Genomic DNA, 56,397 nt, shown 5'->3' with positions numbered 1-56,397 from the left:
ATGCCGGGCTCTGCCACGCCTGCGGCCACGACGGGCACACGGCTCTGGGCTTGGGCCTGGCCGCCCTGCTGCGACGGGAGGCGGCGGACATCAAAGGCAATGTGCGGCTGCTCTTCCAACCGGCCGAGGAAGGCGTGCGCGGCGCGGCGTCTTTGATCCAGCAGGTGCTGGGCGCGCGCTGGTTTCTGGCCGTGCATCTGGGCCTCGGCGCGCCGGAAAGCGGCGCGCTGGTCGCCGGGCTCTCGGGCTTTCTGGCCACCACGAAATTCGACGTGCGCTTCACGGGCCGCGCGGCTCACGCCGGACTTGCGCCCGAGGCCGGACGCGACGCCCTGCGCGGAGCCGCCGAAGGCCTCCTGGCCCTGCACGATCTGAGCCGTGACGGCGCGGGACGCGTCAATGTGGGTCTGCTCTCCGGCGGCACGGCCCGCAACATCGTGCCGGACCAGGCCCGCATGAGCTGCGAAACGCGCTGCGCCGACCGCGAGGCGGACAACGCCCTGCTGGCTCGGGCGCGCGCCCTGCTGGCCCGCATCGCGTGGGAACGGGAACTGGAATTGGATATCAGCATTCAGGGCCGCGCGGGCTGCGCGGCCAGCGACCCGGAACTGGCCCGGCTGCTGGCCCGTACCGCTCTGGAGCTGCCGCCTGACCCGGACGGACGGCAGCCCTTCGCGCCGGACAAGGTGCGCGCCGAAGGCCTCATGAAGGCCAGCGAAGACGCGGCCACCCTGATGGAGGCCGTGCGCCTGTCCGGCGGACAGGCCGCCTACGCCCTGCTGGGCGCGAATCTGGCCGGCGGGCACCACAGCCCGCGTTTCGACTTTGACGAGGCCGTGCTCTGGCCCGGCGCGCGTTGGCTGGCGACGGTCTGCCGGAAGCTGTGTCTGGAGCAGATGAACGTTAAGAATATACATTCTTAACGGTTGAAGACGCCCACTTCCGCGCTTACCGGCGCGAATAAACTGCGCTTGCGCCTTCGTGGCTAACGGCTGCCCACCCCGACTCCCACAATGGTCTGCCCCTTGGCCCGCACCTGCGCGTTCTGGCCGCAGGCGGCCAGCAGCAGCGCCGTCAGGCAAAGCAGCGGGATCAGGTGGCGCGCCCAGTTACGCATGCGGCTTCTCCTGTGAAATCCGGGCTCCGGCGGGCACGTCGTCGGTAATCCAGACATTGCCGCCGATGACCGCGCCGGAACCGATGGTCACCCGTCCCAGAATGGTGGCCCCGGCATAGACCGTGACATTGTCCTCCAGCACCGGATGCCGGGGAATGCCCTTGGTCAGCGTGCCGTCGGGATTTTTGGGAAAAGACAGCGCCCCCAGCGTCACGCCCTGGTACAGACGGCAGCCGCGTCCCAGAACGCAGGTTTCGCCGATGACCACGCCCGTGCCGTGGTCGATGAAAAAATCTTCACCGATGGTCGCGCCGGGGTGGATATCAATGCCCGTGCGAGAGTGGGCCATTTCGGAAATAATGCGGGGAATCACCGGCACTTTGAGCCTGTAGAGCACATGGGCGATGCGGTGGTGCAGCATGGCGTGCATGGAGGGATAGCAGAAAATGGTTTCGCCGGGGCTGGTGGCCGCCGGATCCCCCTCATAGGCGGCCTGGGCGTCGCCCGCCAGCAGGCGGCGGATTTCGGGCAGGCGCTCCATGAAGCCCAAAGCCTCGGCCGCGCCTCCGTTTTCACAAGCCGCGCAGGGATCGGAGGTTTTCCGGCCCTCGCAGGAAAAACAGAAGCCGCGCATGATCTGCTCGCTCAGCAAATGGTAAATGGAATCCAGATTGGCCGAAAGGTGATAGCGCATGGATTCGCGCCGGACCCTGGTGGAGCCGAAATAGCCCGGAAAAATGGCTGCGCGCAGGCGTTCCATGATTTCCCGCAACGCGTCCAGCGAAGGCATGGCCGCGCCCTGGGCCGGGCGGTGCCAGACAATGTCCAGGGAGGAAGGATGGCAGAGGCGCTCCACCACCGTATCCAGTTCCGGCATGGTCACGGCCTTGTCGTCATAACTCTTGCTCATGGGCGATATCCTGTTGTTTTTCCTCTTGTACACGGCCTGCGGCCCGTCCGCAACGGCTTTTGCCGACGGGGCGCGAACCATAGGAAACCCAAAGCTGCTTGCCCTTGAAGATGCCGCTTGACGCTGAAACCTGTTTGCCGTGCGACGCCCGCATGGAGCATTCCGGCATTTTCAATGTCAGAATACCCTGAAGTTTTCCAGGTTCCGGCCGATAGACGTTGTTGACTACAATCAGCGACGCCGTGCAAGCGGCGCAAGGAGCATATGTATGGAAGACGTGCAGATGGGCATGAGCGTGGCCGTCACCAAGGAAGCCCTGAACTTCCAGGCCAATATGGCCTCGAACCTGATCAACGGCAGCATCGACAAGGGGCAGGAAATGCAGCAGAAAATGGCCCGCATTGACGGCCTGGCCGCCGAGGGCATCGGCTCCAAACTGAATGTGGAGGCCTGATCGCGGCAATCCGGCCTGAACGGCCGCACGGAGTGTCGACAAAACCAGCGCGGCCCGAAATCGGACGCGGGGCGCGGCGGTTGAGTCTTGCGCCTTGCGCCGGTCCCCGGCGGTTTTTTCAGAAAACAGGCCGACGGCGGCGCAAAGGCCGCAACGTGAAATTCATCATCATTCCGAACGGCCCGGCGCTTTTCCGCGCCGGGTCGCATTTTATCAGGGCAACGGCATCTCCCGGCGCGCTCAACTTTGACCGGCGGCGCGCCCCAAAGGAAAGAAGCTCTCCACATCCATACAAAAGGCGATGCCGATGCCGGGCTCGTTCAGACTGGGCGTCCGGCGGATAGCCTCAAGAATGTCCGGAGCCGACGCCTTTTCCGCCAGAACCATCAGAAATTCCTTTTCCGGCACAATGGTGATGCCGAAAAATTTCACGTCCTCTTCCCGGCCCGTGCCGCGCGCGTTGATGATCGTGCCGCCCGTAGCCCCCGCCGCGCGCGCCGCGTTCATCACGTCGTCGGCGTAGCCCGCGTTGACGATGACGCAGATCAGTTGGTGGCTTGCCTGTGCGCTCATGTTTTCACCTGTTGCCGTAATGGAAGGTTGGGGGGCCGGGCCGCCGGACCCGGGCAGAATGTGCCGCAATATGCCGGACACGTCGATGACGAAGCCGATGCCCGGCGCCTTTCTGGCCGGGCCGCCCTTATCACGCAGGGCCTTGATGATGGCGGGCATCTCCCCGGCCGGGGCCAGGGTGAGCACCAGATCCTTTTCCGTGTCGCCCAGGCAGAGCAGCCTCAGGATGCGGTTTTCCGCCGTGCCGCGCCCAAGCAGCACCGTGCCGCCGCGCGCGCCCGCCCGTTTGACGGTTTCCACCACAAGATCACCCTGGTTTCTGCCCACAATGCTCACCAAGAGCTTGCCGGGCGCGTAGATTGTGGCCAGTACGCTCATGAACGCTCTTCCCCGGCGGCACTGCTGGCCGGTTTACGCAAAGCGCCCCGGCGCCGGACGGCCGCCTTTTCCCGGCGATCGAAAAGAATGCCCAGAATCTGGATGGTAATCAGGGGCGTCATGGCGATCATGGCGATGACGCCGAACGCGTCGGTGATGGGGTTGCCGCCCAGACTGCGGGAAGCCCCCAGCGTGAATGCCAGAATAAAGGTGGAGGCCATGGGACCGGAAGCCACGCCGCCGGAATCGAAGGCAATGGCCGTGAACATGCGCGGACAGAACAGCGTCAGTGCCAGAGCCAGAATATAGCCGGGAATCAGGAACCACCAGATGCTCAGCCCTGTCACCACCCGCAGCATGGACATCCCCACGGCGGCCGCCACGCCGATGCACAGGGACACCAGCATGACCCCGCGCTTGATATGCCCGCCGGAAACCTCCTCCACCTGGGCGTTGAGCACCCAGACGGCGGGTTCGGCGCAGACGGCCAGCGCGCCCAGGGCCACGCCCACCAGGATCAGAAAATAACGGAAGTCATGCTGGGCGAGAATGGCCCCCAGCTCACGTCCGGCCGGGATGAAGCCGCCCTTGACCCCCACGAAGAAGCAGACCAGCCCCAGAAAGGTATAGACCAGGCCGACGCCCGTGCGGATGGTCTGATATCGTGTGAGCCGCAGCAGAAAAATTCTGAAGATCACGAACAGGGCCACCAGCGGCCCCAGAGCCATGCCGACCTCTCCGGCCACCTCGGGCACAAGAGCCCAGAAATGTCCCAGCAGGGTGGAAGCGTGCGCTTCAACAACCTCGGCTACCGCTCCGGTGCGGCCCTTGTGCAGCATGCCCAGAATCAGCACCGAGAGCACCGGGCCGATGGATGCCAGCCCGATGAGCCCGAAACTGTCGTCCTTGCCGTTGCCGCCGCGCACGGCGGCGACGCCCACGCCCAGCGCCATGATGAAGGGGACGGTCATGGGGCCGGTGGTGGCGCCCCCGGCATCAAAGGCCACGCCCAGAAAAGCCGGGCTGGTCAGGACCGCGCAGCCGAAGATCAGCAGATAGAAAAGCAGAAGCAACAGCCTGAGCGGAATCTGAAAAATGATCCGGCCCATGGCGATGGCCACGAACAGGCCCACGCCCACGGCGATCATGCCTACCAGCATGGAGCGGGATATGCCCGGGTCCACGGCGGAAACCTGCTGGGCCAGCACATGCACGTCCGGCTCGGCCACGGTAATGAAAAAACCGATCACAAAGCCCGCGCCCAGAAGCAGGGGCAGATTGCGGCGGGAGGTCAGGGCCGAACCGGCCTTCTGGCCCACGGGCACTACGCCGATGTCCGCGCCCAGCAAAAAAACGCTCAACCCGAGAATCAGCAGAACGCCGCCCACCAGAAATTCCGCCAGAGCATCGCCCAGAGGAGCTGCCGTGAGATGCAGCAGACAGACCACCAGCATCACCGGAATGACGGAAATGGCCGACTCCTTGATTTTTTCCAGTAGAACCACACGGACTCCCGAGCCATAAAAACGTAAAAAATACTAATCTATTATAAAAATAATATGGAATGAACACCGCAAAGTCAAGACGGACGGGCAGACGCGCCAGGGCAAGCGCGCAAAACCGCCGCATTGACAAATCCGCTTCTTGGGATAGCGTTGGCGCAACGCGCAATTTCAGGCGCAACACACTCGAGAGGAGCGCATTCAGTGAAGATTCTTGTTACACCCCGTTCCTTCGGCAAAAACAATCCCGAGCTTTTTGACATCCTGCGCGACGCCGGGCTGGAAATCATCCGCAACGACAGCGGCGGCATCCTCTCCGAGGCGGCCGTCAAGGAAAAACTGGCCCCCTGTGAGGGCGTCATTCTGGGCGTGGACCCCATGAACGCCGCCGTGCTGGCCGCCGCGCCGAAGCTGCGCGCCATCGCCAAGTACGGCGTGGGCCTGGACAATATTGACCTGGAGGCCTGCAAGGCGCGCGGCATCGCCGTCTCGCGCACCGTGGGGGCCAACAGCAATGCCGTGGCGGACTACGCCCTGACCCTGATGCTGGCCGTGGCCCGCAAGGCGGCGCTCATCGACCGGCGCTGCCGCGATAAGGACTGGAGCAAGATCACCGGCATCGACCTCTACGGCAGAACGCTGGGCATTGTGGGCCTGGGGGCCATCGGCAAATGCGTGGCCCGCCGGGCGCGCGGCTTCGACATGAAAATTCTGGCCCACGACGTGGTCTGGGACGAAGCCTACGCCCGCGAAAACGGCATCGAACGGGCCGATGTGGACCGCATCTGCCGCGAAGCCGATTTCATCAGCCTGCATACGGTGCTCACGGAGGAAACCCGCAACCTGATCAACGCCGAGCGCCTGTCCGTCATGAAAAAAACCGCCATACTCATCAACACGGCGCGCGGCGGGCTCATTGACGAGGCCGCGCTGCTGGCCGCCCTGCAGGAAGGACGCATCTACGGCGCGGGCCTGGACGTCTTTGAGCAGGAACCCCCGGCGGACCCGGCCTGGTATACGCTGGACAATCTGGTCATGGGCTCGCACTGCTCCTCGTCCACGGCCGGGGCCACCGAGCAGATGGGGCATATGGCCGTGGCCAATCTGCTGCGCGATCTGGGCCTGCGCTGAGCGCGGCGCTGTTCTGAACGCGCGAAGCGGGGACCGGCAATCCGGTCCCCGCTTTTGTTTCTGTTCTGCGGGAACAAGCCCTTATTTATGATGGGCTCCGCTCCTGCCCACGACTAAGTCGGACGGCGCCGGGCCGGGTGAGTGCGGGCTGATGCGGCGCGGACGGCGTCATTGGCGCGGGACGGGCCGCAGCCGCGCCTCCGGACGGCGTGCCCGGACCGACGGCGACCGGAGCCGTTGCGCCGGGCAGGTTGTCATCCTGCCGCGCCCGCCGCCGTCGCGGCGGAGGCAAGGAATTCTCCGTGGGAGCTTCGCCGCGCAGAACCCGTTGCGCATGGCGCAGGGTATCCTCGCAAAGAGGCTTCAGTTCAGGCGGCGCGGCGGCCAGAGCCTTGCGGGCCAGGACAGCGGCCTCCTGCAACTGTTTTTTGTCGTTGTTCTTCTCGCCCAAGCGGCAGAGCACCCAGGCCAGGTTGTTGTTCAAATGCGGGTCGTCAGGCATGTCCGGCTGCGCTTTGCGGTAATACTCCAAAGCGGCGGCGTCCTGTCCTCCGGCGGCGGCCAGATTGCCCAGATAGAAATCTCCTTCCGGCACCGTGGCGGCCGCCGCCGTGTACTGACCCTGGGCGCGTTCGTTTTCGCCGCGTGCCTCATAGGCCTTGCCCAGAGTCAGATGCTCCTCGGGCGTCAGCGGATCAGACAGATAATGCGGCCCGCAGGCCGCGCAACAGAGCAGCAACGCCCCACCCGCAAGACGGCCCAGACTGTTGAGCGATATGCGCATGGCAGATCCTCCTTTCCTCGCCGTCTCAGGGGCAGCAGTAATTTCTGTGATAATCGTCGTCATCGCACTGGGAAGAACCGCCGCCCAGCGCGGCCCCGAGCACGACGCCGCCCACAAGCAGGATCCCCAGCAGGATCAGCAGGGCGTCGCCGGAATTCCCCTTGATGTATCTGGGGATGTCCACATCAATGGTCCTGCGGCGTTGCTTGTCGCTCATACCGGCCACGGTTCCGGCCGCCGCTTCTTCCTTCTGGCCGCGCGCCATGAGATACTGACGCACGATCCGCCCTTCCAGGTCCTGCCGCGCCGCCTCCAGCCGGCGCGCGCCCTCATCCGAAAGATTGTGCAGGGTGGGAATGAAACCGGCCACGGCGCGCGGACTCATCGCCAAGAGCGGGATAAGCAGCAAGGCCGCAACTCTGAAAAGACACATGGACATGCGCATGGCATCCATCCGGTTAAGGTGAAACCCGTCGGCAGACACAGAACTTCTTTCCGACGATTCCCCCCTAGACCCAAGCCCAAGGAACGTCAACGCCAAAATTTTGTACATGGAAAAGGGTGGAACGGGCTGTCAGGCGGGCTGTTGGTTTTCCGTTGGGATGATATTCATATTGAAAGAAGCGTTATCACGCTGCGCGGAGATGCCGCCAGGAAAAGAAAAACAGAGCGAATACTATGGATTAACTCCGCGACCACAACATTGTAACCCGCTTCCGCAGTCTGAATTTTAGGGCCAGGTCAAAAGAGGGGAATATTTTTTTCGTTGACAGGATAGTTCTTCCTCAGCTATTTTTGGATCATATATGGTACAGTATACCGTAATACGGTATACATGACAAGCTACATTCGCATCATTGCACTCACTATCCCTGTCAAATGGTGGTATACGGCAGGGTCGGGACGCAAGGGAAATGACTGTCTTGTCAGTTCGCCGGAACATAAAAACGGTATAATATACCATAATACGGTATGCAGGCGAGTCCACTCTTCTAACTCCGGGAGGCGTCAAATGAAAGAAACATTATTTCTAAAAAACACCGAAGCGTTTGCCGAAAGTATGGTCCGATGCGGCATACGCTGCCACTTTGCCTATCCCATCACTCCTGCCACGGACGTCATGAAGTACACCGCCGCGCATATGGCTGACGCGGGCGGGCGCATGGTGCAGATGGAAAGCGAACTGGCCGTGTCCAATGCACTGGCGGGGTACGCCTGCGCGGGCAAGCTGGGGGCCACCTCCACCGCCGGGCCGGGCATGACGCTCATGCAAGAGGCCATAGGCTTCATGGCTGCCGGTGAGCTTCCCTGCATCATGCTGGACGCCATGCGCGTGGGCCCCGGCGACGGCGACATTGTGGGCGCGCAAAGCACCTATTTTCAGGCCACGCGCGGCGGCGCGCACGGCGACTACCGCGTCATCGTACTGGCCCCCTCCTGCGGGCAGGAAATTGCGGACCTCATGCCGCTGGGCATCAAACTGGCCTTCACCTATCGCAACCCCGTGCTCTTTGTGGTGGATGGCGTCACCTGCCAGATGACCGAAACCACCACCTTTGACGAAGCCCACGACTACACCGCCGATTTCGATACCTCGGGTTGGGCCTACACCGGCACCGGCGACCATCCCAAACGTTTTCTGCTCACCGGCAGCTACACCCATGAGCAAGGCTATGAGATGAACGAACGCCTTCGCGCCAAGTACGCAAAAATCAAGGAAAATGAGCAACGATGGGAGCAGTCTCAAGTGGAAGACGCTGAAGTGCTGGTGGTGGCCTTCGGCATTCACGGCCGCATGTGCAAGGAACTGGCAGAAAACTTCCGGGCCGAGGGCAAACGCGTGGGCTACATCCGTCCCATTTCGCTGTGGCCATATCCCGACAAGGCCTTTGAAAACCTTCCGGCCTCGGTGAAGTCCATACTGGTGGTGGAAATGAATCACGGGCAGATGCTGGACGATGTGCGCCTGGCCGTCAGCGGCAAGGTACCTGTGCACTTCCTGGGCAAGACGGGGGGCGACATCCCCATGTGCACCTTGGCGGACATGACCCGTGAAGTAAACAAGCTGCTTGAGGGGGAATAGCATGCAAACATTGGCGGACTATTACGGCAAGACGCTGAAATTTGAAAAACTCTTCAACTACTGCCCCGGCTGCGGCCACGGCATCATCACGCGTCTCGTGGCCGAAGTCATCGAGGAAATGGGCATCAGAGAAAAAACCATGGCCGTGGTAGGCATAGGCTGCGGCGGTTTTTCCCATCACTATCTGGAAGTGGACGCCATTGAGGCCATCCACGGCCGCTCCCCGGCTTCGGCCATAGGCTACAAGATGGCCCTGCCGGACCATATCGTCTTTACCTATCAGGGTGACGGCGACGGCAGCGCCATCGGCCTGCACGAGCTGATGCACGCCGCCAATCGCGGTATGCCCATCACCACCATCATGATCAACAACTCGGTGTTCGGCATGACCGGCGGCCAGATGTCCCCCACTTCCATCCCCGGGCAGGTGACCGCCACCACACCCAAGGGGCGTGACGTCAGCCTGCACGGCTACCCCATTCTGGTGCCGGAAATGATGCGCGCCATGAAAGGCGTGGCCTATCTGGCCAGAGAGTCAGTGGTCAACGCCAAGAGCATCACCAAGGCCGCCAAAAGCATACGCAACGCTTTTGAATGCCAAATCAGGGGACTGGGCTTCTCCTTTGTGGAAGTGATTTCACCCTGTCCCACCGGCCTGCATTTGAAGGTCGCCGACGCCTACAAATACACCGCGACGGAAACATTGGATTATTTCAAACCTCAGATTTTCAAAAATGCACTGGAGAATGACAATGAAATATAAGTGCGCATTCTCGGGTTCCGGCGGCCAAGGGGCTGCCCTGATGGCCAAACTCACTTGCATGGCCTGCATTACCGAAAAAAAGCAGGTCGTTATGACGCAGACATACGGCGTGGAACAGCGCGGCGGCGACTCTACGGGTTATGTGGTGATTTCCGACCAGCCTATCAGCAACCCCATTGTGGAAAGTGACGCCAACGTGGCCGTGGCCCTCAGTGAGAGCATCTATCAGAGCACACTGGACGGCGTGTGCGAGGGCGGCACCATCTTCGTCAACAGTTCCATGGTCAAGCACACAAAAGAAAAGCCCGGCGTGACGCAGGTTCTGTTGCCCGTCTCCGAAATGGCCCAGGACATGGGCAACATCCGCGTCGCCAATATCATCATGCTGGGAGCGGTGATCAGGGCCACCGGCATGCTCGGCAAGGAGTCCGTGGCCGACGCTTTGGCAAGCGCTCTGGGCAAAAAGGCCAAGACCCAACTGCTGGAGGTCAACATGCGGGCCCTGCAGAAGGGCGTAGAGGTTATGGAAAAAAAGGGGGGCGGCAAGTAATGGGCAAGGAGAATCTGAAACATATGGTGGCGATGGAACGCTGTAAGTCCTGTGGTCTGTGCGTGACCGCCTGTCCCAAGCAAACGCTGGTCATAGGCGACAATCTCAACGCCCAAGGATACGCTTACGTAGTCCAGATGAAGCCGCTGGACTGCGTCAAATGCAATATCTGCCGCATTGTCTGCCCTGACGTGGCCATAGGTTGCATCGACACCTGCGCGTGAGCCCGCACCATCCAGTATAAAGGACAAATCATGGAATACATCAATGACAAAAATGCTCCGGCGCCTCTTGGGCCGTACTCCGACGCCATCCGTAGCGGCAATCTGCTGTTTATCTCGGGCCAGGCCCCGTTCAACGCAGCCGGTGTGATAGTGGGCAAGGACATTGCGGTCCAGACCACGCAAGCCATGAATAATCTGGCTTCACTGTTGGATTCTGTGGGGCTTGAGATGAGGCATGTGATCAAGGCCACGGTATATCTGTCCAACTGGGACAACTTCAAAGGCTATAACGAAGTGTACAAGAAATTCATGGGAGATCATAAACCGGCCCGCGCCACAGTGGAAGTGACGCGGCTGGCCCAGGATGCGCTTATTGAAATGGAATTCATTGCCGAGTTCTCGTGACTCATATCGATATCGGTGGCGGTCAATCTTTTTTGCATCGGCACTTGACCGTCACCGCTTTTCCCGTTCGCCACAGGCGTCACATACAATATCACCAAGCAAACCAAAGGCGGCTTGAAGCAACACGACCATATTGCCAAAGGATATTTTATGGAAACCGTGCCGCTGACTGAATTATGCGATAATGCGCAACTCAACAGATTTCATAAACGACTGGTGGTGTATTCGGCGGGAGGCCCTTTTCTCGACGGATATGTGATGGGGATGATAGGCATCGCCCTTGTGCAGATAACGCCCTACATGGGCCTGTCCCTGTTCTGGGAAGGCATGGTGGGAGCCGGGACCCTGGTCGGCATGTTTTTCGGCGGATTCCTCGGGGGACTGTTTACCGACAAATACGGCCGCCAACTGTTGTATTCCATTGACCTCATTGCGCTGGCGCTTTTCTCTTTGGCCCAGTTCTGGGCGGAAACCGGCCTTTACCTTTTCATCTGCCGTCTGTTGCTGGGCGTTGCCGTGGGTGCGGACTATCCCATTGCCACAGCCCTGCTGGCGGAATTTACCCCGAAAAAATACCGCGGCCCCTTTATCGGCCTGCTTGAGGCCATGTGGTTTGTGGGGGCAAGCTGCGCCTATATTGTCGGCGAGTTAATGCTGAACACCGGGCCGGAGGCATGGCGCTGGATGTTGGCCAGTGCGGTGATTCCCGCCGTGGTGTTTCTCTTCATACGCCGTCACACGCCGGAATCGCCGCTGTGGCTGAGCCAGAAGGGACGTTTCGTCGAGGCCTGCGCGGTACTGAAGCTGGTGTACGACAAAAACGTGTCCCTGACAGACCTGCAAGGCTTGGTCAAAAAGAGCGCCAGGGTGAGCGTGTGGCAGATGTTCCATTCGGGGTATGGCGCGCGCATGCTCTTCATCACGGTTTTTTGGACCTGCGCGGTGGTGCCGCTGTTTGCCGTATATTCCTTTGCCCCCAAGATCATGGTTGCCCTCGGCATATCCGGCAACCTCGGCAATGCGGGGTCGGCGGTGATGACTATCATCTTCATGCTGGGATGTTTTCTTTCTCTGCAACTCATCAACAAGATGGGACGACGTTCCCTGTTGCTGCACAGTTTTTTCTGGTCCGCTGTAGCCCTCACCCTGCTCAGCATTTTCAGTAATGCCCCACCCTATGTCATCTTCCTGCTTTTTTCCATGTACGCGCTGTGCACCAGCGGTTCCCAGAACCTGCAATTCGTCTATCCCAACGAGCTCTTCCCCACCGAAATACGCGCCTCCGCCGTGGGTCTGGCCTCCTCCCTCACCAGGATAGGAGCGGCCATAGGCACCTACCTGGTGCCCCTGGCTCTGGCCCGTCTCAACATTCAGGTCACCATGATGATCGCCGCCTGCATCACCATGCTGGGCTTCGCGGTGAGCCTGAAGATGGCCCCGGAAACCGCCCACTGCAGCCTGGAGGAAACCTCGCGCTGTTTTGAGGACACAGATTGTCTTCTTGACGGCTCCAGCTGCCCTCTGGTCGACGGTTGCGGCCTTGCCAAAGGCGCCGATCCCACGGATTCCCGCATGGCCTGAAGCCGACGGCCCCAATGACTTCACGATGCAGCCCGCAAGGAGAAATATCATGAGCAACAAACGGACAGCCGGAACCGTCGTCATCGGCGGCGGGGCCGTCGGAACCTCGGTGGCCTGCTACCTGGCCATGGGCGGAATGGATGTAACACTAGTGGAGCGCGGCGAATTCGCTTGGGGAACCAGCCGCCGCTGCGAGGGGCATGTGGTGACCTACGATACGCCACCCGGCGATTTCAGCCTGTTCTGCAAAACAGGACAGGATCTCTTCTACGAGGCCCAAAAATTCCTGCCGGTGGATTTCGACTTCAGCCCCGAAGGTATCGGCCTGCTGGTGGACAATGAGAGCCATCTGGAAATGGTGAAAGCCAATTATGAAGGCAAACAAAAGGAAGGTTATAACGTAACGCTGTGGGACCGCGACGAATTGCGCCGCCATGAGCCTAATATAGGCGATAATGTCATAGGCTGCCTGAACTTCAATAATGACTGCACGCTGAACCCCATGCGCCTTTGCTTTGGCTTGGCCGAGCACGCCAGAGCTCACGGAGCCGTCATCATGCCGCGTACGCACGTCATGGATCTGCGCATGGAGAACGGCCGCGTCAGCGGGGTGGAGACGGACAAGGGGCTGATCCTCACGGAAAACGTGGTGCTCGCCGCAGGGGTATGGACGCCGCGCCTGGGGGCCATGCTGGGGGTCAACGTGCCCATCCGCCCGCGTCAGGGACACATTCTGGTCACAGAGCGTGTCCAGGGCCTGCTCAACAAGGCCTATGTGGAATACGGCTATCTGCTCACCAAGCACGGCCTCAAGCGCGACAACGTCACCCCGGACATGGATAAGTTCGGCGTGGCCTTCGTCATTGAGCCTTCCACGGCGGGCACTGTGCTCATAGGCAGCAGCCGCCGTTTTGTGGGTATGGACACGCGGCCCCACCCCTCCGTCATGCGTGCCGTGGCCGAACGCGGGACGCAGTTCTTTCCGGCCCTTTCCGACATGCGCCTGCTGCGGTGTTACGCCGGAGTGCGCCCCGCCACCACGGACGAACTGCCCATCATCTCCACCACGCACATCCCCGGCTTGTTCATCGGGGCCGGACATGAGGGTCTCGGCATCAGCCTTTCGCTCATCACCGGCAAGATCATGTCGCAATTGGTGCGGGGTCAGACCCCCTTCATCGACATCAGCTACATGGGCATTGACCGATTCGGCCTCAACCCTCCCGCCATGCCTGTCGGCCAGACGGCGGTGTAAGGAGTACGGATATGTTCAAGAAAGTCAGGGAACCCAAGGGAAACGTGGTCACCATCTATTTTGAAGATCAACCCGTGCAGGCCGAGGAGGGCATAACCGTGGCGGCGGCGGTGCTGAATCCCGCCGAGGGCTGGACCCGCACCTCGCACGGCGGGCAGAGGCGTGGGCCTTTCTGCCAGATGGGCGTTTGCTTTGAATGTCTTATGACCATTGACGGCATACCCAACCGACAGGCCTGCCTGACAGTGGTGACGGAAGGCATGCGGGTGAACCGCCAGTCCGGCGCGCCCGACATGCGGAAGGAGGAGAAGAGCCATGCGTAATTCATGGGATGTCGTCATTGTCGGTGCCGGTCCTGCGGGTATGAGCGCGGCCATCGAAACCACGAAGCATGGCCTGAGCACCCTGGTGCTGGATCGCCAGATCGAGCCGGGAGGTCAAATTTTCAGAAGTGTGGCCAGCTCACCCTTGATCCATGAATTGGGCGGCGATTACGCGGCGGGGCGTCCCCTGGCGCAACGCTTTCTGGCATGTGGGGCGCAGTTCGAGGCCGGGGCCAATGTGTGGGATATCTCTCCGGATCAGATCTATTTCAGTCAGAACGGGCGGAGCCAGGGAGTCAGGTGCCGTCAGGTGCTGCTGGCCTCGGGGGCTATGGAGCGCCCCGTGCCGCTGCCCGGCTGGACCTTGCCCGGCGTCATGGGGTCCGGCGCGTCCGACGTGCTGCTCAAGTCCGCCTCATTGCTGCCGCAGGGGCCGGTGGTGCTGTGCGGCAACGGGCCGCTCATTTTGCAGGCCGCCGTGCATCTGCACCACTACAAGGTGCCGGTGCGGGCCGTGCTCTTTACCGGCAGACTGCGCAACGCGTTGCTGGCCATGCGCCACATGGCCGGGGCGTTCGCCCGCCCTGCCTACTTTCTGCACGGCATGAGCATGGCCGCACAGACCTTCCTCAAGCACAAGTGTATATTCGGCGCACATGACATCCGCATGGAGCAGGATAGCCCGGGCGGGCTGAAGATCAGCTACACCGGCCGCGGCGGCAGAAAGACCTTGGCCGCCGCCACTGTGCTGCTGCATGAGGGCGTCATTTCCGAAAGCCGCATCACCAGACTGGCCCGCTGCCGCCATCAGTGGAATGAGCGCCAGCGCTACTGGCACGTCAGTGCGGACATGTGGGGTCAGACCAGTGTTCCCGCCATCCGTACGGCGGGGGACGTGGCCGGCGTGCGCGGGGCTGTGGCAGCTCAGGCCGAAGGCAGTCTTGTGGGGTTGGACATCTGCCGCGAACTGGGCCGCCTGACCACGGCGCAACGTGACGCCGAGGCGACCTTCTGTCGGCGCGTGCTTTGGCGGTGCCGGGCCTTGCAGCCCTTTCTTGACCAGTACTTCGCACCGTTACCGTCCATGCTGCAACCGGCGGATGAGGCTGTGGTGTGCCGCTGTGAGGAATTGACCGCCGGACAGTTGCGCAAAATTGTGCAGCAGGGCTGCTACACCCCTGACGGCCTCAAGGCTCAGGCCCGTCCGGGCATGGGCACCTGCCAGGGCCGCATGTGCGGTTCGGCGGTAGTGGAGATGATAGCCCAGACCCAGGGTCTGCCTCTGGAAAGTTTACCTTTGTACACGGCCCAGCCTCCGCTCTTTCCCTTACGCATAGGTGAACTGGTGGCCATGCGCAGTTCCGCAGATTCTCTGTAAGCTCCAGCTTTTTGATGCATCCGTCGGCGGGGTGGCCTTCTCCCCGCCGACGCGGCAGGAACACTGATCATGCCGCGTATAACGCGGCCAGATCGCGTTCGTGCGGTAAAAACCTCCACAGGCACCGCATTGGGGCCAAGGGAGCAGCGATGCTCATAATCATTCTCGGTATCCTCCTGCTTTTGGGGCTGTATTTTGCGTATGTATTCATCAAAGACTACAGAGCGCACCGACAGGAAAACACCAAGGTATCCACTCCCTTGGTGGGTGTTCTGGGTTTTGTCACTCTGTTTTTCGATGTGCTGGGCATAGGCAACTTCGCCACATCCACCGCCCTGTTCAAACTTTTCAAGATAATTGACGACAGAAAAATTCCAGGCACTCTGAATGTCTGTACTTCTCTGCCGGAGGTGGTTTCGGCCACCTTTCTCATCACCGCCATTGAGGTGGACCCCCTGACCCTGGTCACCATGCTTGTTTCCAGTTCGGCGGGAGCGTATTTCGGCGCCTCCATCATCTCGCGTTTCTCTGTGCACAAAATCCGCTTTACCCTCAGTATGGCCCTGTTCGTCACGGCCATCATCATGTTTTGCGGGCTCATGGGCTGGATGCCAGGCGGCGGCACGGCCACCGGACTTACCGGGAGCAATTTGGTCATCGCCAATGTGGGCAACTTCATTCTGGGCGTGCTGATGACGGCAGGCATAGGCGCGTATGCGCCCTGCATGGCCCTCATCTATTTTCTTGGCATGTCCCCCTTGGTGGCCTTCCCCATCATGATGGGTTCCTGCGCCTTTCTCATGCCCGTGGCCGGGCTCAAATTTATCAAGGAAGGCGCGTACGACCGCAAGATTTCCATGATCATCTCCCTGTCCGGCATTCTGGGTGTGAGCGTGGCCGCCATCTTTGTGAAATCCATTCCGCTCGGTGTATTGAAGTGGGTGGTCATCGGCGTGGTGCTCTACACCTCAGCGACCATGTTCTACGCCCTACTCAAGGGCAGAAGGGAAATGGGGAAGGCAGAGCCGCAGCGGGCCTCTGCCCCGGCACCGGAATAAGCACGGAGAGAACGACGGCGGTTCCGCACATGCCGGGAGCCATATCAGAATACGGCCCAAGAGCCGTCATCAAGCACATGCCCATAAAGGAGTACTACGATGGATCTGAACAAGCTATTGAAGCCCCGTAAAATGGCTGTGGTGGGCGCCAGTGAAAAACCGAGCACCATGGGCGGCGATCTGCTGCACAACATCAAGCTGTGGGGCCGTATGGAAGATGTGTACATGGTGAATCCCAAGTACGACACAATCTTCGGCGAAAAATGCTATCACAGCATTTCAGATATTCCGGAAGATATAGATACGGTGGTTATCTGCACTTCCAAAAAGGCGGTTCCCGGCCTTCTGCGCGAAGCCGCATCCAAGGGCTGCAAGGGCGCGGTAGTCTACGCCAGCGGCTATGGCGAGACACGCGACGAGGAGGGCAAGAGAGCTCAAGCCGAACTCACCGCTCTGTGCCATGAGCTGGACATGGCGCTCATGGGGCCCAACTGTGGTGGATTCAACAATTATATTGACAGAGTATGCTCTTTCGCCTTCATCATCGAAGATCGCAATTTCAGAGGCAACATAGGCTTTGTGTCGCAGAGCGGCCAGCTGTGCCAGTCGCTCATGGAGAACACGACCCGGTTTTCTTATATGATGTCCGTGGGCAACTGTTCCACCGTGTATGTGGAAGATTACATGGACTTTCTGGTGGACGATCCGGACACCAAAGTGGTGGCCGTCTATGTGGAAGGCATCAAAGATCCGTCCAAATTCATCAGCACGCTGCAAAAGGCCGCGCGTAAGCGTAAGCCTGTGGTTATCCTCAAGGTGGGCGCTTCGGAAAAAGCCAGCGCCCTGGCCTCATCCCACACCGGCAGTATGGCCGGAGCGGACAAGGCTTTTGACGCCATAGCCAAAAAGTTCGGCGTCATCAGGGTCAAAGACCTGGAAGAATTGCACGCCATATCCACAGTGCTGTCCACGCTGCCAGAACTACCAGCCAAACCTACTTTTTCGGCCATGGCCTTTTCCGGGGGCGAAGGTGTCGTCTGCGCCGACTCCGCCTTTTACAACGGTATCAATTTCCCCGATTTTGAATCGGAAACACGTGATGCCCTGCAAGCCATGCTGCCCTATTACGCCACAGCTAATAACCCCTTAGACATGACCTTCACCATGTCCTACGACAGCGACGTTTTCGCCAAGGCGCTCCGCACCGTCATGGACGATCCGAATATTGGCATGTGCCTGTTGTGCTTCACTATTTTACAAAAAAACATAGCTCCTGACGTCATCACCATGATTGAGGGTATTGAAAAGGTCGCAAGGCAGGGCAAGGCCAAGCCCATGGCCTTTGTGCCGCTGATGGAAAATACCCGTGAGCGAGCCCTGGCCGAGCGGCTGGCAGCGGTAGGGGTTCCCATTCTACCGCCCACTCACTACGCCTTTTCCACACTCAGACATCTGGCGGACTTCATTCAGTACAATGCCGACGAAAAAGATCTGGACCTGCCCGTCGCCACAAAGGGGCAGACGGTTGGTGCGGGAACCCCAGTGGCCCTCACGGAGCGCGTCAGCAAGGAAAAACTGGGCAAATATGGGATGGTGCGCTGTGTAAGTTTGTAAGGGAAGTGGGTTGAATACCCTGGAATTGCAAATAGATTCCATGCACGCCAGAGTTAGCGGTGCTTGTAAAAGCTGAAACTGCGAAAGCGGAACGTGAACATAGCATCTCTGGAAAAGGCACAAAGAATGACAATCACCGGTCATAGTCTTATGCAAGTGCAAGTCATGTATGGTGAAAGCTGAATTGCCTGAACCCTAGTCTGAGCAATATTTGGTTTCTATAACAACGAAGAAAAGGTGATTGAGACGTTGTAATGAGGTATATGATGGACTGGCATTCTATCTGTCATAATTTGCTGCCTCATGGCACTTCCCAATAGGGATGAAAAGACGAAAAGGGCACCTAACCATGACGTATCTTTACTTACAGATAAACACAGGATTGCCTAAGCTGGTTTGTTATAAAAGACAACCTGTATGGCAACGGAGGCTCCGTAGTACCCAAAGTCATGTTGTAATGACAATGGCAGAACGTATCCAATCGGTCCGCAATTACGGTATAAGTAAAGCAGGAATGCGACGAAAGCCGGAAATATGTGGGGGAAGGGAGCTATGGATGTCGGAATTACAAGTCATAAGTAGGTTGCGCTAATGCGAACAGAAACTACGATAAAGGCTATGAATTCCATTGCAAAGGTTTCCATGAGTGGAAGAAGGGTCAATGGCCTGTTCAGGCTGGCGACCAACCCTGAAGTTCTGTGGAAGCAAGCCTATGCCAACATATACTCTAACAAGGGAGCCATAACAAAGGGCGTAGATAGAAATACGCTTGATGGGTTCTCCGAAGAAAGGGTGAACCATTTGATTGGGCTGTTGGCAAGGCGTGAATATTGTCCGAAACCTGTACGGCGCACATACATTCCCAAAAAGAATGGAAAGTTGCGTCCTCTCGGTATTCCAACCGGAGACGACAAACTGGTGCAAGAAGTGGTCAGAATCCTTCTTGAGCAAATCTATGAGCCTATTTTCTCTGAAAATTCTCATGGATTCAGACCGGGAAAATCCTGTCATTCTGCTTTGCGACAGGTAAAAAACGTCTGGAACGGAACGAAGTGGATTATTGAGTTTGATATCAAAGGATTCTTTGACAATATCAATCATAATAAGATGATTGAATTTCTGGAGAAGAAGATTGATGACAAGCGCATAATTCATATTATTCGTCAAATGCTCAAAGCTGGATACGCTCAAGATTGGAAATACAATGCTACATGGAGTGGGACACCACAAGGTGGCGTCATTTCACCAATATTAGCTAACATATACCTTCATGAACTTGATACGTTTATGGAAGATATGATTTGCCAATTCAACAAAGGTGAAAGACGAAAGGATAATCCCGATTACAAAAAGCTGTGTAGGCAGATGATTATAATCAATCGTGAGCTTAGAGAGCTTAGGCAGAAATTCAAAGAAGGCAAACCTTTGAATGATGCCCGCAAGGAGATACTACGCGAACGCCGAGAGATACAGAAAAAAATGCGAGTTATCAATTCCAGATTACACGTTGACTCTGAATATAGGAGGCTTCGTTACGTTAGGTATGCTGATGATTTCATCATTGGAGTCATTGGTACACGCAAAGAAGCTGAATCAGTAATGCTACAAGTGAAGGAATATATAAATAATGTTCTTCTGCTTGAAGTGTCTGAAGAGAAAACTTGTATCGCAGATGCAAATGATGGAGTTAGATTTCTTGGGTATGATATAAAGACATACACAAGCACAAAGACGACAAAAATTGCATGGGGAAAGGGAACTTGTAATCGAAGGACAATTTCAGAAAAAATGCAGCTCCACATTCCATCTGAAAAGATGTTCCAATACGCGAGTAAAAATGGCTATGGAGATATGGCAATATTCCGCCCAAAAAGTCGTCCTGCATTGTTACGGCGTAGCGATGTGGAAATATTGATGACATATAATGCGGAAATGAGAGGATTAGCAAATTATTATTCCCTTGCTCAAGGCTACAAAACAGCTCTGCAAAGAGTTATTGGTCTAGCCCAATGGAGTTTCTTTGCAACACTCTCTCATAAGCACAAGAGTTCCATAGGAAAAGTAGCTCGTAAAATGAAACTATCTGCTCAATCTGGATATGAACTGAAGGTAAATATCAACGGAATTCCAAAATCCTACAGGCTTTTCAGGTTGAAAGACCATGAACCTCCAAAAATCCATAATTCTAATGTGGATACTCCTTGGGACACTACACGATTCACAATGACTCGTTCAGAATTGGTGCAGCGATTAAATGCAAACACCTGCGAATATTGTGGGAAAACAGGGGGATATATGGAGGTTCATCACATTAAAGCTCTGAAGGATGTACAGGGAAAGAAGCAACTGTGGCAACAAATGATGTGCGCCATGCGTCGAAAGACCATGGTTCTCTGTGTTGATTGCCACAATGAGCTTCACCGCCGTGACCTTCCCTATTGGCGAGCCAAAGCAAGGAGGCATCCGTGAGAGCCGTGTGCATCGAAAGGTGCAAGCACGGTTCGGAGAGAGGGGTAGTGCATCCAGACCGGATAACGCGCCCCTACTCTACCCCGTCACCAGGGAAGTACTGGTGCCGTGTGAAGCCGGGGGAGCCAAGGCCGCTGCCGCAGCGGAAAGTTTGGGCTTCCCGGTGGTGATGAAGATCGAGTCCGAGCAGATCATGCACAAGTCCGATGTGGGCGGTGTGGTCCTTAATGTGCGTGACAGCGGCGAAGCGGCGGCGGCCTTTGACCGGATTCTGGAAAATGTGCGCATAAACGCGCCCGAGGCATGCCTTAACGGCGTGCTGATTCAGGAAATGGCACCGGCCGGGCTGGAAATCATCATCGGCGTCAATAATGACCCGCAGTTCGGCCCGGTGGTGCTGTGCGGCCTTGGCGGCATTTTTGTGGAAATATTCAAGGACATAGCCCTGTGCCCAGCCCCGGTGAGCCGCTCAGAAGCCATGAACATGCTCAAAAGCCTCAAGGGCTATCCTTTGCTCAAAGGGGCGCGCGGCGGCAAAAAACTGGATATGGAGGCTGTGGTGACGGCCATTATGAGCGTGTCCAGGTATGCCACGGAGCATATGGACAAGGTAAGCCAGATCGACATCAACCCGCTGTTGGTCTATCCCGAGGGGCAAGGTGCCAAGGCCGTGGATGCACTGATTATCAACAAGACATAACAGCTTTTTATTCGCTGAATCAGCGCAAGCTGCGCTGTCACTGATTTTCGCGAAAGCCGCTGTTCTGTCTGAAGGAAGCTGCCTGCCTTTACAAAGAGGCGGGCAGCGTCCCTTTTGTCTGCGGGAAGCGCTTCTGGCGCAATGCTCAAAAAGGCAGACTCGCGGGGGAGGCTCCCAGCCTCAGGGAGATTTTCTGCGACATTTGTACAATCTGCTGCTTGATGTTGGCCATGGTCTTTTTGTTAAGCCGCACCGTGGGCACGGAAACGCTCAACGTTCCGGCCAGGCAATTCTGAAAATCGAGAATGGGCACAGCCACACAGCGTACTCCCTTGAAAACCTCTTCCGCGTCATAGGCAAGGCCCGTCTTGCGCACTTCTTCCAGTTCCGCGCGCAGAGTGAGCATCAGTTTATCCGCAAACTCCCGGCCCGATTTTTCCCGCACCTGCTCCACGGCCTTGCGCACTTCCGCTTCTTGGGCAAAGGCCAGAAAGATCTTGCCGGACGCCGACTGCAGCATGGGAAAGGTCCCACCGATGACGGTGTCCTGACGCAACGGCTGCGTGGTGATATGCCGGTCCACCACTAGCATGTCCGTACCAAAGGGCACGCACAGGTTCACCGTTTCGTTGACGGCCTCCAGCAATTCCATGCAGTACGGTCTGGCCACATCCACCATGCTGGAATAGCGCAGCATCCTGCTGCCCACGGAAAACATTTTGAAGGAAAGGCAATATTCCCCGCGTTGCTTCTCCTGAATGACATAGCCATTGTCTTCCAGTGTCAGAATCATTCTGTGCACAGTGGTCTTGGGTAGGCCCACAGCCTTGCTCAGAGCGGCCAATTCCCAGGATTTGCGGGTCGAGAGCATTTCAATGAGAAGGCATGCCTTAGAAACGGCGCCAACTTCATAGTATTTTTTTACAGTCTGCGTCATACATAATTCCTGTTGTTTTTCAACATACTGTTTTTAATAATAAAAATCAAATTCTGTTACATTGGCATGATACGTTTACTGGCTTACCTTGTTTTTATACCACTCACATTTTTTAATGCAGTGCCCTACGACTTCAATAGTACTCTATACACTGAAACAGATGTAATTTTGATTCATTGCTGTCTGGCCATTTGCAATTCCTGATAAATTTTGCTTTCCCTGCCTGGAAGAAGGATTCTCCCACTGAGGTAGCCTGCGAAAATAGAAAATATACGTCAGAATTCGCAGACCGCAGAAGAGCTCCTTATGGGAAAATTGCCCTTCGCCCAGCATTCCCAGAAATACAAAAAACACGCTGGGATAAGATAGATGCCGACAAAGAACCTGACGTTTATAGGCCAAGTGGTACCACATTACTAGACACCAGAATCCGTGAAAAGTGAAGCCCCGCAAGGCTTTTTGGGCTTTGCGGGGCTTCGTGAAATGAAAAATTGGTGGGTCGTGCGGGGATCGAACCTGCGACTCTCTGCTTAAAAGGCAGATACTCTACCTACTGAGTTAACGACCCATTGAGGGGAATACCATAGCCGCTTACGCCCGAACTGTCAAGCCGTGCATGCCGCGAAATACGAACGGCGCGGGCGGGTTACGCTCCCTTTTTTTCCAGCTTGGCCCAGGTGTCGCGCAGGGTGGCCGTGCGGTTGAACACGGGCAGTTCCGGCGAGCTGTCCCTGTCCTTGCAGAAATAGCCCAGGCGTTCGAATTGCAGAGTCCGGCCGATTTCGCCCTCGCCCAGGGCCGGTTCCAGCAGCCCGCGCACCACCCGCAGCGAATCGGGATTGAGGTTGTCCAGAAAGGTCTTGCCCTCGGGCGCGGCATTGGGATTTTCCACCGCGAAAAGATGGTCGTACAGGCGCACCTCCGCCGGAAGGGCGTGCGCCGCCGACACCCAGTGGATGGTGCCCTTGACCTTGCGGCCGTCCGGGCTCTGGCCGCCCCGGCTCTGGGGATCGTACACGCAACGCAGTTCCAGCACGTTGCCCGCCTCGTCCAGCACGGCCTCGCGGCAGGTGATGAAATAGGCGTAGCGCAGGCGCACTTCCGCGCCGGGCGAGAGACGGTGGAATTTCTTGGGCGGGTCCTGGCGGAAGTCGTCGCGCTCGATATACAGCTCGCGCGAGAAAGGCACCTTACGGCTGCCGTAGGAGGGGTCTTCCGGGTGGTAGGGCATTTCAAATTCCTCCACCTGCCCTTCCGGATAATTCTCAATGACCACCTTGACGGGGTCCAGCACGGCCATGACGCGCGGGGCGTACGCGTTGAGGTGCTCGCGGACGCAGAATTCCAGCATGGAATAATCCACAATGGAATCGGCGCGGGCCAGACCGATACGGGCACAGAACTCGCGCAGGGCGGCGGCCGGCACGCCCCGGCGGCGCAGGCCGCTGAGCGTGGGCATGCGCGGGTCGTCCCAGCCCCGGACGTGGCCCTCCTTGACCAGCTGGATCAGCTTGCGCTTGGAGAGCACGGTATAGGTCAGGTTCAGGCGGGCAAATTCGATCTGCTGCGGATGGTACACGCCCAGCGTGTCCAGCACCCAGTCGTACAGTTCGCGGTTGTTCACGAATTCAAGAGTGCAGAGCGAATGCGTGATGCCCTCCAGCGAGTCGGACAGGCAATGCGTAAAGTCGTACATGGGATAGATACACCAGGCATTGCCCGTGCGGTGATGCTCGGCGTGACGGATGCGGTAAAGCGTGGGATCGCGCATGACCAGGTTGGGCGAGGCCATGTCGATCTTAGCCCGCAGCACGCGCACGCCGTCCGGGAACTCCCCGGCGCGCATGCGGCGGAAGAGATCCAGATTTTCCTCCACGCTGCGGTTGCGGTACGGGCTTTCGCGGCCGGGCTCGGTGAGGGTGCCGCGATATTCGCGGATCTCGTCGGCGGAAAGGTCGTCCACATAGGCCTTGCCCATCCGGATCAGCTGCTCGGCGTAGGCGTAGAGCTGTTCAAAATAATTGGAAGCGTAAAATTCCCGGTCCTGCCAGTCGCCGCCCAGCCAGCGCACGTCCTCGCGGATGGACTCCACGTACTCGGTTTCTTCCTTGGTGGGATTGGTGTCGTCGAAACGCAGATTGCACAGGCCGCCGAATTCCCGCGCCACGCCGAAATTGAGGCAGATGGACTTGGCGTGCCCGAGATGCAGGTAGCCGTTGGGCTCCGGCGGAAAGCGCGTGTGGACCTGACCGCCGAAACGGCCGGAAGCGTTGTCCTCCTGAATACGGGCGCGGATGAAGTCCACGCCTGGCCTGGCCGGTTCAGGGGTCGTGGCGTCGCTGTTGATTTGCATCGAGTCGGGATTGCTGGTGGGGGCCATAGTGCGCTCCATGCGGAAGTGATAAACAGGAATTTAAAAAAATACGCCAAGCCGCCCTGCGGGTCAATGCGCGCCCGGCTTTCGGATGCGGCCAAGCGTGGTGCGGAGGGCGGGCGGCCCTTCCATACGGCAACAGACGACAAAACTCGCCGGACTCTTGACAGCAAATCCGGACTGGGCTAGCTTTCAAACCCACGGTTCGCCATTATGGCGTGACCTTGCGGAGAGGTGTCCGAGCCGGCCGAAGGAGCTCGCCTGCTAAGCGAGTATACGGGCTTAAACCTGTATCGAGGGTTCAAATCCCTCCCTCTCCGCCAGAATTTTTCCAATTCGTCGAAGAACGCCCGGAAATCATTACCAGAAAATGATTTCCGGGCGTTCTTTTGTTGGATACGTGATACTCGGACTAAGAAAAATCGCTTTAGAGGGTGCGCGTTAATGATGTAAAGCCCACGGACGTGCGGGCGCTGTTCCAGCAGCTTCAGGCTGAGGGCAAGCCCCCAGTATAAAATTGCCGAAAACACAGTACGCATTTTCAACTTATGCATTGCCATGGGCAAGTATGAAAAATCCTCCCATTCTATCCGAAAAGGGCTCTCCTTTAGCCGCCCGAACCCGAATTGGAAATCTGCGTCACTATGACCAGCCCGGATAAGGTCGGCAACCTCCTGCTGACTCTGGACAACACCATGACCGAGAAGCGCGGCCTTGAGGTATCCACAGCCCTAATGATCGCCCCATATGTCTTTCTACGCCCGGTTCTCTCACTTGAGCGAATCGAGATAGATTGGTAAGCGTAGGAATGGCGCATCCCCGGCTTCAAGATGAAGAGCAACAAGCCGTATACGGTGCCGCTGCCCGCAGGATGTCGAGCTCTTGGATAACTTACGCTGCTATACGGCGAAGGCCAGTATCTTTTTCCGTCCTATGGCAAGACCGGACACCTGACGATACTCCCTTGCTCAAAGAATTGGGCTTCCCGCATGACGTGATATATCTGCATTTGTCGCATACCTTGGAACGTGATGCAGCAAAGGCGGCTATGACAAGGCGCAGCTTTTACGGCAAAGAAAGGAGATGATGCAGAGGTACGCAGACTACCTCGACAGCTTATGCGAGGAAACCCGAATGTGCCCCGATGAGGCCAGTCATTGCCGAAACGTCCATTTTTCAAATCCCAGCCACAGCGGGGCACTTCCGGCAACATCAGGCCACGGAAATTGAGGGCCGGGCATGCAACATAGCGCACCTTCGGTAATACTTTGTTCCGACCCTTCGGGGTAAGAGCTTAGTCGCAGCCGGAGGCTGCTCAACGCTAAATGCGGTTACTTAGGCTTCATACTTGCAGTAATGAACCGAGGTAGATAGAATGAAAACCTGAACTCAGAAAGGACATTTCAATGCTGCGTGATAGCCAAGAACCGTTAACCGATAATAGTGACAGTATTTCAGCTAAAAGCGCGTATAGTCAGTATATGACACCTACACGTGTAGCTGAGTTCATGGCCAGCCTTTTTTCCAAGCTAACCCCAAGAAAAAATATTCGCTTTCTTGACGCAGGCGCGGGCAAGGGCGCTTTGACGAGCGCATTCTTGCGTTCCTACACACAAGCCCTCTTAACGATAAATAATCCTACTTTTGATCTTTTTGAGATTGACAATACACTTGCCAAAAAGCTTGAGTTAAATGTTAAAAATGTTGTTCCTGTTTTGAGTGATAATATACAAATTATCAATTCTGATTTTTTAGAATTAGCACCAAATTTAATAAATGAAGGTATCGGTCATTATTCTCATATCATGCTCAACCCTCCGTATAAAAAGTTGTATGGAGAATCTCGTTACACAAAAATATTACAATCTAATGAAATTAATGCAGCTAATTTGTATACAGCCTTTATGTCATTATCTATCAAGCTATTAGATAAAAAAGGGGAATTGGTTGCAATCATTCCAAGAAGTTTTTGTAATGGCTTTTATCATAAAAAATTTAGAGATTTTATTTTTGATAATTGTTCAATAGAACATATTCATTTGTTTAGATCAAGAACAAGAGTATTTAAACAAGATAAGGTACTACAAGAAAATATTATAGTTTTATTAAAAAAAGATTCAAAACAAAAAGAAGTAAATATTTCTATATCAACTGATGACCATTTCAAGGATTTTAGGCAGGAAAGCGTTCCTTTTTCCGAAGTGGTTCATCCTGATGACGTAAATAAATTCATAAGAATTCCTATAGCAAGTTCCACTACTGGGCGTTTAGCTGTGGGCCTCTCACTTGCGGATCTGGGGGTCGATGTGTCAACAGGGCCGATCGTAGACTTTCGGGCACTTGATTTTCTTAACCAGATGCCCGAGTCAGGCGATGTACCGTTAATTTATCCCGGACATTTAAATGGTACCACAGAATGGCCTAAAAGAGACTTTAGAAAACCAAATGCAATTCGTTTCTGCAAGAAAACAGAAAAGCTTCTTTTCCCTACCGGTTTTTATGTCGCTATCCGAAGAATGTCTTCAAAGGAAGAACAACGGAGAATCGTGGCCCACTTAATAGACCCTAAAAATTTCCCTGGATTCAAATATTTGGGATTTGAAAATCACCTCAATATTATTCATTCCAATAAAAATGGCCTCTCGGAGTCTCTAGCTTATGGGCTTGTTGGTTATTTGAACTCAAGCTATGTTAACTCGTTGTTCCACTGTTTTAACGGCCACACACAAGTCAATGCAACTGACTTGCGTTCTATAAAGTATCCCTCTCTTGATATTTTATCATACCTAGGCGACTGGATTAAAAATGAAAAGATCAAGTGCCAGACTAGAATAGACGAAAAAATACGATCTAACATTCCAATCCATGAATAAAACTCACTATAGAGGTTAATATGTACAGCAGAAGCCCCAGAACTCAAGATATCTCTTGGTTTCTAGACCTTTATCGCCAAGAAAAGATAGATCTAGACCCTCCTTACCAGAGGAAAAGTGTTTGGAGCGGTAGGGATAGAAGATTTTTCATTGATACTGTTCTAAGGAACTACCCTTCACCACCAATTTATCTATGTAAAAAAATTGATGATAAAGGCAATATTACCTATGACGTTGTCGACGGCAAGCAAAGGCTGGAAACAATATTTTTATTTTTTAACAATAAAATATCTGCTGGGCGTGATTTTGGCGATGATAGAGTTAATGGAAAACGTTGGAAGAAAATAAACGAGGAAAAGCAATATAGAGAAATATTTCTTAATTATGAAATTATAGTTGAGCATGTTACTATACCAGACAATGCATCAATTACAATTAATGAAGTTTTCGACAGACTAAATAGAAATTCTAGAAAGCTTACCGAACAAGAATTGAGACATGCAAAATATGATGGATGGTTCATTTCCTTTTGCGAGAAAATGGCGGATAACTCTTTTTGGGAGCAGGTAAAAATAGCAACAAAAGCACGAACGAAAAGGATGCGTGATGTACAGTTTATATCAGAACTGCTCATGGTTTCCATAGACCAAAAGATACATGGTTTTGACCAAGCATTGATTGATAAATTTTATTCAGCTTATGACATACCAGCTGAAGAAGGGGATGAAGACATCGCTTTTGATCCATATGCACTGGAAGATAAATTTCAATCTACTTTAAAAATTCTTGAAGAAATGGAACAGTTCAATGCATGTGTTTCGACCTTTGCCTCTGACCAAAAACATCTCTATACCTTATGGGCAGCTATATCTATCATTGAAAACATAAATGTGCAGCAGTCTTCTGAAGCATACTCAGTCTTCATGGCCCAAGTTGGAGATTTCATTGCTGCGCAATCTGAATATGAGGATAATGAAGAATATCTCTCGTCAGTAGATGTACCGAGCTATGTGAGAAAATACGCAGCGGGTTCTCAAGGGGCTAGCACAGATTTGCCTCAAAGGGAAAGCCGTCTTAGTGCTTTAACCGAAGCTCTGCAAAGTTAAATGAAGCCATGAAAATAGCATCTTGTATCAGAGAGATCTATAAAGAGCGCTTTGAGCTATACGGAATTTTAAAAAAATTAGTTGATGAAATTATTCGATCTCAAAAGAACGATCGTTGGCACTTTGAAAGCAGGCTAAAGGAAGAATTAAGCTATGCACTCAAGCTTGAAACTGGTCGCTATTCTTCCCCAGACATTGATGATTTTTATGCAGCTACAATTGTTGTCGAGGATTATTCTAAAATAGATCAAGCTCTTGATCTCGTAAATAATAATTTTGAAATTTTAATAAGGAGGCCGACGGATAATGTTTTTGGTAAACAGAAACCATGGGAGTTTCAATTCACTGATATACGTCTTGTTTGCCAATTAGGCGAAAAATGGAGCGATAAGGCTGGATTATGCAGCCTTAACTTTGAAATACAAATCAAAACCTTCTTGCAACACGCTTGGAGTATTGCGACCCATGATTTAGTTTACAAATCACACTCGCCAAACTGGGCGCTTGAACGAGTCGCATACCAACTGAAGTCAATGCTTGAGCATGCCGAATTAAGTATTTTAGAGGCTAAAGCACTAGGGGAATCAAAACTTCTTCAAAGAAATCACTTTGATTATCGTCATATTGAAGAGTGTATTTCAATATTCCATGAGTTTTGGGACGAAAAAGAACTTCCGCCTGATCTCAAAAGACTTGCAGAAAACACGTCACAGTTTTTAAAACTTTATGAATCTTCCGTTAGTGAGCTGCGCGCGGCTTTGGAGTCAAAGAAGGCTGAACTAGGTGGTAACTTGTATCTCAATATATCCCCCTTCAATACCATCATCGAAGCCCTCTATTCTAAGGACAGAGCTAAATTTATTTCCTGCTTGGATAAACTGGAATCCAAAAAACGTAGCTTAATAATTCCGAATGATGTTGGGCCTGCAGTTGATGACGAAATTTGTAAACGAAAATGTATTGTCATTGTTAAACGATAACTTTTGAGCTATTTTTTAATTTAATCGCAATTCACCTAGCAATTTCCGCTATTATTTCTTTAAATGAATACTCACGTGGTGAGAACATTTGATTTACACATAAATGTTTTAATTGAACGCATTCCACACAATCAGTTGGTTTAGAAACTTTACTTCTTGCTCTGTCAATACCCAGTGACGATTGCTTGAACCCTAAAAAGTCAGTTAGTTCGGTTTGCGTTCTGCATCCTGCTGCCTCGAAGATCCTAGCTGTAATGTTTCAATAGGTTGTTCACCCTCCCCCAAATCGGTAGAGCTGGAGTCACCAGACAACAGCAAACCGACCGAGGGAGAAGGTGAACAGCCATAAGAATGCCAAACTGACGGCCAGAGGTCGAGAAGAAATGATCCGGCGGATGGGCTCCGCCCCTGCCTCGATAGTGGCAGCGGGGTTTGGGGTAAGCCTGCGAACCGCCAGAAAATGGATGCGCCGTTACCGTCAGGGAGGTTCTGCGAACCTTGTTGATAGAAGTTCCCGGCCCAGGCGTTGCCGGAACAAGCTGACGGAATATGAACTTGGTTGTGTTCTGGCCCTGCGCAAAGAGCGCTTAACCGGCGACGCGATTGCCTTGCGGCTGGGTCTGGGGCGTAGCAGCGTGTTCCGGGCTCTGCGGAAACTCGGCTGCTCCCGTCTTTCTTCACTGGGAAAAAAGGAACCGGTTCACCGCTACCAGTGGGAGAAAGCGGGGCAAATGCTTCATCTGGACATAAAACGGCTTGGTAAAATTGACGGAATCGGACACAAAAAAGCGGGAACGCGGCAAGTCCGCCGCCGTCGGCCGGGTTGGGAATACTTGCATGTCTGCGTGGATGACGCTTCCAGGGCGGCATATACGGCGGTCTTGCCGGATGAAACAGCGGAATCGGCAGTGGAGTTTTTATGGTTTGCCGTTGCTTGGTACACTGAACACGGCATCAAAGTGGAGCGCGTCCTGACGGATAACGGCTCTTGTTATATGCCATGGAAATTTCGGAAAGCTTGCCGCGAGTTGGGCATCAAGCATAAGCGCACACGGCCTTATCATCCTTAAATCAATGGTAAGGCGAAACGCTTCACCAGAACTGCCTTAAAAGAGTGGGCATACGCAAGAACATATACCCACTCGTGGAAGCGAACAGCGTATCTGCCGATCTGGACACAATGTTACAATTTCCTGCATCCTCATACGGCTCTTGGCAGAAAACCTCCAGCCTCAAAACTTTCTGGAGGGTGAACAACGTGTTGACACTCTACAGCTAGGCTCAGCCCTCGCCCTCGTTATAGATCAGGTGCCGAGTATGAACAGCGGATGAATAAAAGACCTCCAGCCAAATTCGGCGCGGCCTGGCTGCTGCGGAAAATGCCGCTTTTCCTCTTCATGTGATGCGGACAAATGCTCTCGCATCCGTCCAGGCATTCCGCAGCATTTTCAATGCCGAAACGCTCTACGGCTGATCCTTCCCGCACACATCCACAATGGCCCGCGCGTCCATGTCCGGCGTGAGCGGCAGCAGCGCCAGCCGCCGGAAGTCCTCGGGCCGGTCCAGGTCCAGCTTGAGGTCCGGACGGCAGAGCCAGGGCTCTTCCGGGTCAAAGGTGGCAATGCGGAAATCGGCGGGGTTATCCCAGATGTAATTCAGGCAGTGTTCGCGTTGCGAGGCCTGCCTGGCCCTGGCGTCCAGGCCGTCCAGCAGGTCGCGGGACAGGATTTCGGCCCCCAGGCCGTCGGGCCAGCGGTTGTTGCGCGGGATATGATTGTAGGCGTAATCGCAGCCCGTTGCTTCATAAAAATTCACCAGCCGGTCCACGGCCTCGCCCCAGATCAGGGGATTGTCCGCGCAGACGCGCACCACCAGCTCCGCCTCCGCCTGCCGGGCCGCCAGACAGAAACGGGCCAGCACGTCCTCCTCCGGCCCGGCCATGCAGGGCACGCCCCGGCGGCGCAAATGCTCCAGAAGCGCCTGATCCAGCGCCGTGTCCGGCACGGCCACCATGACCTGATCCAGACGGCGGGATTGCGCCAGGCGACGCGTCACCCAGTCGATGACCGGCAGATCGCGCAGACAGAGCAGGGATTTCAGGGGCAAGCGGCTGGAACCCAGCCGGGCCTGAACAACAGCCACAACCTTGCGGCGGCGGACATTGTGGGACATAGGATTTTCCTTCTACCTCGCGGCGGACTCAGGGCCGTTCCAGATCCAGAAGCACCGTGACGTAAAACCAGGGGATCAGCAGCCACTCGTCGCGTTGATAATATTCGGTGTCGCCGCTGCCCATGCGGACACGGTAGACGGAAAGCAGGCCGCCGTCCGCCTCGGCCCGTGCGGCGGACAAACCCGGTTGGCGGAAGCTGAAGCTCCCCTGCCCGAATTTTCGCATTTCCCAGCGGCAACAGACAAAAACCAGCGGGGCCATACCGCTTTCGCGCCGCAGCACGTCCTCCGCCAAGGCCGCATCCGCGCCGCGTACCCGATAGCGGGCCGCCAGCACGGAAATCTGCGCGTCGCGGCCCCGCTCACAACCCAGAAATTCCAGAACATCCGGCTTCTTCCCGGCCATGGCCAGAAAATCGCCACAGGCCAGACCCGGCGGCAGCGGCAACCCCGCAACCTCCCCGGCGCGCGCCGTCCACGCGCAGGCCAGCGGGGCGCAGAGCAAAAAAACAAAACAGACCGCGACGCGCTGACTGATGCGCCGCATTCCCGCCGGGGCGCTCATGCCCCGTCCTTGTCAAGCAGGCCCAGCATCAAGCCAACCACCCGCGCCTTGTTGGCCGTGAAGTCCAGCCGATTCTGGCGCTCCCAGAAGCGCGCCCGCCGGGTCTGCTTGAGCATGGCCAGAAAGACGTTGCGGATTTTCACGTCGTCCACGCGGTCCATGAGGCCCATAAAGGCAAAGCCGTTGCGCGGCCGGGCAAAGGTGTGCCGGGCCTCGCGTTCGTGGTGGGCCAGCACCATGCCGGGCACGCGCATGTGCGCCAGTTCGTAGACCGTGCGTCCGGCCGAGCAGACGGCCAGATCCGCGCCTTCCATCATACGGCTCATGACGTTGGTGGCCCAGGTGAAGCTCACCAGAGGATTTTCCAGCGCGCGCAGGTGGGCCTCCATGGCCTCCTTGTGGGCGTATCCCGGCCCGGCCACCAGGCGGATGGCGATGCCGTAGGCCCGGCAGATGGGCTCGATGATGTCCAGCACCCGGCGCGAGCAGTCCCGCTGATCCGTGCCGCCAAAGGTGATCAGCACGGTGCGCGTCTCGGGCCGCAGGGGATTGCGCGCCGCGCCCACGAACTCGTCGCGCAGGCAGAAATAGTCCGGCCCGCAGCGCAGACGTTCCGTGCTCTGGCCGCTCTCGTACAGGGCGTTGACCACCAGTTGGGCCAGTTCCGCGCCCGGCCCCTCGTCCTCGAAGTTGACGCAGCGCGCGCCGCCCGCGCGCAGACGCTCCATATAGGCCGTGCCGGTATTCAGAAAATCGTTGACCACCAGATCGGGCCGCAGGCCCAGCACCGTGTCGACCAGATCCTCGTTGCCCTGGCGCACGATGCGGTACTCCTTGCGGGCGATGCTTTCCACGGCCAGTTCGCTTTCGCGGGTACAGACAAAGGTGATCTTGTGGCTGGTGATCTCGTGGGCCAGCATGAGCGCGCGGAAGACGTGCCCCATGCCGATGGCCGGGTACCCGGCCACCACAAAGACCACATGCCGCCGCAGCAGCAGGCGCTCGCAGATCCACCAGTCCTGATAGGACTGGATCTCAATAGCCCGCTCGTTGAGAAAATAAGGGATGACCTTGCCCGGATGCCGGACCGGAGGATGGCCCGCCGACAGGGCCGGAGCCGGGGTCGCGTCCGCTCCCGCGCTCTCCCGCAGCAGAGCCAGACGCAGGATGATCAGGGCCCGGCTTTCCACCAGAAACTGTTCCTCACCGCCGTCCGTGCCCGCGGTGCTGTCCAGCAGGCTTTCCAGACTGTCGCCGCGCACGTTCCAGATGCGCTGGCGCACGCTCTTCACCGTGACCAGACTGTCGGCCCCGGCCTCCAGGTATTTTTTCCAGGCGTCCTCCACGTCCACCCAGGTCAGCAGCGGGCAGGAGGCGCGCAGGATGACGCAATGCTCGTAGCGCCGGGCCAGCTCGCCCAGCAGGTCGCGCATCTCGGCCACAATGTCCAGACTGGTGAAGCGCAGGTCCTTGTTCCAGTGAAAGCCCACGCCCGCCCGCTCGCAGATCAGCGAGATTTCCTGGCTGTCCGTAAGTGCTACGATGTCCTCGCCCGGCGCCACGGCGCGCGCCGTGTGGATGGCCCGCTCCATGAGCGTGACCCCGGCCAGCTTTTTGACCAGCTGGTCGGGGATGACCGCGTTCTTCTTGACGGCCGGGATGACGATGCAGCGTTCTTTCACCGCCGCCCTACCCCCGGCGCAAGGCAGTCAGGACGTCGCGCGTGGCCGCCAGCATGTAGTTGAAATCCTCCTCGCTCAGCCAGTGCTGGAAGGGGAAGGATATCATGCTGTCGAAAAAGGCGTCCGCATTGGGGCAGTCCGCCGAGCCGTAGCCCAAACGCCGGTAATAGTCGTAGCGGTCCAGCGGAATGTACTGCACCACGCATTTGACGCCTTTTTCTTGGGACATGGCGCGCATGAAGCGGTCGCGCATCTCCGGCCCGGCGGTCATGCGCGCGGCCAGCAGATGATAATTGTGGCGGCGGTTGTCTACGCGGTGGAATTCCAGTTCCGGAAAGTCGGCCAGGGCGTCCATAAAGCGCAGGGCCCGCGCGCGCTTTTCGTCGTTGATCCGGTCGATGCGGTCCAGCAGCTTCGCGCCGAGCGCACATTCCACCTCGCCCAGGCAGTAGTTGTTGGGCATGAGCATGTCGCCGTCCAGCATGGGCACGTCCACGTTGCCCATGGCCGGTTTCCAGTAGTCCGGGCGCTCGAAGTCATAGGTGCAGTGCCCGTTGTGGCGCAGGGCGGGCACCACGGCGGCCAGGGCCGGGTCGCGCACGTAGAGCATGCCGCCCTCGCCCAGAGTGGTCAGATTCTTGTGCGAGTGGAAGGAAAACACGGCCATGTCCCCGAAGCTGCCCGCCTTTTTGCCGTCCACCTCCGCGCCGATGGCCTGGGCCGCGTCCTCAATGAGAATCAGGCCGCGCTCCTTGCAGAGGGCCGCGATGGCGGGCATGTCCGCCACATAGCCGTAAAGGTGGACCACCACCACGGCTTTGGTGCTGGGCGTCAGGACTTTTTCAATGCTTGCGGCGGTGACCACGCGGGTGAGCGGGTCCACGTCGGCCCAGACCAGACGCGCGCCCTTTTTTTGATAGGGGTAGGCCGAAGCCGTAAAGGTATGCGAGGGAATGACCAGCTCGTCGCCGGGCTTGAAGCGGCAGAGCTGGGCCGACATTTCCAGGGCCGCGCAACCGTTCATGGTGGTGAAGCAGCTGCCCTCGGCCACGCCCTGGTAGCGTGCGAACTTGCTTTCAAACTCGCGCATGTAACGGCCCTGGGTCAGGGGATCGGCGTTGCGCATGGCCTCCACGACCACGGCGATTTCTTCTTCCGTATAGCGGATGGCGCGTCCGCTGAAATTGACCTTGATGTCCATATGTGAATCCTCCCGGATAATGACGGGGATGAAGAAGCGGTCCACCTGTTTCACGGCGGAACCGGCCCGGCGAAACTTGCCCGCTTTACGCTGTTTTTTCCGCCATGCGCTTCAGCGCGGCCGCAAAGACATGCGGGTGAAAATCGTAATACGTGTAATAGCCGGCGGCCGCATCTTCAATACTCACCCGTTTTCCTCCCACACGGAACCATTCCCGTCCGGGAAAAACGAACAGGTCGTGGTAGCGGGTGATGATGGGCCAGCTGTTGAAACCGAAACTCCACGGGCCATTGCGGATTTCCCGCATGGCCGCCTCCCGCGTGATCGTCAGCCCCAGAACGCGCAACATCCCGGCGAACAGGCTGGCCAGCATTCTCTCGCCGGGGTGATTCCAGGTGTAAAACAGCGCTTCGCGCGCGTATTCCCGGCGCGCCATATCCAGCGTGCCCAAAGCCACGTCCTGTTCCCGCCGGGCGTACTTCTCCCAGGTGCGCTCCAGGGCTCGGCGCACCGCCGGAGCCCTGAACAGTACATGATTGACGTAGACCTCGGTCACCTCTTCCAAGGGCAGACCGGCGGCGCGGCACTGCACGATGACGCGGCTGTGCCATTCCAGCGGCGGAGGGAAACGCTCTTCAGCGCCTCCGCCGGGCACGTTCAGCACGTCGGGGAAATAGGCCTCGAAGTTGGGCGCGGAGAAGGTTACCAGCCGCCCTCCCAGCAGGGGCCTCAGGCTTGCGGTATTGCAAGCGCCGTAGCTGAACAGAGGCTGGCTGAACACCAGATCGCAACGCGCCGCCCGCGCGGCCAGAGCGTCGGTTTCCGCCCCGACCTGCACCCGCTGGATTACAGGGACCGGGAGGACATTCCATTTCCCGCGCAACGGGGTATACCCGGCCAGCAGCCCGGCCAGACGTTCCGCGACGCAATTGCCCAGCACCATCAGCATGCGCACGCCGTCACTCCCGCGCCATGGCCGGGCGTGCCCGCCGGAGCCAAATACCTACATCCGCTTGAAACGCTCAATCACGTTTTCTTTGGTGAGAATTTTCTTGAAGTCCGGGCCCAGACGGTTGGTCAGGGGTTTTTCATGCACGATGCTGGCTTCGTACAGGGCCGTGTACTGCGCGTCGGTCAGGCCCCGACAGATGCCCTTGGGCAGGTCGATGCCCTGACGTTCGATCATGGTCATAAAATCCCGGTATTCCGTGGGGTAGATGTCTTCCTGCACGGACAGGGCGTAGCAGTTGGCCAGGCCGTGGTGCATGTGCAGCACCATGCTCAGGCCCGCCGAAATGGGATGCACCACGCCCACGAAACCGGCGGCCATGCCGCCCAGGAAGGAGGCGATCATCAGCAGTTCGCGGTTTTCGTCGCTCATCATGTCGTCGGAAAGAAAGACCCGCTTGCAGATGTCGATGGCCTTTTCCGCCAGGGAATCCACCACCACGTTGCGGTAGGAACCGGAAAGGCTTTCAAAACAGTGCATGTAGGTGTCGATGCCCGTATAAAAATACTGGTTGCGCGGCACGCCGGCGGTCAGGTCCGGGTCCAGAAGCACCTGATCGAACATGGTGTAGTCGCTGTTCATGCCCAGTTTGAGGTTCTTGGCCTCATTGCAGATGATGCCGGTGCGCGAGGTTTCCGAGCCCGTGCCGGACAGGGTGGGCACGGCGATTTTGTAGGGCGCGGGATGCCTGACCAGCTCCCAGCCCTGATAATCCTCGGCCTTGCCGGGATTGGTCAGCAGATTGCCCACGCATTTGCAGGTGTCCAGCGTGGAACCGCCGCCAAAGGCCAGCAGGGCGCAGGGCGTCTTGCCGTCCAGAAATTCCCTGACCCGGGCGGTGTAGCCGTCCACGCTGTCCGTGGTGGGTTCTTCCGTGGTGTCCACGTAAACCACCATGTCCCAGTGCTCCACGGGCAGGCGCTCCGCCAGATTTTTGCCTTCAAAGTAATGATCCAAAAAGAACACCGCCGGTCCGTCCTGCGCCTCGCGGCGGGTGGTCAGCAGATCGCCCAACTGGGACAGCGCGCCCTTGCCTATCATATAATAACCGACATTTTTCGCGTTGCGATACATGGATATCCTCACAGTATGGAGATGATTCCGGGGCCATACGCCAAGCCGCCCGTTCTGGCAAGAGGGGTCGGAAAGCAGGGCCGCGCGGGCGATTCAGTCCCGCGCTTGTTCCGCCGCCAGGGGATCAGGGCCGAAACGGTTGGGGCCCGCCGTGCCCGGCATGGACAGAATGGCCAGATAGCAGATGCACATGGACAGGGAAAGCAGAGCCGACGCCGGACCGGCCTCGCCGCCGGGCGCGCCCCGCCCCAACAGCCAGAGCAGCAGGCTGACGATGGGGATCAGCAGCCACCAGCCCGCCAGGTTGCGGTCGTGCAGGCGGCGCACCGTAACCCCGAGATTGGGCAACAGCAGGGCCAGGGAAATCACAAAATTCAGGCCCATGGCGGTTCCGCGCGGCAACGGCGAGAGCAGAAGATTGGCCCCGAGATTGATCAGGCCGATGCAGAGCGAGAACCACCAGAATTCCGAACGCGAGGCCCGGCCCCGGAAACAACAGTATTTATCCTTCAGACAGACGCGGACGGCCTCCACAAAGGTCATACGTTCTCCTTGTGTTCCACGTTGGGCAGGCCTGCGCCGGGTGCGGCCTGGGGATGTCCCGCCCGCGCCGCCAGGGGATCAGGGCCGAAGCGGTTGGGACCGGGCGTGCCGCGCAGAATCAGCATCGCGAGAAACCAGATGCCCACGGCCGTCGCCAGAACAGCCAAGGCAATGAGCGTGCCCTCGCCTCCGGGCAGATCGCCCCCCAGCGCGGCGTACAGACCCAGAACCGCCGGGGGGAGCGACGCCGCCACGGGCGCCAATTGCCACCAGCCCGACAGGTTGCGGTCATGCAGGCGGCGCGCGGCAAGCCCGATATTGGGCAAAAGAAAGGCCAGTGAGATCAGGGCGCTGACGCCGTCGGCCGCGCCTGGAGAAAGAAACGTGGCCACAACGTTTACAGCGACGTTGACCAGAAGCATGAACAGCGCGAACCACCAGAATTCCGAGCGCGGAGCGCGGCCCCGGAAACAGCAGTATTTATCCTTCAGACAGACGCAGACGGCCTCCACAAAGGTCATGCTTCCCCCTTTTCCCGCTTTTTGGGCGGCAGGCCGCGAAGCCTCAGGCCGTGCGGCCGCGCCAGGATTGCACGGTGTTTTTGAGCAGCATGGCGATGGTCATGGGCCCCACCCCGCCGGGCACCGGCGTAATGGCGCGGGCTTTGGCGCTCACGCCCGCGAAGTCCGCGTCGCCGCAAAGGCCTTCGGGCGTGCGGTTGATGCCCACATCAATGACCACCGCGTCCTCGCGCACCATGTCGGCGGTGACGAAGCGGGGACGGCCCATGGCCAGAAAAAGGAAATCCGCGTTGCGGCATTCCGCCGCCAGATCGGGGGTGCGCGAATGGCAGACCGTCACTGTGGCGTTGGCGTAGTCGCCGGGCCGGGCCAGCAGCATGGCCAAGGGCTTGCCCACGATGTCGGAGCGGCCCACCACCACGGCCTTTTTGCCCGCGGGCGAGAGGTCATAGCGCCGCAGAAGCTCCATGACCCCGGCGGGGGTGCAGGAAACGAAACCCGGCAGGCCCAGGGACAGCCGCCCTACGTTTTCGGGGTGGAAGCCGTCCACATCCTTGGCCGGATCAATGGCCAGCAGGCAGGCCTGGGCGTCCAGACCGTCCGGCAGGGGCAGTTGCAGCAGAATGCCGTCCACGTCCGGCCGGACGTTGCATTCATGGATCAGGGCCAGCAACTCGCGCTGGCCGGTGGTTGCGGGCAGGTGGTAGGGAAAGGAAATGATGCCCGCCTCGGCGCAGGCCCGTTCCTTGTTGCGCACGTAAACTTCCGACGCCGGGTCCGCGCCCACCAGAATCACCGCCAGACCGGGCGCGCGGCGGCCCTTGCCGCAGGCGGCGCTGATTTCTTCCCTGAGTTCCTCGCGGATGGCGCGAGCGGTTTCCTTGCCGTCAATCAAAATCATGCTTTTCTCCGGCCTTGGGGTTCAAAACTGATCAGAAAAATTCATTATACGTCATCCGCGCGTTGCGCTCAAGCGCCGTCGCGCGGGAGCGGGCTGCCCCGGAAAATCAGCGAATCCACGCAGGCTGCCTCCGGCTATGGCTGCGGCATGTATGCCGCTTCCTCTCCTGGCGTTGCCAGAGGGTCAGGCCCATAGCGGTTGGGGCCGGGCGTCCCTTTGCGGAGCGTCACATAGAGCATTAGCAGACTGGCCAGAACTTCCGGCAGATACAGCGTGCAGAATTGCAACGGCCTATACATCGCCAGCACCATGACCTGGGGCAAGTCCTCGCCTCCCAGTACGGCGCGGATGAGGTCGACGGGCAAATCCATGAGCAGGCCCAGCGCGATGGCCAGCGGATACGGCAGCGCACAGGCGGCCAGCAGCCACCAGCCGCGCAGATTGCAGTCATGCAGACGGCGTACGGAAACGGCGAGCAAGGACGGCACAAAGGCCAGAACCGCCAGTCCCCCAAGGCCGATCCCCAGCCAGATCAATGCGGGAACCAGCGCCCCCAGCGGAAGGATGACGCCAAAGGCGACGCAGGCAACCAGTAAATAACAAAACACGCAGCACCAGTATTCCGCGCGCGAGGCCCGTCCTCTGTACTTCCAAATATTGTGCAGGCAGGTGTTAACGGCAGTGCGGAGGCGCATCTTCCCCTTCCCCGAAAAGTAAAACGGCCCGCGCCGATCAAAAGCGCGGGCCGTTTATGGCGGTTTAGTCCTCGCTGTCGCCCAGCGCGTAATACTCGGCCAGCATGGGGCCGAAGAACTCGGCCTCGTCGCCCAGTTCCTCCTCAATGCGCAGCAACTGGTTGTACTTGGCCGTGCGCTCGGAACGGCAGAGCGAGCCGGTCTTGATCTGCCCGGCGTTGACGCCCACGGCCAGATCCGCGATGAAGCTGTCCTCGGTTTCGCCGGAACGGTGCGAGATCACGGTGGTGTAGGCCGCTTCCTTGGCCATCTCGATGGTGTCCAGGGTTTCGGTCACCGTACCGATCTGGTTCAGCTTGATCAGAATGGAGTTGCCCACGCCCTCGGCAATGCCTTCGGCCAGGATGGCGGGATTGGTCACAAAGACGTCGTCGCCCACCAACTGCACGCTTTCGCCCAGAGTGGCGGTGAGCATGCCCCAGCCGTCCCAGTCGCCTTCGGCCATGCCGTCCTCGATGGAGATCAGCGGATATTTGCGGGTGAATTCCGCCAGCCATTCGCTCATTTCGGCGTTGGTGAAGGTTTTGCCTTCGCCCTTGAGCACGTATTTGCCGTCCTGGTAGAATTCCGAGGAGGCCGCGTCAATGGCCAGAGCCACTTCGCCGCCGGGATTGTAGCCGGCCTCCTCAATGGCCTTGATGATGTAGGCGAAAGCCTCGTCGTGATTTTTGAGGTTGGGGGCGAAGCCGCCCTCGTCGCCCACGCTGGTCACATGCCCGTCGGCCTTCAGAATGGCCTGGAGGGTGTGGAAGATCTCCGCGCCCATGCGCAGGGAATCGCGGAACGTCATGGCCCCGATGGGCATGATCATGAATTCCTGAATGTCCAGATTGTTGGGCGCGTGCGCGCCGCCGTTGATGATGTTCATCATGGGCGCGGGCAGCACCTTGGCGTTGATGCCGCCGAGATATTTGTAGAGCGGCAGACCCAGGAAAGAGGACGCGGCCCGCGCGCAGGCCATGGACACGCCCAGCATGGCGTTGGCGCCCAGACGGGACTTGTTGTCCGTGCCGTCCAGGTCGATGAGGCTGTTATCGATCTGCACCTGACGCAGGACGTCCAGACCCAGAAGCGCGTCGGCAATCTCGCCGTTGACGTGCTCCACGGCTTTGGTCACGCCTTTGCCGCCGTAGCGTTTTTTATCGCCGTCGCGCATTTCCAGAGCCTCGCGGCTGCCGGTGGACGCGCCGGACGGCACGGCCGCGCGGGCGCTGATGCCCGACTCCAGGGTCACTTCCACTTCCACGGTGGGATTGCCGCGCGAATCCAGAATTTCACGGCCGAAAACAGAGGCAATGCTGCTCATATCAGCTCCTTTGCTTACCCTCAGGGGTGTATGTTCATGTCAAACCGGACGCGCGCGGGAAACGCGCGGCGGCCTCAGAGATTGTCCCGCTCCTCATAATACAGACGCCGCAGGCCCTCCAGCAGCAGCGCGGGCAGAACCTGGTCAAAGACCGGGCTCACCCTGGCGATGGAGGCGGCGAAGCCGCCCGTGGCCAAAACCTTGGCCGGACCGGGCATCTGCCTCTTGAGCCGCTGGCTCAGGCCTTCCACCATACAGACAAAACCGAATACCAGACCGTGCTGGATGCTGGTGGTGGTGTCCCTCCCCGGCGCGGGCTCCTGCGCGCGGATGTCCAGATTGACTCTGGGCAGTTTGGCTGCCTCGCGCGACAGCGCGGCCAGGGCCGTGGCCGGTCCGGGAAAAATCAGGCCGCCCAGATAGGCCTGGCCGCTCACACAGTCGAAAGTCACGGCGGTCCCGAAATCCACCACCAGCAGGGAGGCCGCGTCCGGACAGAGGCGGCGGGCGGCGAAGGCCCCCACCAGACGGTCGGCGCCCACTTCGGATGGCCGTTCATAACGGTTTTCCAGCGGGATGGGCAGATCGTCGGGCGCGCAGTGCAGGGGGCGGTCCAGATAACGGGCCACAGCCTCGCGCAGCAGCGGGTCAAAACCCGGCACCACCGAGGATGCCACGCAGGCCTTGAGGTCCGCCGCTTCCGTGCCGGCGTGCCGCAACAGGGAAAGCAGGGTGAGGCCCAGACTGTCCGGGGTATGTCCGACATTGGCCGGCAGGGTGTAGGAGGTCAGCACGCGCCGCTCGTTGGCCAGCCCTACCTTGATGGATGTATTGCCTATATCGAAGAGCAGAAGTTCCGGCTGCATGGGCACCCCCGCGTCGGCGTGAAAAACCGGAGTTTAGAGGAGGAAGTATGCCGGATTCATGCGGCGGAGGCAAGTCCGGGGCCTCCCACTTGCGGAGCGGCCCCGGAACGGCGTATAAAAAGCGGCCCCGGAGAACACGCCATGGATGAAACGCTCTTTTTTCTGCATCTGCCACGCACGGCCGGCACCACGCTGAACGCCATTCTGCACGACAACTTTCCGCCCGAAGCCGTCCTGAGCGTCTACACCAGGGAGGATTACCAGCGCTGCCGCATGCTGGACGCGGCGGAACTGGAGCATATCCGGCTCATCGAAGGCCATTTGCAGCCTGAAAGTTTCGAGCCGCCCAGCCTTTACGGCCGCCCCCTGCGCATGTTCACCCTGCTGCGCGAGCCCCTGGACCGCCTTGTCTCGGAATACGTCTTTCAGAAGTCCTGGCCTGAAAACCATCTATACGCCTATCTCAATGAAAACGGCATCAGCTTCCGGGAGTATCTTACCAGCGACGTCCCCCTGCTGAAATTCCGGGGAAAAAACTTCGTCAGCCACTGTCTGGCGGGCGTGTTCGCGCAGGACAGGGACATGGGCGAAGTCCTGGCCCTGGCCAAAAAACATCTGGAGGAGTGTTTCTGCGTTGTGGGCATCCAGGAGCGCTTCGACGAAAGCCTTCTGCTGCTGGCCGGAGAAATCGGCCTGCAAAAGCTCTGCTATGAACGCCGGAACATGCTGCGGCCGGGAGCCACGTCCGGCGTCAGCGCCGAAGACCGCGCCCTGGCCGCGAGCCTGAACAGCGCGGACCTGGAACTCTACGCTTTCGCGCGCGGCCTGTTCGAGCGGCGCGTGGAGGCGGCGGGTCCGGCCTTCGCGGCCCGGCTGCGTGAATTCCGCTTTTTGAACGAGAAATATCAGAAAATCTGCGCCGCCCTAGACGACAGGCTGGCGGGCGAAGCCGCCGCGGGACCCATTCTCAAGCCCAAAGCCTGAGCCGGGCCTGCGGCGGGCTCAGCGCCGCCGCGCGATGAGCCGGTTCCCGCTCTCCCAGAGCACGTCTCCGTACGGCTCCACCAGCGGTCTGTCCTGCGGGCGGCAGCTCAACAACCAGGGCGCGCCCGAAGCCAGCCAGGCGTCAATATACCCAGTGGGCCCATGACCCATCAGAGCATTGTAATGCAGCCAGTCGCGGGACCCCTGGACATCCTTGTTGTAGAAAAAGACATAGCCGTCCTTGAAGGCATGCGCCACAGGGCGCAAAGCCAGATAGCGCGCGGCCATGGCGTCGGCGTCGCTGCTGCTGAACACCGCTTCGCCGGGCGGCACGAGCCGGGCCAGAGCGTTCAGGGCCTCGCGACGGGCCACGGCGGCGCGCAGGGCGTCCTCCGCTTCATCCCGCAGCGGCAGGGGCAGGCCGGTCAGGCGCGACAGCGCGTACTGCGCGGCCATGTGCTGGCGGTCATGGCTCAGCAGCAGCACCGCCAAGACAGCGCCGCCAATCAGCGCCACGCGCCCGGCACGCGGCAGGCCGGGCCAGAAACAGTCCAGCGCGGCCACGATCATCAGCCAGGAAAGCGGCACCAGAAAACGCAGGCCGCGCACAAGCTCGTGCCCCAGGGGCAGGCGTCCGATCTCCGGCGCAAAGCGCGATTCAGCCCAGGAAAAGAGCACGACCAGAGCAAGCGCCAACAAAAAGGCGGGATACATGGCGGCCAGACGTCGCGCCCGGTCGCCGCCGCGCCGCCGCACGATCAGCCAGCCCGCAAGGCCGCCGCAGAGCAACGGCAGCATCGGATTGGAATAGCTGACCAACTGGAGCAGTCGTTCACCCAGACGGCCGTAGTCCGTTTGCCAGCGCAGGCTGAACAACTCCTGAAAAACGGCCATATCCGCCGCGCTGAAAGCATGGGCCTGGGTCAGAGAGGGCCAGAGAAAAGCCAGCACCGGCATGAAATAGGCTGCCAGGCACAAGGCGCAATTGCCCAGGTGCGCATACAGGCGTTGCCCTTGAGGGCGATGCAGGGCAAAAGCCAGAAAGAACATGGCCCCTGTGTTCAGGGCGCTGATGCCGTGCACCCACATGCACAGGCCCGCGGCCAGCATGGCCAACGGCCTCAGGGACGGGCGCTCCCACGCGGCCAGGGCCGCCAGCAGCAGAAAGGGCCAGAGCGCGGCGAAAAAGACGCGCGGCACCGGATCCGATTGCGCGACGCCCCAGAAGGTGCCCCAGCCCACCCAGACGGTGACGCCCATCAGCAGCGTCAGCAGAGCGGACAGGGCCGGGCTGCCGAACAACCGGCGGCCCACGAGATACCAGCCCGCGTAAAAAACAAAAATAGCCAGGGCTCCGGCCCGGAACAGGCCCCGCACATAATCGTCGCCCGGAGTCAGCAGGCGCCCTGCGAAGCGTTCCAGATTCCAGATGCTGTTGGCCGGCGTGACTTCACGCAACACGGGATCGGCGGCGAACAATTCCGGATGGGCCGCCCCGGCCATGCCCTGGGCATAGGTGGCAAGATCGCTGTCCAGATGGGCGCCTCCGGCGGAAATGGTCAGCACGCCCTGCAGGGCGGCCCAGGCATACAAGGCCGCCAGGATCAGGCACAACGCATCCCAGAGCCAACGGCGGCGCGCCGGACCGGATTGCGCGGACGCGGAGGCAAACGCGTGGGGCATAGAACAGCACCGGAATTTGAGGTGGAAGGATAATTTTTAATGTTATTGCAGCGTAGCGCAAAAGTAAAGACAAGCGCCACGAGGCGGCAGGGCGCGCATGAATTCCCCGCCCCGCGCGGGAGTCTCAGAAATCCGCCTCGTCGCCCTTCGGCATCTTGCCGCCCCTGAGCCAGAAGAGCGCGAAACAGAAGCCGGACACGGCCAGCCCCGTCCAGAGCGAAACCGTCATGGACCAGCGGAAGGGGAATTTGTCAAAATAAAAGAGATACGTGCCGCAAACGGCGGTCATGAACAACGCGGGCGCGGTGGCCACCCAGTGCAGGCGTTTGCGCCGCCGCAGCCAGACCGCCGCGGCCCAGAGGGCCACGCAGGCCAGCGTCTGATTCGTCCAGCCGAAAGCCATCCAGATGGCCGTGAAGTCGCCCGCCGCGAAATAGATGCCCAGCAGAAACAGAGGCACGGCCAGCAGGATGCGCCGTCCCAGCGAACCCTGTCCGCAACGCAGCACGTCGGCCAGGATCAGCCGCCCGGTGCGGAAGGCCGTATCGCCGGTGGAAATGGGCAGGATGACCACGCCCAGAAACACCAGGGTGCCGCCCACAAGCCCTCCCAGCAGGCCTTCGGAAGCCTTGGAAACCACCACGGCCGGGGCTCCAGCCGCCAGCAGGGCCGCCGGGTCGCCGCCGTAGAAGGAAAGGCCGATGGTCACCCAGATCAGCCCCAGCACGCCCTCGGCGATCATCACGCCGTAAAACATGAGCCGGGCCTGCCCTTCCGAGCGCATGCAGCGGGCCATCATGGGCGACTGGGTGGCGTGGAAGCCCGAAATGGCTCCACAGGCAATGGTCACGAAAAGCAGCGGCCAGAGGGGCGCGCCCTTGGGATGCATATTGGTGAAGAAGTCGGCCGGGCGCAGATGGGGCAGAATGCTGTAGCCGGGGTTGACCAGCAGGGCCGCCAGCAGGCTGAAGGCCATGAACAGCAGCAGGATGGCGAAAAAGGGATAAACCCTGCCGATGATCTTGTCGATGGGCAGGATGGTGGCGATGAAATAGTAGATGAAAATCAGGATGGAAAAGAACAGGGCCAGCACCTTGCCCGCGGACGCCGTGCCGTCCGGTCCCGCGCAGACAGCTGCCAGCGGACAGGTTTTGAGCCAGTCCAGCAGGGCCGCGCCGCCCTCCCAGGAATGCAGCAGTTCGCCGGTCTTGAAAGCCAGCAGCCCGGCCGGGCCGTTGACGAAAACCGCGCCCACCAGAATCATGAACCAGATGGTGAAGACCAGCATGAACCAGCGCGCGTACTTGCCCAGATTGCGCCCGATGACCTCCGGGTAGGAGGCCGCGCCGTAGCGCAGGCTCATGGCCCCGGTGAGAAAGTCATGCACCGCGCCCGCGAAAATGCTGCCGAACACCACCCAGAGCAAAGCCGCCGGGCCGTAGACCGCGCCGAGGATGGGCCCGAACACTGGTCCCAGGCCCGCGATATTCAGCAACTGGATGAAAAATATCTTGTAGGCGGGCAAGGCCACGCAATCCACGCCGTCGGCCCTGCTCTGCACCGGGGTCGGCCGCGCGCGGTCGATGCCGAAGACCTTTTCCACAAACACGCCGTACACGGCGTAACCCAGCACCAGCAGGCCCAGCGCCGCAAGAAAGCAGACCATCCCCATCCCGGCAGCCCCGCGAAGTATGTTGCAAAAAAACTATGATTTGCTGCCCAGTTGCATAGTGCCGGCGGGAAGAAAGGTCAAGGCGCGCAGAGGGAGCAGAGCTGGGGATGAGGATGGTCGCCCGGATGACGTTTTTCTTGCCCTTTGGGCACTATTTTTTCGCCACGCTGGCGTTTGGAACACATCGCCGCCGACATCCGTAATACGACAAGCGCGTAACGGCTGCCGCCTCCCTCCGCGCCGCACAATTGCCGTTGACGACTGGTCTTCAGCCCAAGTCTTTGCCTTCTTTCGGAAATGGACGAGCGGCTCTTACGGAGCTTGCCCGCACGCGGGCAAGCTCCGTCGCCCGCCGCGCCCATGCGTTACTGCTTACGCGGGGGTGGTCCGGGGGGAATGCAAAGGGGGCTTCGGAGGGGGCGCAGTCCCCTAACAGGCCCCCTTTGCCGCCCGCCGCGCAGGCGGCCCAAACGGCAGGACGCCGCAAATCTATGTGCCCGAAGGGCGAAGCATTATCCTACCCGTCGTACCAGCCGGGCCGTTCCTCCGGCGCATCCGCCCGGCAGCCCTGCCAGAGATCGCGCGCGTCCAGGGCGCGCAGCAGGTAGCCCAGCAGCGGGCGCTTGCGCGCGGCCCAGGCCGGGGCCACCAGTTCGCCGGGCGCGGGATCGCTCTGCAGGCGGTGCATGACCAGGCGGGAGGGAATGCGCGGCAGAGCCGCGCAGAGCAGATCCACGTATTCGTCGCGCTCCAGGGGCAGGTAGTTTCCGGCCCGGTACTGCCGGGCCAGTTCCGTGCCTTTGGGCACATAGACGTTATGCAGCTTGAGGCCGTGCAGAGGCAGGCTCGCGGCCCAGTCCACGCTGGCCAGAAAGTCTGCCTCGCCTTCGCCGGGCAGGCCGGCCATCAGGTGCCCGCAAACCAGCAGGCCCCGGCCGGCGGCCTCGGTCACGGCCTTTTCCGAACAGGCCGCCGTGTGGCCCCGGTTGATCCGGGCCAGGGTGGCGTCATGCGCGCTTTGCAGACCCAGTTCCAGCCAGATTTCCGCCAGACCGGTTCCGCGCCCCGCCAGAGCCAGGGCATCCAGTTTTTCCGGGCTCAGGCAGTCGGGCCGGGTGCCCACTGCCAGGCCTCGGCAGCCCGGCAGAGCCGCCGCTTCGCGCAACAGGGCCTGCAGACGTTCCAGGGAACCGTAGGTATTGGAAAAGGATTGCAGATAGGCCAGAAAACGGCAGTCGGGGTCCGCGGCGTCGTACCTGCGCCGCCAGGCCCGCCACTGCTCCGCCAGGGACAGGCCGCGCGCGCCCAGTCCCGAACCCGAGCCCAGCGCGTTGCAGAAGACGCAGCCCTGCGTGGAAAGCAGGCCGTCGCGGTTGGGGCAGGCCGAACCGGCGTCAAGTGGAATTTTTTGCACCCGTGTGCCGTAGTTACGGCGAAAATACGCGGCCAGGGTATGCCAACGCGCCATGATATTTCGCCTTGTCGGCGGTCTGCAGGGGGTTCCGGGAGGATCGCGGGAGCCCGCCCGCCGGGACAAAGATTTTGAACCCGGCGCTCATCGTCTTGACTTCAGGCCCATTTTAGCCGAACAGTTTTCAGCTCTGATGACAAAATTATTTCCGGACCGTTGCCGCCGTGACGGTCCCGGAATGCCGTTCCCGCGTTGCCGGGACCATACGCATACCAGTACAGCGAGGCAAGCAAGAGTAATGTCCAAAATTCTGGATTTCGCACTGGGGTTGTTTTCCAACGATCTGGCCATCGACCTGGGCACGGCCAATACCTGCGTCTATGTCAAGGGTCAGGGCATTGTGCTGCGCGAGCCTTCGGTAGTGGCGGTCAAAAAGGATTCGCGCGGCAACAACGTGGTGCTGGCCGTGGGCCATGACGCCAAGCGCATGCTGGGCAGGACGCCCGGCAATATCTGGGCCATCCGCCCCATGAAGGACGGCGTCATCGCCGACTTTGAAGTGACCGAGGCCATGCTGCGCCACTTCATCGCCAAGGTGCACAACTCCCGCCGTCTGGTGCGGCCCCGGATCATCATCTGCGTGCCCACGGGCATCACCCAGGTGGAAAAGCGGGCCGTCAAGGAATCAGCCCAGTCCGCCGGAGCGCGCGAAGTCTACCTCATTGAGGAACCCATGGCCGCGGCCATCGGCGCGGATCTGCCCATTCAGGAACCCACTTCCAACATGGTGGTGGACATCGGCGGCGGCACCACGGAAGTGGCGGTGATCTCCCTTTCCGGCGTCGTCTATTCGCGCTCGGTGCGCGTGGGCGGAGACAAGATGGACGAAGCCATCATGACCCACGTCAAGCGCAAGTATAACATGCTCATCGGCGAATCCTCGGCGGAAGAAATCAAGATCAAGATCGCCTCGGCCTATCCCCTGGATCCGGAACAGCAGATCGAGGTCAAGGGCCGGGATCTGGTCACGGGCATTCCGCAGAACATCATCATCACCTCCGAGGAAGTGCGCAAGGCCATTTCCGAGCAGGTGGACAGCATCGTGCAGGCCGTGCGCATCGCTCTGGAACAGACGCCGCCGGAACTGGCCGCCGACATCGTGGACCGCGGCATTGTGCTCACGGGCGGCGGCGCGCTGCTCAAGGGCCTGGACCAGCTGCTGCGCGAGGAAACCTCCCTGCCCATCACCGTGGTGGACGATCCGCTCTCCACAGTGGTGGTCGGCACGGGCAAGGCTCTGGACAATCTGCATATTCTCAAAGAAGTCTGCATCGACTAGCTGCGTGACTTCCGTATTTTTTTCCGTGGGCGGCGTCGTGCCGGAAGCATCTTCCGGCATGGCGTCGTTCGCGTATGGAACCCAGCCTGAGGCGGGCACAATCCGGTGACACTGCGGCGTATTCTGATTTTCGCGGGCGTTTTGCTCATCCTTTTTCTGGGCATGTATTCCTGGAATCAGCGCACCCGCACTCTGGACGATCTCGCCGCCAACATCGGCCTGGAGCTGAGTGGCGCGGTGCTCAAACCCATGCGCGCCGTTGAGGACGTGGCCTCGGGCTTCTGGGAACGCTATTTCGATCTGGTGGCCGTGCGCGAAGAAAACGAACGTCTCAAGGCCAGGCTGGCTGATCTGGAATCCCGCCTGCTGGCCAACGGCGAGGATCTGGCCGAGCTCAAGCGCCTGCGCGCCCTGATCCAGCTGCCGGTGGACGAAAGCTGGCGGCCCCTGGGCGCGCGCGTGCTGGCCGGGCGCATGGGCCCCAACGCCGTACTAGACAGCATCACCATCAGCCGGGGCTACGCCACCGGCGGGCGGCCCGGCACGCCGCTGGTCACCCATCTGGGCCTGGTGGGCCGGGTGCTGCGGGCCAGCGCCCATACCGCCACAGCCCTCCTGCTCACGGACCCCGGCAGCCGCATCGCGGTTTTCTCGCAGAACAGCCGAGCTCTGGGCATTCTGGTTGGCCGGGGCACGGGCCGCAAGCTGGAAGTGAACTTTGTCCAGCGCGACGCCAACGTGAAGCAGGACGAAGTGCTGATCACTTCCGGCCTGGACGGCAAATATCCCAAGGGCATCCCCGTGGCCCGCGTGCTCAGCGTGGCCCCCTCGGACTATACCCAGTTCATGGCGATCTACGCCGAACCCCTGGTGGACCTCCAACATCTTGAAGAAGTGCTGCTGCTGGAACCCACGGGCATCGCGCAGCCGGCGGGCGAGCCCGAGGGGCCGCCGCCCGTCTTCGTGGGGCCGCCCTCGCCGCCCGCCGCCGTGACGCCATGAGCAAATTCCGCAACATCTGCTGGTGGTTTTTTTTCATAGCCGCAGCCATCTGCCTGCAAGCCCTGGCGCCGGGTCTGGACGTGCTGGCCGTGGGCATTATCATTCTGCTGCAGGAGCGGGACTACAAAAACATGCTCTGGCTGCTGCCGCTCTTCGTGCTGCTGCAGGAGGGCATGGGCACCCGGGTTTTCGGCGGGGTCATCGTCTGGTACGCGGCGGTCATCGCGTTGTTCAAGCTGGGTCGCTGGCTGTTTGAAGTGGAAAACTTCATTTTCATCTTTCTGCTTTCCTCCTGCCTGGGCGCGGCCTACTATGGCGTCGCCTGGCTCATGGCCCCGCTGCAGGATCTTCCTTTCAACGTGCAGGACACGCTGGACAAAAGCCTGATCCAGGCGCTCTTCCTGCCGTTCGCCTGGCGTCTGCTGATCGCCACGCGGCACTGGACCACGGATGATGAAGAGAAATAAGCTCCTCTCCGCGCCCGAAGCGCCGGACGCGCCGCCCCGCAAAAAAGAGGGCATCCGCTCCTGGCTGAAAATCCAGATGGACAGCGAGGGCTATCAGCCCCCGCGCGGAGGCGCCATACTCCTGCAGGTGCTGGTGGGCCTGCTTTTCTTCGTCCTTGTGGTCCGCTTCTGGTATCTTCAGGTCCACCGGGGCGAGGAATTCGCCCGCCAGGCCCAGGAAAACCGCCTGCGCCTGGAGCGCATCTTCGCCCCGCGCGGCCGCATCCTGGACGACAGCGGCAAGGTGCTGGCCGACAACCGCACGGCTTACGGCCTTTCCCTGGTGCGCGAGGACTGCCACGACATCCCGGCCACTCTGGCCCAGATCAGCGCCTGGTCCGGCATTCCCCTGCCCCAGATCTGGGAGAAGTACCAGCAGGACCGCTTCAAGGTGAAATCCTTTGAGCCCCTGCTGCTGATCACGGACATCGACTTTGACCTGGTGGCGCGCATCGAATCGGAAATCTACGCCTGGCCGGGTCTGGAAATCGTGGTCCGCACCAAGCGCAGCTATCCGGAAAAAGAACTTTTCGCCCACGTGCTGGGCTACGTGGCCGAGGCCAATGAGCAGGAAATGGCCAACGATCCGGCCCTGGCCATGGGCGATCTGGTGGGCAAGCAGGGCCTGGAACTGGAGCTGGAAAAACAGTTGCGCGGCCGCAAGGGCCTCTACGATGTGGAGGTGGACGCCCACGCCCGGGTGCTGGGCAAAACCCTGCGGGAAGAGCCGCGCGGCGGCCATGAAATGCGCCTCTCCCTGGACCGGGGCCTGCAGCAGGCGGCCTGGGACGCTCTGGACGGCGAAGCGGGCTGTGTGGTGGTCATGGAGCCGGATTCGGGCAAACTGCGCGCCCTGGTCACCTCCCCGGCCTACGACAATAACCTTTTCGCAGCGGGCATTTCCCAGCGGGACTGGGACGCCCTGCGCACCAGCAACCGCTTTCCCCTCCAGAACCGGGTGATCCAGAGCGTCTACCCGCCGGGTTCGGTCTGGAAGCTGGTCATGGCCGCCCTCTTTCTGGAGCGCGGCATCAATCCGCGCGAAACCGTGTTCTGTCCCGGTCAGGTCAAGCTGGGCAACCAGATTTTCCGCTGCTGGAAGCGCGGTGGTCACGGGGCCATGAACATGGAAAGCGCGCTGATCAATTCCTGCGACGTCTATTTCTACCTCATGGCCGAGCGTCTGGGCATTGACAAGCTTGAAGAATTTGCCAAAGCTTCCGGCTTCGGGAAGCCCACGGGCATTGACCTGCCGCATGAAAAATCCGGCCTGGTGCCCTCGCGCGAATGGAAAAAACGCCGCTTCGGCAGGCCCTGGGTGCGCGGCGAAACCTATAACGTCTCCATCGGCCAGGGCTACACCCTGGTGACGCCGGTGCAGGTGGCGGTCTATGTGGCGGCCATGCTCAACGGTGGCGATCTGCTCAAGCCGCAACTGCTCGACGACGCCCCGCGCGTGGTGCAAAGCCATATTCCGGCCAGGCCTGAAACCTTCAAGTTCGTGGTGGACGCCATGCGCAAGACCGCCGGCGTCGGCACGGCGCGGGTGGTGGGCCGCAAGGACGCCGACATGGGCGGCAAGACCGGCACGGCCCAGGTGGTCAAGCTGAAGATGGCCGCCGGCGACCGCCGCCTGCGCTCCTCGGAAATGGAATACGCCCAGCGCGACCACGCCTGGGTCGCCACCTGGGGATCCAAAAACGGCAAAACTTACGTGGTGGTGGTCATGGTGGAGCACGGCGGCGGCGGTTCCAGCGTGGCCGGGCCGGTGGCCAAAAAGATTTACGACTATCTCTTCGGCCCGGATACGGGCGCGCCCGCGCCGTCCCCGGCGGCGGAACCCCGCACCGGTCAGCGGCAGGCGGGCCAGGGACGCGCGGACTAGCGGAAGCCTATGGATAAACGCCTTTTCAGCTACATCAACTGGGGCCTGCTGGCCTGCATGCTGCTGCTCTATTTTCTGGGCGTGGGCAATCTGTACTCCGCCAGCGGCACGCGGCTGGGGGACGGTCTGGCTTTCTCCGGCTTTTACCAGCGGCAGCTGATCTGGGGCGTGTGCGGTCTGGCCTGCATGCTGCTGGCCATGAGCTTCGACTACCGCCAGTTGCGCAATCTGGCCTGGCCCTTTTTTCTGATCACTCTGGTGCTGCTGCTTCTGGTGCCCGTGGCGGGCAAAACCGTTTACGGGGCCAAACGCTGGCTCTCTCTGGGCTTTATGAGCATCCAGCCCTCGGAACTGGCCAAGCTGGCGGTGCTGGTGCTGGCCGCGCGCCTGCTGGCCCGTGACGGCCGCCCGCTGGGCTGGAAGGATTTCATGGCCGTGCTGGCCGTGGGCCTGATTCCCTCGGCCCTGATCATTACCCAGCCGGACCTGGGCACCACCCTGATGATATTGCTGATTCTGGGCGGCATGATCCTTTTCCACGGGCTCAAGGGCTATGTGCTCAAAACCTGCCTGCTGGCGGCGCCCTGCGCGGCGGCCTTCATGTGGTTCGTGGGCATGCACGACTACCAGCGCCAGCGCATCCTGACCTTTCTGGACCCCGGCAACGATCCGCGCGGCACGGGCTATCACATTCTGCAATCCCGCATCGCCATCGGCTCGGGTCAGCTCTGGGGCAAGGGTTTCAGGGAAGGCACCCAGAGCCAGCTCCGCTTTCTGCCGGAGCGCCATTCGGACTTCGCCGTGGCCGTGTTCGGCGAGGAATGGGGTTTCGCGGGCTGCGTGGCCCTGGTCACCCTGTTCTGCCTCTTCCTGCTCTCCATCTTTTCCACGGCGGTACAGGCCAAGGACCGCTTCGGCAGCATGCTGGTGGTGGGGGTCTTCTTCTATTTCTTCTGGCAAATTTTCATCAATATGGGCATGGTCATCGGACTGATGCCGGTGGTGGGCATTCCTCTGCCCTTCATCAGCTACGGCGGCAGCGCCACTCTGGTCAACTTCACCCTGCTGGGCATTGTGCTCAATGTCTCCATGCGGCGCTTCATGTTCAAAGGATAAGCAATAATGGCGAAATGGGGGGTACCCGTGGGCAAGGATGAAATAGCATATCTCGGCTCGGACACCGTCTACGAAGGCAAACTCACCTTCAAGGGCACGGTGCGCATTGAAGGCAAATACACCGGCGAAATAACCAGCGACGGCACGCTGAACGTGGGCAAGGACGCCCAGGTGGAAGGCACGCTGAACGTGGGCGAACTGCTGCTCTCGGGCCGCTTCAGCGGCGAGGTCACGGCCAAGCGCCGGGTGGTGGTTTATGCCTCCGGCGTACTGGAGGGCACCTTGCAGACGCCCAATCTGCTTACCGAGGAAGGCGGCGTCATTGAGGGCCAGGTGATTATGAAGAATCCCGGCAAGCTTCCGGCCAAGAACCAGTCGGGCGGCGCGGACGCCTGAGATTTCGGCTTGCTTCCGCAAGAGGCGTGTAAATCCGGCCTCCGGAATAAGCGGGCGCCCCTCTGAACGCCGGGGCGGAACGAAGCGCGGGCGTCGACAACAGCGCCGCGGCGTGAGAGCCTTTCAACATTGAACTGCTCTCAATTCTTCACTTGCCCGGCATGCGGCCGTCTCGTCGTCCTCTCTGATTCCCAGGACGCCCCAATCGCCCGCTGACGGGAAACCTGCGCCCGTGGGCATGGCGTCCCCGCCGCGCGGCCCCGTAAAAGCCCCGTCACGCCGCATTGCCTGATCGTAAAAAATAGACCATACTTTTTGGAGGTCCGGCCTTCGCCGCAACCATGAACCACGTCCGCGCCGCTCCGCCGACGGCGGAGCGGCGCGGTTCACAGTTTTCCTCAAGGAGGCAAACATGGCACAAGATTATTTCCGCGCGCTCAGGGACGTGGCGCTGGTGATTAATTCCAGTCTCGAGCCCAAGGACGTTCTGCATAAAATAACGGAGCAGACCGCCGTCACCATGGGCTGCAAGGCCAGCACCATCCGCCTGCTGGACAGCACCGGGCGCTTCCTGCTGCCCAGCGCGGCCTTCGGACTTTCCAACACCTACATGCGCAAAGGCCCGGTGGAGGTCAAACGCAGCGGCATGGACAGTGAAGTGCTGGCGGGCAAGACCATCCATCTCAAGGACGCCACGGCCGACGGCCGCTTTCAGTACCCCGAATCGGCCAAGGCCGAAGGGCTGGTTTCCGTGCTCTCCGCGCCGTTAATGGCGGACGGCAAGGCCATCGGCCTGATCCGCGTCTATTCCGACGTGGAGCGCGAATTCACCCCCGACGAGCAGACCTTTATGGAAGCCGTGGCCGCCGTTTCGGCTCTGGCCATTGAAAACGCGCGCCTGCACGAGGCCCTGCGCAACAATTACGAGTTGATGGCGAAACATGCCTACTCGGTCTACGAAGACTAGCCGCATTTGGCCTTTTTTGCCGCTGACCGCGTTGAACGTCGTTTTTTATTCGGTCATGGACGAGAAGAGTCCACTCCCTGCCTAAAAAACTCGTTCGCCTTGTCAGTGACAAAAAATTCTCAAATGTGGCGGGGCAATCCCGAATTTTCCCTCTATAGCGTGAGGATACAGCATATGAAAAAAGTCAAAGTGGGCATCAACGGCTTCGGCCGCATCGGCCGCCAGGTTTTCCGCGCCCTGCACAAGAGCTACAAGGACCGCGTGGAAGTGGTGGCCATCAACGATCTTTTCGACGCGGAAACCAACTTCCATCTGGCCGAATACGACTCGGTCTACGGCCGGGCCTTCCTGGACGCCAAGGTCAACGGTTCGGAAGTGAGCGTGGGCGACTGGAACATCCACTGCTTTGCCGAGCGCGATCCCAAGCAGCTGGCCTGGGCCGCTCACGGCGTGGACGTGGTGGTGGAGAGCACGGGCATTTTCCGCACCGCGCCGCAGGCGGGCGTGCATCTGGACAACGGGGCCAAAAAGGTCATCATCACCGCCCCGGCCAAGGAAGAAGACATCACCATCGTCATGGGCGTGAACCAGGAGCAGTACGATCCGGCCAAACACCACATCGTGTCCAACGCCTCCTGCACCACCAACTGCCTGGCCCCGGTGGCCCTGGTGCTGCAGCGCGAGTTCGGCATCCAGATCGGCAATATGGTCACCATCCACTCCTATACCAACGACCAGCGCATCCTGGACATGGCCCACAAGGATCTGCGCCGGGCCCGCGCCGCGGCCTGCAATATCATTCCCACTTCCACGGGCGCGGCCCAGGCTGTGGCCAAGGTCATTCCCGAGCTCAAGGGCAAATTCAGCGGCTATTCGCTGCGCGTGCCCACGCCCACGGTGTCGGTGGTGGACTTTTCCGGCATTCTGGAAAAACAGACCGATACCGAAACCCTGCTGGGCAAGCTCAAGGAAGCCGCCGAAGGCTATCTCAAGGGCGTGCTGGAATACAACGACAAGGCCCTGGTTTCCATGGACTTCAAGGGTAATCCGGCCTCGTCCATCCTGGAATCCTCCTACACCACCGTGCAGGACGGCCGCATGGTCAAGGCTGTGGCCTGGTACGACAATGAATGGGGCTATTCCAACCGGGTCTGCGATCTGGTCTGCCTGATGCAGGACAAGGGCCTCTAGATGTAATGTTCCAATAGGTTGTTCACCCTGCCTCAAGCCGGTAAAGCTGGAGTTGACAGACAACAGTAAACCGAGCCGAGGACAGGGTGAACAGCCATAAGAATGCCAAATTGACTGCACGCGGTCGA

General features: G+C 59.1%; 54 protein-coding genes and 2 tRNA genes (1 of these 56 only partly in view). 31 read left to right on the top strand and 25 right to left on the bottom strand.

Annotated features, from left to right (window positions below):
• On the top strand, window positions 1-923 hold the 3' portion of the coding sequence (locus FYJ44_RS08135; RefSeq protein ID WP_154511028.1) for an amidohydrolase. Its footprint begins 409 nt before the window's first position; 923 of the gene's 1,332 nt are visible here — the last part of the coding sequence; the start codon falls outside the window, past its left edge; the stop codon is at window positions 921-923.
• Between the two features lie 62 nt (window positions 924-985).
• Here FYJ44_RS08135 and FYJ44_RS14870 read toward each other — a convergent pair whose 3' ends face one another.
• The 3 genes from FYJ44_RS14870 to FYJ44_RS14455 are packed head-to-tail and all read right to left on the bottom strand — an operon-like array spanning window position 986 to window position 2,181.
• Window positions 986-1,117 (bottom strand): hypothetical protein, encoded by a 132-nt coding sequence (locus FYJ44_RS14870; RefSeq protein ID WP_268234072.1) that lies wholly within the window; start codon window positions 1,115-1,117, stop codon window positions 986-988.
• Complete coding sequence (epsC, locus tag FYJ44_RS08130) at window positions 1,110-2,027, bottom strand: serine O-acetyltransferase EpsC (RefSeq protein ID WP_154511026.1); 918 nt, start codon at window positions 2,025-2,027, stop codon at window positions 1,110-1,112. The genes FYJ44_RS14870 and epsC overlap by 8 nt, the downstream gene beginning before the upstream one ends.
• Window positions 2,011-2,181 carry a hypothetical protein gene (locus tag FYJ44_RS14455; protein WP_195840975.1) on the bottom strand — a complete coding sequence of 57 codons (171 nt, stop codon included), beginning with the start codon at window positions 2,179-2,181 and terminating at the stop codon, window positions 2,011-2,013. Before FYJ44_RS14455 ends, epsC begins: the two co-directional genes overlap by 17 nt.
• Before the next feature lie 114 nt (window positions 2,182-2,295).
• On the opposite strand from FYJ44_RS14455, the gene FYJ44_RS08125 reads away from it, so the two are divergent.
• Window positions 2,296-2,481: a hypothetical protein gene (locus tag FYJ44_RS08125; RefSeq protein WP_154511024.1), complete on the top strand. Its 186-nt coding sequence runs from the start codon at window positions 2,296-2,298 to the stop codon at window positions 2,479-2,481.
• Between the two features lie 240 nt (window positions 2,482-2,721).
• Here the strand turns inward: FYJ44_RS08125 and FYJ44_RS08120 are convergent, their stop codons facing one another.
• Both FYJ44_RS08120 and FYJ44_RS08115 read right to left on the bottom strand, forming a co-directional pair.
• A complete protein-coding gene (locus tag FYJ44_RS08120) occupies window positions 2,722-3,432 on the bottom strand; it encodes a P-II family nitrogen regulator (RefSeq protein ID WP_154511022.1) in 711 nt (236 codons plus the stop codon).
• Entirely contained in the window at window positions 3,429-4,937 is a 1,509-nt protein-coding gene (locus FYJ44_RS08115; RefSeq protein WP_288230644.1) for a DUF1538 domain-containing protein, read from the bottom strand. The genes FYJ44_RS08120 and FYJ44_RS08115 overlap by 4 nt, the downstream gene beginning before the upstream one ends.
• Before the next feature lie 201 nt (window positions 4,938-5,138).
• Between FYJ44_RS08115 and FYJ44_RS08110 the strand changes: the two genes are divergently transcribed.
• A complete protein-coding gene (locus FYJ44_RS08110; protein ID WP_288230645.1) occupies window positions 5,139-6,065 on the top strand; it encodes a phosphoglycerate dehydrogenase in 927 nt (308 codons plus the stop codon).
• An 85-nt stretch (window positions 6,066-6,150) separates the two neighbouring features.
• Here FYJ44_RS08110 and FYJ44_RS08105 read toward each other — a convergent pair whose 3' ends face one another.
• Both FYJ44_RS08105 and FYJ44_RS08100 read right to left on the bottom strand, forming a co-directional pair.
• Window positions 6,151-6,849 (bottom strand): tetratricopeptide repeat protein, encoded by a 699-nt coding sequence (locus tag FYJ44_RS08105; RefSeq protein WP_154511018.1) that lies wholly within the window; start codon window positions 6,847-6,849, stop codon window positions 6,151-6,153.
• 25 nt (window positions 6,850-6,874) lie between these two features.
• Window positions 6,875-7,288, bottom strand: coding sequence for a PA2779 family protein (locus FYJ44_RS08100; protein ID WP_229772608.1), 414 nt, complete (start codon window positions 7,286-7,288; stop codon window positions 6,875-6,877).
• A gap of 573 nt (window positions 7,289-7,861) precedes the next feature.
• Here FYJ44_RS08100 and FYJ44_RS08095 point away from each other — a divergent pair.
• From FYJ44_RS08095 to FYJ44_RS08035, 13 genes are all read left to right on the top strand, one after another.
• Window positions 7,862-8,932: a pyruvate ferredoxin oxidoreductase gene (locus FYJ44_RS08095; RefSeq protein ID WP_154511016.1), complete on the top strand. Its 1,071-nt coding sequence runs from the start codon at window positions 7,862-7,864 to the stop codon at window positions 8,930-8,932.
• 1 nt (window position 8,933) lies between these two features.
• Window positions 8,934-9,695: a thiamine pyrophosphate-dependent enzyme gene (locus tag FYJ44_RS08090; protein ID WP_154511014.1), complete on the top strand. Its 762-nt coding sequence runs from the start codon at window positions 8,934-8,936 to the stop codon at window positions 9,693-9,695.
• Entirely contained in the window at window positions 9,667-10,245 is a 579-nt protein-coding gene (locus tag FYJ44_RS08085) for a 2-oxoacid:ferredoxin oxidoreductase subunit gamma family protein (protein WP_320861193.1), read from the top strand. The genes FYJ44_RS08090 and FYJ44_RS08085 overlap by 29 nt, the downstream gene beginning before the upstream one ends.
• The gene (locus FYJ44_RS08080; protein ID WP_154511010.1) at window positions 10,245-10,469 is read left to right on the top strand and encodes a 4Fe-4S dicluster domain-containing protein; all 225 of its coding nucleotides are present in this window, start codon (window positions 10,245-10,247) and stop codon (window positions 10,467-10,469) included. Before FYJ44_RS08085 ends, FYJ44_RS08080 begins: the two co-directional genes overlap by 1 nt.
• Before the next feature lie 30 nt (window positions 10,470-10,499).
• Window positions 10,500-10,874: a RidA family protein gene (locus FYJ44_RS08075; protein ID WP_154511008.1), complete on the top strand. Its 375-nt coding sequence runs from the start codon at window positions 10,500-10,502 to the stop codon at window positions 10,872-10,874.
• Between the two features lie 150 nt (window positions 10,875-11,024).
• Window positions 11,025-12,455 carry an MFS transporter gene (locus FYJ44_RS08070; protein WP_154511006.1) on the top strand — a complete coding sequence of 477 codons (1,431 nt, stop codon included), beginning with the start codon at window positions 11,025-11,027 and terminating at the stop codon, window positions 12,453-12,455.
• A 49-nt stretch (window positions 12,456-12,504) separates the two neighbouring features.
• A complete protein-coding gene (locus FYJ44_RS08065) occupies window positions 12,505-13,710 on the top strand; it encodes an NAD(P)/FAD-dependent oxidoreductase (protein WP_154511004.1) in 1,206 nt (401 codons plus the stop codon).
• A gap of 11 nt (window positions 13,711-13,721) precedes the next feature.
• The gene (locus FYJ44_RS08060) at window positions 13,722-14,033 is read left to right on the top strand and encodes a (2Fe-2S)-binding protein (RefSeq protein ID WP_154511002.1); all 312 of its coding nucleotides are present in this window, start codon (window positions 13,722-13,724) and stop codon (window positions 14,031-14,033) included.
• Window positions 14,026-15,411 carry an FAD-dependent oxidoreductase gene (locus FYJ44_RS08055; RefSeq protein WP_154511000.1) on the top strand — a complete coding sequence of 462 codons (1,386 nt, stop codon included), beginning with the start codon at window positions 14,026-14,028 and terminating at the stop codon, window positions 15,409-15,411. The genes FYJ44_RS08060 and FYJ44_RS08055 overlap by 8 nt, the downstream gene beginning before the upstream one ends.
• Before the next feature lie 149 nt (window positions 15,412-15,560).
• Window positions 15,561-16,469, top strand: coding sequence for a sulfite exporter TauE/SafE family protein (locus FYJ44_RS08050; protein ID WP_154510998.1), 909 nt, complete (start codon window positions 15,561-15,563; stop codon window positions 16,467-16,469).
• 99 nt (window positions 16,470-16,568) lie between these two features.
• Window positions 16,569-18,083: an acetate--CoA ligase family protein gene (locus FYJ44_RS08045; RefSeq protein ID WP_154510996.1), complete on the top strand. Its 1,515-nt coding sequence runs from the start codon at window positions 16,569-16,571 to the stop codon at window positions 18,081-18,083.
• Window positions 18,084-18,701: 618 nt separating this feature from the next.
• Entirely contained in the window at window positions 18,702-20,552 is a 1,851-nt protein-coding gene (gene ltrA / locus FYJ44_RS08040; protein WP_229772605.1) for a group II intron reverse transcriptase/maturase, read from the top strand.
• A 103-nt stretch (window positions 20,553-20,655) separates the two neighbouring features.
• A complete protein-coding gene (locus FYJ44_RS08035) occupies window positions 20,656-21,252 on the top strand; it encodes an acetate--CoA ligase family protein (RefSeq protein ID WP_326833676.1) in 597 nt (198 codons plus the stop codon).
• Window positions 21,253-21,397: 145 nt separating this feature from the next.
• On the opposite strand, the gene FYJ44_RS08030 is transcribed toward FYJ44_RS08035, so the two are convergent.
• The 3 genes from FYJ44_RS08030 to FYJ44_RS08020 all read right to left on the bottom strand — a co-directional run bounded on the left by FYJ44_RS08030 (window position 21,398) and on the right by FYJ44_RS08020 (window position 24,542).
• On the bottom strand, window positions 21,398-22,189 hold the full coding sequence (locus FYJ44_RS08030) for an IclR family transcriptional regulator (protein WP_154510990.1): 792 nt from the start codon (window positions 22,187-22,189) through the stop codon (window positions 21,398-21,400).
• A 492-nt stretch (window positions 22,190-22,681) separates the two neighbouring features.
• A tRNA-Lys gene (locus FYJ44_RS08025) sits at window positions 22,682-22,757 on the bottom strand.
• Between the two features lie 78 nt (window positions 22,758-22,835).
• On the bottom strand, window positions 22,836-24,542 hold the full coding sequence (locus tag FYJ44_RS08020; RefSeq protein ID WP_154511154.1) for a glutamine--tRNA ligase/YqeY domain fusion protein: 1,707 nt from the start codon (window positions 24,540-24,542) through the stop codon (window positions 22,836-22,838).
• A 249-nt stretch (window positions 24,543-24,791) separates the two neighbouring features.
• Between FYJ44_RS08020 and FYJ44_RS08015 the strand changes: the two genes are divergently transcribed.
• The 6 genes from FYJ44_RS08015 (at window position 24,792) to FYJ44_RS15030 (ending at window position 30,775) form a co-directional block, all read left to right on the top strand.
• Window positions 24,792-24,886 (top strand) — tRNA-Ser (locus FYJ44_RS08015).
• A 1,083-nt stretch (window positions 24,887-25,969) separates the two neighbouring features.
• Entirely contained in the window at window positions 25,970-27,436 is a 1,467-nt protein-coding gene (locus tag FYJ44_RS08010; protein WP_154510988.1) for an Eco57I restriction-modification methylase domain-containing protein, read from the top strand.
• Window positions 27,437-27,456: 20 nt separating this feature from the next.
• Window positions 27,457-28,542, top strand: coding sequence for a DUF262 domain-containing protein (locus FYJ44_RS08005; RefSeq protein WP_154510986.1), 1,086 nt, complete (start codon window positions 27,457-27,459; stop codon window positions 28,540-28,542).
• 8 nt (window positions 28,543-28,550) lie between these two features.
• Window positions 28,551-29,522, top strand: coding sequence for a RelA/SpoT-related domain-containing protein (locus FYJ44_RS08000; RefSeq protein WP_154510984.1), 972 nt, complete (start codon window positions 28,551-28,553; stop codon window positions 29,520-29,522).
• A 335-nt stretch (window positions 29,523-29,857) separates the two neighbouring features.
• Complete coding sequence (locus FYJ44_RS14940) at window positions 29,858-30,592, top strand: DDE-type integrase/transposase/recombinase (protein WP_154510983.1); 735 nt, start codon at window positions 29,858-29,860, stop codon at window positions 30,590-30,592.
• Entirely contained in the window at window positions 30,593-30,775 is a 183-nt protein-coding gene (locus FYJ44_RS15030; protein ID WP_353867111.1) for an integrase core domain-containing protein, read from the top strand.
• Window positions 30,776-30,986: 211 nt separating this feature from the next.
• Here the strand turns inward: FYJ44_RS15030 and FYJ44_RS07985 are convergent, their stop codons facing one another.
• The 12 genes from FYJ44_RS07985 to FYJ44_RS07930 form a co-directional block, all read right to left on the bottom strand.
• Entirely contained in the window at window positions 30,987-31,694 is a 708-nt protein-coding gene (locus FYJ44_RS07985; protein ID WP_154510981.1) for a cytidylyltransferase domain-containing protein, read from the bottom strand.
• A 28-nt stretch (window positions 31,695-31,722) separates the two neighbouring features.
• Window positions 31,723-32,259: a DUF4952 domain-containing protein gene (locus FYJ44_RS07980; RefSeq protein ID WP_154510979.1), complete on the bottom strand. Its 537-nt coding sequence runs from the start codon at window positions 32,257-32,259 to the stop codon at window positions 31,723-31,725.
• On the bottom strand, window positions 32,256-33,941 hold the full coding sequence (locus FYJ44_RS07975; protein WP_288230652.1) for a cytidine 5'-phosphate N-acetylneuraminic acid synthetase: 1,686 nt from the start codon (window positions 33,939-33,941) through the stop codon (window positions 32,256-32,258). Before FYJ44_RS07975 ends, FYJ44_RS07980 begins: the two co-directional genes overlap by 4 nt.
• Before the next feature lie 7 nt (window positions 33,942-33,948).
• Entirely contained in the window at window positions 33,949-35,142 is a 1,194-nt protein-coding gene (locus FYJ44_RS07970; protein WP_154511152.1) for a DegT/DnrJ/EryC1/StrS family aminotransferase, read from the bottom strand.
• Between the two features lie 85 nt (window positions 35,143-35,227).
• Window positions 35,228-36,091, bottom strand: a complete 864-nt coding sequence (locus FYJ44_RS07965) for a WcbI family polysaccharide biosynthesis putative acetyltransferase (RefSeq protein ID WP_229772615.1) — start codon at window positions 36,089-36,091, stop codon at window positions 35,228-35,230.
• Between the two features lie 54 nt (window positions 36,092-36,145).
• Window positions 36,146-37,225 carry an iron-containing alcohol dehydrogenase family protein gene (locus FYJ44_RS07960; RefSeq protein ID WP_154510973.1) on the bottom strand — a complete coding sequence of 360 codons (1,080 nt, stop codon included), beginning with the start codon at window positions 37,223-37,225 and terminating at the stop codon, window positions 36,146-36,148.
• Between the two features lie 93 nt (window positions 37,226-37,318).
• Window positions 37,319-37,768 (bottom strand): DUF805 domain-containing protein, encoded by a 450-nt coding sequence (locus tag FYJ44_RS07955; RefSeq protein ID WP_154510971.1) that lies wholly within the window; start codon window positions 37,766-37,768, stop codon window positions 37,319-37,321.
• On the bottom strand, window positions 37,765-38,289 hold the full coding sequence (locus FYJ44_RS07950; protein WP_154510969.1) for a DUF805 domain-containing protein: 525 nt from the start codon (window positions 38,287-38,289) through the stop codon (window positions 37,765-37,767). Before FYJ44_RS07950 ends, FYJ44_RS07955 begins: the two co-directional genes overlap by 4 nt.
• Before the next feature lie 43 nt (window positions 38,290-38,332).
• Entirely contained in the window at window positions 38,333-39,190 is an 858-nt protein-coding gene (gene folD, locus FYJ44_RS07945) for a bifunctional methylenetetrahydrofolate dehydrogenase/methenyltetrahydrofolate cyclohydrolase FolD (protein ID WP_154510967.1), read from the bottom strand.
• Window positions 39,191-39,324: 134 nt separating this feature from the next.
• Entirely contained in the window at window positions 39,325-39,885 is a 561-nt protein-coding gene (locus tag FYJ44_RS07940) for a DUF805 domain-containing protein (protein WP_154510965.1), read from the bottom strand.
• A 64-nt stretch (window positions 39,886-39,949) separates the two neighbouring features.
• A complete protein-coding gene (gene eno / locus FYJ44_RS07935; protein ID WP_154510963.1) occupies window positions 39,950-41,251 on the bottom strand; it encodes a phosphopyruvate hydratase in 1,302 nt (433 codons plus the stop codon).
• Between the two features lie 74 nt (window positions 41,252-41,325).
• The gene (locus tag FYJ44_RS07930; protein WP_154510961.1) at window positions 41,326-42,117 is read right to left on the bottom strand and encodes a type III pantothenate kinase; all 792 of its coding nucleotides are present in this window, start codon (window positions 42,115-42,117) and stop codon (window positions 41,326-41,328) included.
• 141 nt (window positions 42,118-42,258) lie between these two features.
• Between FYJ44_RS07930 and FYJ44_RS07925 the strand changes: the two genes are divergently transcribed.
• Window positions 42,259-43,101, top strand: a complete 843-nt coding sequence (locus tag FYJ44_RS07925) for a sulfotransferase domain-containing protein (RefSeq protein ID WP_154510960.1) — start codon at window positions 42,259-42,261, stop codon at window positions 43,099-43,101.
• 18 nt (window positions 43,102-43,119) lie between these two features.
• Here FYJ44_RS07925 and FYJ44_RS07920 read toward each other — a convergent pair whose 3' ends face one another.
• The 3 genes from FYJ44_RS07920 to FYJ44_RS07910 form a co-directional block, all read right to left on the bottom strand.
• Complete coding sequence (locus FYJ44_RS07920) at window positions 43,120-44,784, bottom strand: translation initiation factor 2 (protein WP_154510958.1); 1,665 nt, start codon at window positions 44,782-44,784, stop codon at window positions 43,120-43,122.
• Between the two features lie 124 nt (window positions 44,785-44,908).
• The gene (locus tag FYJ44_RS07915) at window positions 44,909-46,456 is read right to left on the bottom strand and encodes a carbon starvation CstA family protein (protein ID WP_154510956.1); all 1,548 of its coding nucleotides are present in this window, start codon (window positions 46,454-46,456) and stop codon (window positions 44,909-44,911) included.
• Window positions 46,457-46,973: 517 nt separating this feature from the next.
• The gene (locus FYJ44_RS07910; protein ID WP_154510954.1) at window positions 46,974-47,924 is read right to left on the bottom strand and encodes a tRNA modification radical SAM protein MnmL/YtqA; all 951 of its coding nucleotides are present in this window, start codon (window positions 47,922-47,924) and stop codon (window positions 46,974-46,976) included.
• A 241-nt stretch (window positions 47,925-48,165) separates the two neighbouring features.
• Between FYJ44_RS07910 and FYJ44_RS07905 the strand changes: the two genes are divergently transcribed.
• The 8 genes from FYJ44_RS07905 (at window position 48,166) to gap (ending at window position 56,269) form a co-directional block, all read left to right on the top strand.
• Window positions 48,166-49,206: a rod shape-determining protein gene (locus FYJ44_RS07905; protein WP_154510952.1), complete on the top strand. Its 1,041-nt coding sequence runs from the start codon at window positions 48,166-48,168 to the stop codon at window positions 49,204-49,206.
• A 105-nt stretch (window positions 49,207-49,311) separates the two neighbouring features.
• Window positions 49,312-50,208 (top strand): rod shape-determining protein MreC, encoded by an 897-nt coding sequence (gene mreC / locus FYJ44_RS07900; RefSeq protein ID WP_288230861.1) that lies wholly within the window; start codon window positions 49,312-49,314, stop codon window positions 50,206-50,208.
• Window positions 50,205-50,675 carry a hypothetical protein gene (locus FYJ44_RS07895; RefSeq protein ID WP_154510950.1) on the top strand — a complete coding sequence of 157 codons (471 nt, stop codon included), beginning with the start codon at window positions 50,205-50,207 and terminating at the stop codon, window positions 50,673-50,675. Before mreC ends, FYJ44_RS07895 begins: the two co-directional genes overlap by 4 nt.
• Before the next feature lie 64 nt (window positions 50,676-50,739).
• A complete protein-coding gene (mrdA, locus tag FYJ44_RS07890; RefSeq protein WP_407643778.1) occupies window positions 50,740-52,599 on the top strand; it encodes a penicillin-binding protein 2 in 1,860 nt (619 codons plus the stop codon).
• 9 nt (window positions 52,600-52,608) lie between these two features.
• Window positions 52,609-53,715, top strand: coding sequence for a rod shape-determining protein RodA (rodA, locus tag FYJ44_RS07885; RefSeq protein ID WP_154510948.1), 1,107 nt, complete (start codon window positions 52,609-52,611; stop codon window positions 53,713-53,715).
• 27 nt (window positions 53,716-53,742) lie between these two features.
• The gene (locus FYJ44_RS07880; protein ID WP_320860698.1) at window positions 53,743-54,111 is read left to right on the top strand and encodes a bactofilin family protein; all 369 of its coding nucleotides are present in this window, start codon (window positions 53,743-53,745) and stop codon (window positions 54,109-54,111) included.
• Between the two features lie 412 nt (window positions 54,112-54,523).
• Window positions 54,524-55,078: a GAF domain-containing protein gene (locus tag FYJ44_RS07875; RefSeq protein WP_154510944.1), complete on the top strand. Its 555-nt coding sequence runs from the start codon at window positions 54,524-54,526 to the stop codon at window positions 55,076-55,078.
• Between the two features lie 174 nt (window positions 55,079-55,252).
• Window positions 55,253-56,269, top strand: coding sequence for a type I glyceraldehyde-3-phosphate dehydrogenase (gene gap / locus FYJ44_RS07870; protein WP_154510942.1), 1,017 nt, complete (start codon window positions 55,253-55,255; stop codon window positions 56,267-56,269).
• The last annotated feature ends 128 nt before the right edge of the window (window positions 56,270-56,397 follow it).

This window comes from Desulfovibrio porci, from assembly GCF_009696265.1.
GTDB lineage: Bacteria > Desulfobacterota > Desulfovibrionia > Desulfovibrionales > Desulfovibrionaceae > Desulfovibrio > Desulfovibrio porci.
The sequence above is the reverse complement of the archived record's forward strand: the minus strand, read 5'-3'. Positions and strand labels throughout refer to the sequence as shown.

Excerpts from the sequence above, each read along its gene's own strand:
- FYJ44_RS14870 (WP_268234072.1), bottom strand. The coding sequence starts at position 1,117 with ATGCGTAACTGGGCGCGCCACCTGATCCCGCTGCTTTGCCTGACGGCG.
- epsC (WP_154511026.1), bottom strand. The coding sequence starts at position 2,027 with ATGAGCAAGAGTTATGACGACAAGGCCGTGACCATGCCGGAACTGGAT.
- FYJ44_RS14455 (WP_195840975.1), bottom strand. The coding sequence starts at position 2,181 with ATGCGGGCGTCGCACGGCAAACAGGTTTCAGCGTCAAGCGGCATCTTC.
- FYJ44_RS08125 (WP_154511024.1), top strand. The coding sequence starts at position 2,296 with ATGGAAGACGTGCAGATGGGCATGAGCGTGGCCGTCACCAAGGAAGCC.
- FYJ44_RS08120 (WP_154511022.1), bottom strand. The coding sequence starts at position 3,432 with ATGAGCGTACTGGCCACAATCTACGCGCCCGGCAAGCTCTTGGTGAGC.
- FYJ44_RS08105 (WP_154511018.1), bottom strand. The coding sequence starts at position 6,849 with ATGCGCATATCGCTCAACAGTCTGGGCCGTCTTGCGGGTGGGGCGTTG.
- FYJ44_RS08100 (WP_229772608.1), bottom strand. The coding sequence starts at position 7,288 with ATGTCCATGTGTCTTTTCAGAGTTGCGGCCTTGCTGCTTATCCCGCTC.
- FYJ44_RS08095 (WP_154511016.1), top strand. The coding sequence starts at position 7,862 with ATGAAAGAAACATTATTTCTAAAAAACACCGAAGCGTTTGCCGAAAGT.
- FYJ44_RS08090 (WP_154511014.1), top strand. The coding sequence starts at position 8,934 with ATGCAAACATTGGCGGACTATTACGGCAAGACGCTGAAATTTGAAAAA.
- FYJ44_RS08085 (WP_320861193.1), top strand. The coding sequence starts at position 9,667 with ATGCACTGGAGAATGACAATGAAATATAAGTGCGCATTCTCGGGTTCC.
- FYJ44_RS08080 (WP_154511010.1), top strand. The coding sequence starts at position 10,245 with ATGGGCAAGGAGAATCTGAAACATATGGTGGCGATGGAACGCTGTAAG.
- FYJ44_RS08075 (WP_154511008.1), top strand. The coding sequence starts at position 10,500 with ATGGAATACATCAATGACAAAAATGCTCCGGCGCCTCTTGGGCCGTAC.
- FYJ44_RS08070 (WP_154511006.1), top strand. The coding sequence starts at position 11,025 with ATGGAAACCGTGCCGCTGACTGAATTATGCGATAATGCGCAACTCAAC.
- FYJ44_RS08065 (WP_154511004.1), top strand. The coding sequence starts at position 12,505 with ATGAGCAACAAACGGACAGCCGGAACCGTCGTCATCGGCGGCGGGGCC.
- FYJ44_RS08060 (WP_154511002.1), top strand. The coding sequence starts at position 13,722 with ATGTTCAAGAAAGTCAGGGAACCCAAGGGAAACGTGGTCACCATCTAT.
- FYJ44_RS08055 (WP_154511000.1), top strand. The coding sequence starts at position 14,026 with ATGCGTAATTCATGGGATGTCGTCATTGTCGGTGCCGGTCCTGCGGGT.
- FYJ44_RS08050 (WP_154510998.1), top strand. The coding sequence starts at position 15,561 with ATGCTCATAATCATTCTCGGTATCCTCCTGCTTTTGGGGCTGTATTTT.
- FYJ44_RS08045 (WP_154510996.1), top strand. The coding sequence starts at position 16,569 with ATGGATCTGAACAAGCTATTGAAGCCCCGTAAAATGGCTGTGGTGGGC.
- ltrA (WP_229772605.1), top strand. The coding sequence starts at position 18,702 with ATGAATTCCATTGCAAAGGTTTCCATGAGTGGAAGAAGGGTCAATGGC.
- FYJ44_RS08030 (WP_154510990.1), bottom strand. The coding sequence starts at position 22,189 with ATGACGCAGACTGTAAAAAAATACTATGAAGTTGGCGCCGTTTCTAAG.
- FYJ44_RS08020 (WP_154511154.1), bottom strand. The coding sequence starts at position 24,542 with ATGCAAATCAACAGCGACGCCACGACCCCTGAACCGGCCAGGCCAGGC.
- FYJ44_RS08010 (WP_154510988.1), top strand. The coding sequence starts at position 25,970 with ATGCTGCGTGATAGCCAAGAACCGTTAACCGATAATAGTGACAGTATT.
- FYJ44_RS08005 (WP_154510986.1), top strand. The coding sequence starts at position 27,457 with ATGTACAGCAGAAGCCCCAGAACTCAAGATATCTCTTGGTTTCTAGAC.
- FYJ44_RS08000 (WP_154510984.1), top strand. The coding sequence starts at position 28,551 with ATGAAAATAGCATCTTGTATCAGAGAGATCTATAAAGAGCGCTTTGAG.
- FYJ44_RS07985 (WP_154510981.1), bottom strand. The coding sequence starts at position 31,694 with ATGTCCCACAATGTCCGCCGCCGCAAGGTTGTGGCTGTTGTTCAGGCC.
- FYJ44_RS07980 (WP_154510979.1), bottom strand. The coding sequence starts at position 32,259 with ATGAGCGCCCCGGCGGGAATGCGGCGCATCAGTCAGCGCGTCGCGGTC.
- FYJ44_RS07970 (WP_154511152.1), bottom strand. The coding sequence starts at position 35,142 with ATGGACATCAAGGTCAATTTCAGCGGACGCGCCATCCGCTATACGGAA.
- FYJ44_RS07965 (WP_229772615.1), bottom strand. The coding sequence starts at position 36,091 with ATGCTGATGGTGCTGGGCAATTGCGTCGCGGAACGTCTGGCCGGGCTG.
- FYJ44_RS07960 (WP_154510973.1), bottom strand. The coding sequence starts at position 37,225 with ATGTATCGCAACGCGAAAAATGTCGGTTATTATATGATAGGCAAGGGC.
- FYJ44_RS07955 (WP_154510971.1), bottom strand. The coding sequence starts at position 37,768 with ATGACCTTTGTGGAGGCCGTCCGCGTCTGTCTGAAGGATAAATACTGT.
- FYJ44_RS07950 (WP_154510969.1), bottom strand. The coding sequence starts at position 38,289 with ATGACCTTTGTGGAGGCCGTCTGCGTCTGTCTGAAGGATAAATACTGC.
- folD (WP_154510967.1), bottom strand. The coding sequence starts at position 39,190 with ATGATTTTGATTGACGGCAAGGAAACCGCTCGCGCCATCCGCGAGGAA.
- FYJ44_RS07940 (WP_154510965.1), bottom strand. The coding sequence starts at position 39,885 with ATGCGCCTCCGCACTGCCGTTAACACCTGCCTGCACAATATTTGGAAG.
- eno (WP_154510963.1), bottom strand. The coding sequence starts at position 41,251 with ATGAGCAGCATTGCCTCTGTTTTCGGCCGTGAAATTCTGGATTCGCGC.
- FYJ44_RS07930 (WP_154510961.1), bottom strand. The coding sequence starts at position 42,117 with ATGCAGCCGGAACTTCTGCTCTTCGATATAGGCAATACATCCATCAAG.
- FYJ44_RS07925 (WP_154510960.1), top strand. The coding sequence starts at position 42,259 with ATGGATGAAACGCTCTTTTTTCTGCATCTGCCACGCACGGCCGGCACC.
- FYJ44_RS07920 (WP_154510958.1), bottom strand. The coding sequence starts at position 44,784 with ATGCCCCACGCGTTTGCCTCCGCGTCCGCGCAATCCGGTCCGGCGCGC.
- FYJ44_RS07915 (WP_154510956.1), bottom strand. The coding sequence starts at position 46,456 with ATGGGGATGGTCTGCTTTCTTGCGGCGCTGGGCCTGCTGGTGCTGGGT.
- FYJ44_RS07910 (WP_154510954.1), bottom strand. The coding sequence starts at position 47,924 with ATGGCGCGTTGGCATACCCTGGCCGCGTATTTTCGCCGTAACTACGGC.
- FYJ44_RS07905 (WP_154510952.1), top strand. The coding sequence starts at position 48,166 with ATGTCCAAAATTCTGGATTTCGCACTGGGGTTGTTTTCCAACGATCTG.
- FYJ44_RS07895 (WP_154510950.1), top strand. The coding sequence starts at position 50,205 with ATGAGCAAATTCCGCAACATCTGCTGGTGGTTTTTTTTCATAGCCGCA.
- rodA (WP_154510948.1), top strand. The coding sequence starts at position 52,609 with ATGGATAAACGCCTTTTCAGCTACATCAACTGGGGCCTGCTGGCCTGC.
- FYJ44_RS07875 (WP_154510944.1), top strand. The coding sequence starts at position 54,524 with ATGGCACAAGATTATTTCCGCGCGCTCAGGGACGTGGCGCTGGTGATT.
- gap (WP_154510942.1), top strand. The coding sequence starts at position 55,253 with ATGAAAAAAGTCAAAGTGGGCATCAACGGCTTCGGCCGCATCGGCCGC.